Annotated in this window: 52 protein-coding genes (2 of these 52 cut by a window edge); 39 read left to right on the forward strand and 13 right to left on the reverse strand. The window is 71.9% G+C overall.

From position 1 onward, the window contains the following. Window positions 1-56 carry the 5' portion of an SRPBCC domain-containing protein gene (locus tag AB0C78_RS19225; protein ID WP_360749490.1) on the reverse strand. The gene continues 412 nt to the left of window position 1, outside the view, so only the first 56 of its 468 coding nucleotides appear in the window; it begins with the start codon at window positions 54-56; its stop codon lies off the left edge, out of view. Between the two features lie 287 nt (window positions 57-343). Here AB0C78_RS19225 and AB0C78_RS19230 point away from each other — a divergent pair, with 287 nt between their 5' ends. Continuing rightward, on the forward strand, window positions 344-1,393 hold the full coding sequence (locus AB0C78_RS19230) for a serine/threonine-protein kinase (protein ID WP_360749493.1): 1,050 nt from the start codon (window positions 344-346) through the stop codon (window positions 1,391-1,393). A 220-nt stretch (window positions 1,394-1,613) separates the two neighbouring features. Beyond that, complete coding sequence (locus AB0C78_RS19235; protein ID WP_360749496.1) at window positions 1,614-2,000, forward strand: STAS domain-containing protein; 387 nt, start codon at window positions 1,614-1,616, stop codon at window positions 1,998-2,000. Window positions 2,001-2,047: 47 nt separating this feature from the next. Here AB0C78_RS19235 and AB0C78_RS19240 read toward each other — a convergent pair whose 3' ends face one another. Together AB0C78_RS19240 and sigK are read right to left on the reverse strand one after the other, a co-directional pair. Continuing rightward, complete coding sequence (locus AB0C78_RS19240) at window positions 2,048-2,758, reverse strand: anti-sigma factor (protein ID WP_360749499.1); 711 nt, start codon at window positions 2,756-2,758, stop codon at window positions 2,048-2,050. Next, window positions 2,755-3,342, reverse strand: a complete 588-nt coding sequence (gene sigK, locus AB0C78_RS19245; protein WP_360749502.1) for an ECF RNA polymerase sigma factor SigK — start codon at window positions 3,340-3,342, stop codon at window positions 2,755-2,757. Before sigK ends, AB0C78_RS19240 begins: the two co-directional genes overlap by 4 nt. Window positions 3,343-3,471: 129 nt before the next feature. Between sigK and AB0C78_RS19250 the strand changes: the two genes are divergently transcribed. Next, the gene (locus tag AB0C78_RS19250) at window positions 3,472-5,088 is read left to right on the forward strand and encodes a molybdopterin-dependent oxidoreductase (protein ID WP_360749505.1); all 1,617 of its coding nucleotides are present in this window, start codon (window positions 3,472-3,474) and stop codon (window positions 5,086-5,088) included. Between the two features lie 66 nt (window positions 5,089-5,154). Beyond that, the gene (locus tag AB0C78_RS19255) at window positions 5,155-5,793 is read left to right on the forward strand and encodes a fasciclin domain-containing protein (RefSeq protein ID WP_360749508.1); all 639 of its coding nucleotides are present in this window, start codon (window positions 5,155-5,157) and stop codon (window positions 5,791-5,793) included. 120 nt (window positions 5,794-5,913) lie between these two features. Here the strand turns inward: AB0C78_RS19255 and AB0C78_RS19260 are convergent, their stop codons facing one another. Then, the gene (locus AB0C78_RS19260) at window positions 5,914-6,867 is read right to left on the reverse strand and encodes an FAD-binding oxidoreductase (RefSeq protein WP_360749706.1); all 954 of its coding nucleotides are present in this window, start codon (window positions 6,865-6,867) and stop codon (window positions 5,914-5,916) included. Between the two features lie 142 nt (window positions 6,868-7,009). Here AB0C78_RS19260 and AB0C78_RS19265 point away from each other — a divergent pair, with 142 nt between their 5' ends. From AB0C78_RS19265 to AB0C78_RS19285, 5 genes are all read left to right on the forward strand, one after another. Beyond that, window positions 7,010-7,984: a LacI family DNA-binding transcriptional regulator gene (locus tag AB0C78_RS19265; RefSeq protein WP_360749510.1), complete on the forward strand. Its 975-nt coding sequence runs from the start codon at window positions 7,010-7,012 to the stop codon at window positions 7,982-7,984. Between the two features lie 66 nt (window positions 7,985-8,050). After that, window positions 8,051-8,641, forward strand: a complete 591-nt coding sequence (locus AB0C78_RS19270; RefSeq protein WP_360749513.1) for a PadR family transcriptional regulator — start codon at window positions 8,051-8,053, stop codon at window positions 8,639-8,641. Between the two features lie 121 nt (window positions 8,642-8,762). Next, window positions 8,763-10,181 (forward strand): MFS transporter, encoded by a 1,419-nt coding sequence (locus AB0C78_RS19275; protein ID WP_360749516.1) that lies wholly within the window; start codon window positions 8,763-8,765, stop codon window positions 10,179-10,181. Then, entirely contained in the window at window positions 10,178-11,167 is a 990-nt protein-coding gene (locus AB0C78_RS19280) for an ABC transporter substrate-binding protein (RefSeq protein WP_360749519.1), read from the forward strand. The genes AB0C78_RS19275 and AB0C78_RS19280 overlap by 4 nt, the downstream gene beginning before the upstream one ends. A gap of 36 nt (window positions 11,168-11,203) precedes the next feature. Beyond that, on the forward strand, window positions 11,204-11,734 hold the full coding sequence (locus AB0C78_RS19285; protein ID WP_360749709.1) for a class II aldolase/adducin family protein: 531 nt from the start codon (window positions 11,204-11,206) through the stop codon (window positions 11,732-11,734). Window positions 11,735-11,775: 41 nt separating this feature from the next. Here the strand turns inward: AB0C78_RS19285 and AB0C78_RS19290 are convergent, their stop codons facing one another. Further along, window positions 11,776-12,351: a GNAT family N-acetyltransferase gene (locus AB0C78_RS19290; protein ID WP_360749522.1), complete on the reverse strand. Its 576-nt coding sequence runs from the start codon at window positions 12,349-12,351 to the stop codon at window positions 11,776-11,778. A gap of 356 nt (window positions 12,352-12,707) precedes the next feature. Here AB0C78_RS19290 and AB0C78_RS19295 point away from each other — a divergent pair, with 356 nt between their 5' ends. Together AB0C78_RS19295 and AB0C78_RS19300 are read left to right on the forward strand one after the other, a co-directional pair. Further along, complete coding sequence (locus AB0C78_RS19295) at window positions 12,708-15,392, forward strand: AAA family ATPase (RefSeq protein WP_360749712.1); 2,685 nt, start codon at window positions 12,708-12,710, stop codon at window positions 15,390-15,392. A gap of 176 nt (window positions 15,393-15,568) precedes the next feature. Continuing rightward, window positions 15,569-16,318: an SDR family oxidoreductase gene (locus AB0C78_RS19300; RefSeq protein WP_360749525.1), complete on the forward strand. Its 750-nt coding sequence runs from the start codon at window positions 15,569-15,571 to the stop codon at window positions 16,316-16,318. Window positions 16,319-16,375: 57 nt separating this feature from the next. On the opposite strand, the gene AB0C78_RS19305 is transcribed toward AB0C78_RS19300, so the two are convergent. Then, window positions 16,376-17,398 carry an aldo/keto reductase gene (locus tag AB0C78_RS19305; RefSeq protein WP_360749528.1) on the reverse strand — a complete coding sequence of 341 codons (1,023 nt, stop codon included), beginning with the start codon at window positions 17,396-17,398 and terminating at the stop codon, window positions 16,376-16,378. 250 nt (window positions 17,399-17,648) lie between these two features. Between AB0C78_RS19305 and AB0C78_RS19310 the strand changes: the two genes are divergently transcribed. Continuing rightward, entirely contained in the window at window positions 17,649-18,560 is a 912-nt protein-coding gene (locus AB0C78_RS19310) for a helix-turn-helix transcriptional regulator (RefSeq protein ID WP_360749531.1), read from the forward strand. A gap of 128 nt (window positions 18,561-18,688) precedes the next feature. Next, window positions 18,689-19,045 (forward strand): hypothetical protein, encoded by a 357-nt coding sequence (locus AB0C78_RS19315; RefSeq protein ID WP_360749534.1) that lies wholly within the window; start codon window positions 18,689-18,691, stop codon window positions 19,043-19,045. 39 nt (window positions 19,046-19,084) lie between these two features. On the opposite strand, the gene AB0C78_RS19320 is transcribed toward AB0C78_RS19315, so the two are convergent. Continuing rightward, window positions 19,085-19,687 (reverse strand): helix-turn-helix domain-containing protein, encoded by a 603-nt coding sequence (locus AB0C78_RS19320; protein ID WP_360749537.1) that lies wholly within the window; start codon window positions 19,685-19,687, stop codon window positions 19,085-19,087. Between the two features lie 105 nt (window positions 19,688-19,792). Here AB0C78_RS19320 and AB0C78_RS19325 point away from each other — a divergent pair, with 105 nt between their 5' ends. The 3 genes from AB0C78_RS19325 to AB0C78_RS19335 all read left to right on the forward strand — a co-directional run bounded on the left by AB0C78_RS19325 (window position 19,793) and on the right by AB0C78_RS19335 (window position 21,850). After that, on the forward strand, window positions 19,793-20,368 hold the full coding sequence (locus AB0C78_RS19325) for a hypothetical protein (protein ID WP_360749540.1): 576 nt from the start codon (window positions 19,793-19,795) through the stop codon (window positions 20,366-20,368). A 93-nt stretch (window positions 20,369-20,461) separates the two neighbouring features. Next, on the forward strand, window positions 20,462-21,376 hold the full coding sequence (locus tag AB0C78_RS19330) for a hypothetical protein (protein WP_360749543.1): 915 nt from the start codon (window positions 20,462-20,464) through the stop codon (window positions 21,374-21,376). A gap of 6 nt (window positions 21,377-21,382) precedes the next feature. Continuing rightward, the gene (locus tag AB0C78_RS19335; protein ID WP_360749546.1) at window positions 21,383-21,850 is read left to right on the forward strand and encodes a hypothetical protein; all 468 of its coding nucleotides are present in this window, start codon (window positions 21,383-21,385) and stop codon (window positions 21,848-21,850) included. Window positions 21,851-21,998: 148 nt separating this feature from the next. On the opposite strand, the gene AB0C78_RS19340 is transcribed toward AB0C78_RS19335, so the two are convergent. Then, window positions 21,999-22,682 (reverse strand): LysR family substrate-binding domain-containing protein, encoded by a 684-nt coding sequence (locus tag AB0C78_RS19340; RefSeq protein WP_360749549.1) that lies wholly within the window; start codon window positions 22,680-22,682, stop codon window positions 21,999-22,001. Between the two features lie 55 nt (window positions 22,683-22,737). On the opposite strand from AB0C78_RS19340, the gene AB0C78_RS19345 reads away from it, so the two are divergent. Next, entirely contained in the window at window positions 22,738-23,121 is a 384-nt protein-coding gene (locus AB0C78_RS19345; RefSeq protein ID WP_360749552.1) for a DUF5997 family protein, read from the forward strand. A 38-nt stretch (window positions 23,122-23,159) separates the two neighbouring features. Here the strand turns inward: AB0C78_RS19345 and AB0C78_RS19350 are convergent, their stop codons facing one another. Further along, on the reverse strand, window positions 23,160-23,651 hold the full coding sequence (locus AB0C78_RS19350; RefSeq protein WP_360749555.1) for a nuclear transport factor 2 family protein: 492 nt from the start codon (window positions 23,649-23,651) through the stop codon (window positions 23,160-23,162). 423 nt (window positions 23,652-24,074) lie between these two features. On the opposite strand from AB0C78_RS19350, the gene ilvE reads away from it, so the two are divergent. The 8 genes from ilvE to AB0C78_RS19390 all read left to right on the forward strand — a co-directional run bounded on the left by ilvE (window position 24,075) and on the right by AB0C78_RS19390 (window position 35,792). After that, window positions 24,075-25,010: a branched-chain-amino-acid transaminase gene (ilvE, locus tag AB0C78_RS19355; protein ID WP_360749558.1), complete on the forward strand. Its 936-nt coding sequence runs from the start codon at window positions 24,075-24,077 to the stop codon at window positions 25,008-25,010. Beyond that, complete coding sequence (locus tag AB0C78_RS19360) at window positions 25,007-25,423, forward strand: cupin domain-containing protein (RefSeq protein WP_360749561.1); 417 nt, start codon at window positions 25,007-25,009, stop codon at window positions 25,421-25,423. Before ilvE ends, AB0C78_RS19360 begins: the two co-directional genes overlap by 4 nt. Beyond that, window positions 25,420-26,367 (forward strand): zinc-binding dehydrogenase, encoded by a 948-nt coding sequence (locus AB0C78_RS19365; RefSeq protein WP_360749564.1) that lies wholly within the window; start codon window positions 25,420-25,422, stop codon window positions 26,365-26,367. The genes AB0C78_RS19360 and AB0C78_RS19365 overlap by 4 nt, the downstream gene beginning before the upstream one ends. A 124-nt stretch (window positions 26,368-26,491) precedes the next feature. Then, window positions 26,492-27,481, forward strand: a complete 990-nt coding sequence (locus tag AB0C78_RS19370; protein WP_360749567.1) for a LysR family transcriptional regulator — start codon at window positions 26,492-26,494, stop codon at window positions 27,479-27,481. An 8-nt stretch (window positions 27,482-27,489) separates the two neighbouring features. Continuing rightward, complete coding sequence (locus tag AB0C78_RS19375; RefSeq protein WP_360749570.1) at window positions 27,490-27,972, forward strand: MarR family winged helix-turn-helix transcriptional regulator; 483 nt, start codon at window positions 27,490-27,492, stop codon at window positions 27,970-27,972. Window positions 27,973-27,997: 25 nt separating this feature from the next. Further along, entirely contained in the window at window positions 27,998-31,195 is a 3,198-nt protein-coding gene (gene ileS / locus AB0C78_RS19380; RefSeq protein ID WP_360749574.1) for an isoleucine--tRNA ligase, read from the forward strand. 79 nt (window positions 31,196-31,274) lie between these two features. Further along, the gene (locus AB0C78_RS19385) at window positions 31,275-32,015 is read left to right on the forward strand and encodes a hypothetical protein (protein WP_360749577.1); all 741 of its coding nucleotides are present in this window, start codon (window positions 31,275-31,277) and stop codon (window positions 32,013-32,015) included. 117 nt (window positions 32,016-32,132) lie between these two features. Continuing rightward, on the forward strand, window positions 32,133-35,792 hold the full coding sequence (locus AB0C78_RS19390; protein WP_360749580.1) for a serine/threonine-protein kinase: 3,660 nt from the start codon (window positions 32,133-32,135) through the stop codon (window positions 35,790-35,792). 11 nt (window positions 35,793-35,803) lie between these two features. Here the strand turns inward: AB0C78_RS19390 and AB0C78_RS19395 are convergent, their stop codons facing one another. Together AB0C78_RS19395 and AB0C78_RS19400 are read right to left on the reverse strand one after the other, a co-directional pair. After that, window positions 35,804-36,454: a response regulator transcription factor gene (locus AB0C78_RS19395; RefSeq protein WP_360749583.1), complete on the reverse strand. Its 651-nt coding sequence runs from the start codon at window positions 36,452-36,454 to the stop codon at window positions 35,804-35,806. After that, window positions 36,451-38,433: a histidine kinase gene (locus AB0C78_RS19400; protein ID WP_360749586.1), complete on the reverse strand. Its 1,983-nt coding sequence runs from the start codon at window positions 38,431-38,433 to the stop codon at window positions 36,451-36,453. The genes AB0C78_RS19395 and AB0C78_RS19400 overlap by 4 nt, the downstream gene beginning before the upstream one ends. Before the next feature lie 129 nt (window positions 38,434-38,562). Here AB0C78_RS19400 and AB0C78_RS19405 point away from each other — a divergent pair, with 129 nt between their 5' ends. Beyond that, complete coding sequence (locus AB0C78_RS19405) at window positions 38,563-39,243, forward strand: hypothetical protein (RefSeq protein WP_360749589.1); 681 nt, start codon at window positions 38,563-38,565, stop codon at window positions 39,241-39,243. Between the two features lie 200 nt (window positions 39,244-39,443). Here AB0C78_RS19405 and AB0C78_RS19410 read toward each other — a convergent pair whose 3' ends face one another. Further along, entirely contained in the window at window positions 39,444-40,640 is a 1,197-nt protein-coding gene (locus AB0C78_RS19410; RefSeq protein ID WP_360749592.1) for an ROK family protein, read from the reverse strand. A 161-nt stretch (window positions 40,641-40,801) separates the two neighbouring features. Here AB0C78_RS19410 and AB0C78_RS19415 point away from each other — a divergent pair, with 161 nt between their 5' ends. The 13 genes from AB0C78_RS19415 (at window position 40,802) to AB0C78_RS19475 (ending at window position 56,602) form a co-directional block, all read left to right on the forward strand. Beyond that, window positions 40,802-42,115, forward strand: coding sequence for a glycoside hydrolase family 36 protein (locus AB0C78_RS19415; protein ID WP_360749595.1), 1,314 nt, complete (start codon window positions 40,802-40,804; stop codon window positions 42,113-42,115). Then, complete coding sequence (locus tag AB0C78_RS19420) at window positions 42,112-43,263, forward strand: sugar ABC transporter permease (protein ID WP_360749598.1); 1,152 nt, start codon at window positions 42,112-42,114, stop codon at window positions 43,261-43,263. The genes AB0C78_RS19415 and AB0C78_RS19420 overlap by 4 nt, the downstream gene beginning before the upstream one ends. Window positions 43,264-43,272: 9 nt before the next feature. After that, on the forward strand, window positions 43,273-44,082 hold the full coding sequence (locus AB0C78_RS19425; RefSeq protein ID WP_360749601.1) for a carbohydrate ABC transporter permease: 810 nt from the start codon (window positions 43,273-43,275) through the stop codon (window positions 44,080-44,082). Between the two features lie 15 nt (window positions 44,083-44,097). Continuing rightward, window positions 44,098-45,408 carry a sugar ABC transporter substrate-binding protein gene (locus tag AB0C78_RS19430; protein ID WP_360749604.1) on the forward strand — a complete coding sequence of 437 codons (1,311 nt, stop codon included), beginning with the start codon at window positions 44,098-44,100 and terminating at the stop codon, window positions 45,406-45,408. A 12-nt stretch (window positions 45,409-45,420) separates the two neighbouring features. After that, window positions 45,421-46,968, forward strand: coding sequence for an alkaline phosphatase D family protein (locus AB0C78_RS19435; protein ID WP_360749607.1), 1,548 nt, complete (start codon window positions 45,421-45,423; stop codon window positions 46,966-46,968). A 10-nt stretch (window positions 46,969-46,978) separates the two neighbouring features. Continuing rightward, entirely contained in the window at window positions 46,979-48,985 is a 2,007-nt protein-coding gene (locus AB0C78_RS19440) for an NPCBM/NEW2 domain-containing protein (RefSeq protein ID WP_360749610.1), read from the forward strand. Between the two features lie 11 nt (window positions 48,986-48,996). Then, entirely contained in the window at window positions 48,997-50,607 is a 1,611-nt protein-coding gene (locus tag AB0C78_RS19445; protein ID WP_360749613.1) for a beta-N-acetylhexosaminidase, read from the forward strand. Between the two features lie 7 nt (window positions 50,608-50,614). Beyond that, window positions 50,615-51,670 carry an amidohydrolase family protein gene (locus AB0C78_RS19450; protein ID WP_360749615.1) on the forward strand — a complete coding sequence of 352 codons (1,056 nt, stop codon included), beginning with the start codon at window positions 50,615-50,617 and terminating at the stop codon, window positions 51,668-51,670. Further along, on the forward strand, window positions 51,667-52,290 hold the full coding sequence (locus AB0C78_RS19455; RefSeq protein ID WP_360749618.1) for an SGNH/GDSL hydrolase family protein: 624 nt from the start codon (window positions 51,667-51,669) through the stop codon (window positions 52,288-52,290). The genes AB0C78_RS19450 and AB0C78_RS19455 overlap by 4 nt, the downstream gene beginning before the upstream one ends. Window positions 52,291-52,442: 152 nt before the next feature. Continuing rightward, window positions 52,443-52,835, forward strand: coding sequence for a hypothetical protein (locus AB0C78_RS19460; protein ID WP_360749621.1), 393 nt, complete (start codon window positions 52,443-52,445; stop codon window positions 52,833-52,835). 358 nt (window positions 52,836-53,193) lie between these two features. Then, window positions 53,194-54,396 carry a SpoIIE family protein phosphatase gene (locus AB0C78_RS19465; protein WP_360749624.1) on the forward strand — a complete coding sequence of 401 codons (1,203 nt, stop codon included), beginning with the start codon at window positions 53,194-53,196 and terminating at the stop codon, window positions 54,394-54,396. Window positions 54,397-54,539: 143 nt separating this feature from the next. Further along, entirely contained in the window at window positions 54,540-56,159 is a 1,620-nt protein-coding gene (locus AB0C78_RS19470) for an ATP-binding protein (RefSeq protein WP_360749627.1), read from the forward strand. Next, window positions 56,156-56,602: a response regulator gene (locus AB0C78_RS19475; protein WP_360749630.1), complete on the forward strand. Its 447-nt coding sequence runs from the start codon at window positions 56,156-56,158 to the stop codon at window positions 56,600-56,602. Before AB0C78_RS19470 ends, AB0C78_RS19475 begins: the two co-directional genes overlap by 4 nt. A gap of 164 nt (window positions 56,603-56,766) precedes the next feature. Here the strand turns inward: AB0C78_RS19475 and AB0C78_RS19480 are convergent, their stop codons facing one another. After that, window positions 56,767-57,184: the 3' end of a PP2C family protein-serine/threonine phosphatase gene (locus AB0C78_RS19480; protein WP_360749633.1), read on the reverse strand. 827 nt of this gene lie beyond the right edge of the window; only the last 418 of its 1,245 coding nucleotides appear in the window; the start codon falls outside the window, past its right edge; it ends in the stop codon at window positions 56,767-56,769.

A 57,184-nucleotide genomic window follows, 5' to 3' on the forward strand; every position in this document is an offset into this window, starting at 1 on the left:
ACCCGCTCCAGCGGTGCCGAGATCAGCGTGTCGCGCTCGATACGGTCCTCGCTCATCGGAAAGCTCCTTCACTGTCGAACCCTAAGTGCAACTCGATGGTTGCACGTTCCCGCGCCTTCGTGCAACCTATAGGTTGCACATTTTGGCGGGTGACATTCGCGGAGGCTGTGGCGCTGGAGTAGGTGAAGGCCATGCACCCCCGTCGTGGCCTGGCCACAGGCGGCCCAGCGGACTGCGGCGGCCTGTGGCACCGCCCCACCCCCGTCGCCCCCGGGCGGGGGTGGGGCCCCGCAGTTTCGATGCCTCCACTCGCCCCGGTGGCTCCGTATCGAGGTCAGGAGTGATGGGACGACACGGACGCGCGGCCGAGGGCTCGGTACTGCTGGCAGGCCGGTATCGGCTGGTCGAGCCGGTCGGCCGGGGCGGCATGGCCGAGGTGTGGTGCGCCCAGGACGTGTCGCTGGGCCGCCTGGTCGCGGTCAAGCTGCTGGACCGCGTTCCCTTCGCCGGCCCGCACCAGGGCACGCCCCGCGACGACGCGGCGGGCACGACCGGTGAACGGATCTGGCAGGAGGCCCGGTACGCCGCCCGGCTGGTGCATCCCAACGTGGTGCAGATCTATGACGTGGCCGCCGACGGCGACCGCATTTTCCTGATCATGGAGCTGGTTCCCGGCCGGAACCTGTCCGCGGTCCTGGACCGGCAGGGTCCGCCGGCGCCCTCGCAGGTCGCGGACCTGGGTGCGCAGGCCGCTCGAGCGCTGGCCGCCGCCCACGCCGCCGGTGTCGTGCACGGGGACGTCAAGCCGGCGAACCTGCTGCTGACCGATGACGGCGTCCTGAAGCTCACCGACTTCGGCATCGCCCGTCGTCTCGGCCCCGCCACCTCCGGCCACCCTGCGCGGGCAGTGCTGGGCACCGCCGGCTACCTGGCCCCTGAACTCGCTCTGGGACACCCGCCGAGCCGGGCCAGCGACCTTTACGCCCTGGGCTGCGTGCTGTACGAACTGTCCACCGGACAGCGGCCATTCGAGGCCGACACCGCCACTGCGCTGTTCCAACGGCACTTGCACGAATCCCCAACTCCACCCAGGCGGCTGCAACCCGGGATATCGGCCGAGTTGGAGCAGGCGATACTGCGCCTGCTGGCCAAGGAGCCCGACATCCGGCCCGCTGATGCCGCGCGTGTGGCCGATGCGCTGGAGATCATCGCCCGGTCCCGTTCCACGAGCGTGACGGCGAACGAGCCGGCCGACGCCGCTCAGGGATCGCCCGCCCACGCTCCCGCCCGCGCCGGGCGCGCCCGCCACCGTGCCAAGACACCTACCCGTCCGTCTCTGGCCCCGCTTCACCGATGGCTTGGCTGGGGCACCGGCCGCCCCTCGTCGTCATGACGCTCACCAGCACTTCTGCGTCCCCGCACCCGGTGGGTGATGTTGCCTCCAGGGACGGCTGTCGTTGGTTTCACGGTTTCTGATTGCCGAATTATTTTTCTTACGATGCCTTCGGTCGCTACCGGTTCGGCCGGGTGGGTGAAAGGCTGGACACTGTCCGCTTCGAACGGAACGTCACGGGGCGGAGTCGGCCGTCGTCGAGCCGGGGGAGGTGGCGGGGATGGCCGGGGCGTGCGACGAGCCGCCGCCGGTGCCCGAGCCGGGCGCGGGTGTCCGCAGGGTCGGTCCCTGGCTGGTGGTCCAGGTGTCGGGGGAGCTGGACCTGGCGACGGCCCCGGGGCTGTCGGCCCGGGTCGGGCGGCTGATCGCGGAGGGAGACCCGCCGCGCATCGTGCTGGACCTCGGCGGGGTGTCGTTCTGCGACTCGTCGGGGATCAACGCGTTGGTCCGGCTCTGGAAGCACATCAGCGCCGCCGGCGGGCAGTTGCTGGTCCTGCGGCCGCAGCCGCGGCTGGTCACGTTGCTGAGCAGGACCGGGGTGGACCGATGGGTGCCGGTGGTGCAGGAACTGCCCGATCCGCACGAGGAACCATGGTCTTCGCCGTAGCGGGCGAGTAGCCGGGGTGGATCGGTTCCCGGTTTCTCCGTCCGGCCTCAGCCCAGTGCGACGGTCAGAATCGGCGCGCTGGTCGGCTGGGGGGAGCCGCCGGCGGGTTCGATGGTGACGCCGAGACGCTGCGCGTCGCCGAGGCCCGCCGTGACGACGGGGCGCGCCTTCCCCGTCAGGTCGGGCGTCCCGGCGGAGCGCGGAGCGGCCGGGCCGAGCCACCACATCTGGTACGTCCTCGCCGATGGCAGGCGAAGCAGCCCGGACGTGGTGACGACGGCCTTGCCGAGCGACCGCGACGCCACGACGGTGACGCTGGCGCTCCCTTGCGCCCGGACGGTGGAGGTGTGCGCGTCCGGTGCGGCCATCACAGCGCTGACCTGGCGGTTCAGTGCTTGGGCGTGTTCGGCGGAGCGGTGGGACCGCCAGGCCGCGCCGCCGGCGGCGAGGGCGAGGACAAGGCAGGCCGCGGCGGCGAGCCATGCCAGGCCCCCGGTCCGGGGGGACGGGAGGCGGCGCGCGAGCGGTGGCGGCGCCTGCCGGGTCCGGGCGACCTTCCGCATGACGCGTGCGCGCAGCAGGTCCGGCGGGCGGCGGGACGCGGCGAGCGCCAGCCGGGCGGTGGTCTCGCGGAGCCCGGCGGTCTCGGCGGCGCAGGACGCGCAGGCCCGCAGATGCCGCTCGAAACGGCGCCGCTCGGGGGCGGTGAGCGCGTCCAGCGCGTAGGGGCCGGCGAGGTCGTGCGGGTCGTGGGTCATGGCTGCACTCCCAGGCAGTCGCGCAACCGGATGAGTCCGTCGCGCATCCGGGTCTTGACGGCGGCGAGGCCGACGCCGAGCAGCTCGGCGACCTCGCGGTAGGTGTAGCCGCCGTAGTAGGCGAGCGTGATCGACTCGCGCTGGGTCTCGGTGAGGCCGCCCATGCAGCGCCGCACCTGCTGGTGCTCCAGCCGGATGCCGACCTCCTCGGCGACCTCGTCGTACTCGGGCCCGGGCGTCGCGGTGCGCTCCTGGCGGTCGCGGTCGGCCTGGCTGGACCGGATGCGGTCGACGGCACGGCGGTGCGCCACGGTCAGCGCCCACGACGTCGCGCTGCCGCGGTCCGGGCGGTAGTGCGACGCCTTGCGCCACAGCTCGACCAGCACGTCCTGCGCGATCTCCTCCGCCTGCGCCGGGTCGCGGACGATCCGCAGCGCCAGCCCGTAGACCGGCCCGGACAGCTGCTCGTACACCTGCGCGAACGCGTCCTGGTCGCCGCGCGCGACGCGGCCGAGCAGCGCGGCGAGGTCCGGCGGTCCGGCACCGGCCGCTCCGGGCCCGGGGGCCGGTTGGTTCGTCTTCACACCGGTGGTTCGGTGCGGACGGTCCACCGGATGGGTCGAAAGCGGGATCGGGATCCGACCCATCCACCCGCCGTGCGGCTCCGAACACCCGATGTGACAGCGAAACGAGCGACCGGACCATCGCGGTGGGTGACCGCGGCCCTGCGCGGGCTGGTGGCCGCCGCGGTCGCGCTGGGGGTCGCGGAGCTGGCCGCCGGGGCGCTCGGACGGGTGTCGTCCTCGCCGCTGCTCGCGGTCGGTGCGGGCTTCATCGACCTCACGCCCGTGTGGCTCAAGGACTTCGCGATCCGGCATTTCGGGAGCAACGACAAGACCGTCCTGCTGATCGGGCTCGGGGCCGGGATCACCGTCGCGGCGCTGGTCATCGGGCTGGTCAGCCGCCGGCACCTGATGATGGGCCTTACGGGGCTGGCCGCATTCGGGGCGGTCGGAGTCCTCGCGGCACTGACGAGGCCGGTCGCCGAGCCGGTGGACGCGGTGCCGTCAGCGGTCGGCGCGCTCGCCGGCATGGCGGCCCTGGCCCTGCTGGTGCGCGGTGCCCGCCCGTCCCCGGTCGCATCTCGCCCGTCTCCGGCCGCCGCCCGTCCCGCCCAGAGCACCGCTACCCCGGACAGCGGCGCAACCGAGGCCTCGGCGTCGGCGGAGAGCACGCTACGCCGTTCCGAGGACACCGGTGCCGGCATCGACCGCCGCCGCGTCCTGCTGACCAGCGCTGGTGCGGTCGGTGTCGCCGCGGCGAGCGGCGTGGCCGGGCGGCTGCTGCTGCACCGCGGCGACGTCTCCTCCGTCCGCGCGGACCTGAGGCTGCCGCGGCCGGCGAGCCCGGCACGTCCCGTCCCGGCGGGCGCGCAGGTGCCGGTGCCGCAGATGACGCCGTTCCACACGCCCAACAAGGACTTCTACCGGGTCGACACCGCGCTCACCCTGCCGCAGGTCGACCCGCGCGACTGGACGCTGCGGATCCACGGCATGACCGCCCGCCCCGTCGAGTTGACGTTCGACGACCTGCTCCGCGAGGCGCTGATCGAACGCGACATCACCCTGTCCTGCGTGTCGAACCAGGTCGGCGGCGACCTCGCCGGGAACGCCCGCTGGCTCGGCGCGCCGCTCGCGCCGCTGCTGCGCCGCGCCGGCATCCGGAGCGGCGCCGACCAGATCCTGTCGCGCTCGTCCGACGGCATGACGCTGTCCACCCCGCTGGAGGCGATCCTCGACGGCCGGGACGCGATGATCGCCGTCGGGATGAACGGCGCGCCGCTCCCGATCGTCCACGGCTTCCCCGCGCGTCTGGTCGTCCCCGGCCTGTACGGCTACGTCTCGGCCACCAAATGGGTCGTCGACCTTAAGGTCACCCGGTTCGCGACCGACCGCGCCTACTGGACGAAACGCGGCTACGCCGACCACGCCCCCATCAAGACGTTCTCCCGCATCGACGTCCCGAAGCCCCTCGCCGCCCTGAAAGCGGGACGGGTCGCCGTTGCCGGCACCGCGTGGGCGCAGCACCGCGGCATCGACGCCGTCGAATGGCAGGTCGACGACGGACCGTGGCGCCCGGCACGGCTCGCGCCCGTTCCCGGCCTGGACACCTGGCGGCAGTGGATCGCCGAATGGGACGCCGCGCCCGGCTCCCACACCCTGCGCTGCCGCGCCACCGACGGGACCGGCCGCACCCAGCCCGAACACCGCACGCCGCCCTTCCCGGACGGCGCGACCGGCTGGCATTCGGTGGTGGTCACCGTCACCTGACCAGCGCCGCGAACGCCTCGACCGCACGAGCAACGACCCATCGGTATCCGACACAAGGAGATCACCATGTACCGCACCCGTATCGCCGCCGGAGTCCTGGCCGCGGCCGCCGTCGCCACCGCGGCCGCAGCCTGCTCCGGTAACGACGACGGCAAGGACGGCGGCACCGCGGCCGCTCCGGCGAGCCCGGCCGCCCCGGCGACCACCGCGGGCGGCGGGCCGTCCGGCGGGCAGCCGTTCGGGCCCGCCTGCTCGGCGGTGCCCGCGTCCGGCAAGGGCAGCTTCAGCGGCATGTCCACCGACCCGGTCGCGACCGCCGCGTCCAACAACCCCGTGCTGTCCACGCTGGTCACGGCGGTGAAGAAGGCCGGCCTGGTCGACACGCTCAACTCCGCCAAGAACATCACCGTGTTCGCGCCCACCAACGACGCCTTCGACAAGATCCCGAAGGCGACCCTCGACAAGGTCCTGTCGGACAAGAAGACCCTCACCGGGATCCTCACCTACCACGTGGTCGGGCAGCCGATCACGCCGAGCGGGCTGTCGTCGGGCGACTTCAAGACCCTCAACGGCGCCATGCTCAAGACCAGCGGCTCCGGCGAGTCGTTCACCATCGGCGACAACGCCAAGGTGGTGTGCGGCGATGTCCACACCGCCAACGCCACCGTCTACATCATCGACACCGTCCTGATGCCCCCCAAGTGATCCGAGGCGTCCGGCGGCCGGGACCACACGCGTGGTCCCGGCCGGCTCCCGGTCCTCGCCTCGGTCTTGAGGCAGCCGAAAAGGTCGTCTGACGCCGCGGGCCGATTCGGCTTTGAGTTCTTAAAGCGGGGCGAGCCACGGCGGTGAGGTGAACGCGTTGCCGGGGTCGTAGGTCTTCTTGATGCCGGCGAGGCGGGCGCGTGTCGCGGGGGAGTAGGCGGCGCGGGCGCGGGCGGGGTCTTCGTCGAGGCCGAGGTGGTTGATGTCGGGGCCGCCGGCGGACAGGTGGAGCAGGCCGGCGAGTCCCTTTTCCGTCCAGGCGCGTTCTGCGGCGCCGTCGCCGTCTGGGCTGGTGGAGAAGACGGGGACGAGGAAGACCGGGCGGCCCTGCACGTCGTCGGGAAGGGCGGGGACGGGAGGCGCGCAGGTGAGGACGGCCGCCCAGTTGAGGTGCGAGGGAGCGTCCGCGGTGGCTTCGACGGCCTGCCAGAGCACATTGTGGGCGTCTTCGAGGCGGTGGATGAGCACGCCGGTGACCGGGCGGACGACGGGGAACAGCCGCATGCGGAATTCGGTGACGACGCCGAGCCCGGTTCCGGCGCCGCGCAGCGCCCAGTAGAGGTCGGGGTCGGCGTGGGGGCCGACGTCGCGGACGGCGCCGTCGGCGGTGACGACGGTGGCGCCGGTGAGGTTGTCGCCGGCAAGCCCGTGGAGGCGGCCGAGCCAGCCGAGGCCGGTGCCGAGGGAGAAGCCGGCCACGCCGACCTTGGACACCGATCCGCCGGTGGTGGCCAGGCCGTGCTCCTGCAGGACGGGGTCGACCCGCCCCCAGCGGAGACCGGCGCCGAGGCGCGCGACGCGGCGTCCGGGGTCGACGGCGATGCCGGTCAGGTCGCGGACGTCGATCACGACGCCGCCGTCGGCGAGCGAGCGGCCGGCGAAGTTGTGCCCGCCCGCGCGGACGGTCAGCGGGAGGCCGTTGTCGTGCGCGTGACCGATGGCGAGGGCGACGTCATCGGTGCCGGCGCAGCGGGCGAGCAGGGCGGGACGGCTCTGGACGGCCTCGTTCCAGATGCGCCGGTGGTCGTCGTAGTCCGCGTCGCCGGGGGTGAGGAGCCGGCAAGCCGCTACCTGGACTTATGCGCTTAAGTGGAATCACTTAGGCGCTTAAGTTACGTTCTGGGATGCGGGGTGGTCAACACCGGAGGCGGAGAACATGAGCGGAAGGGCGCGGCGGGTCACCGCGGCCGACGTGGCCCGCGAGGCGGGCGTCTCCGCCGCCACGGTCAGCTACGTCGTCAACGACAAGCCCGGCCAGACGATCCCGCCCGAGACCCGCGAACGGGTCCTCGCCGCCGCCACCCGCCTGGGCTATGCCCCCTACGCGCCGGCGCGCACCCTCGCCCTGGGCGCGAGCAACCTCGTGCTCTTCGCGCACCGCGCGCCCATCGTCCCGCCCACCTACGCCCGCTACCTCGAAGCTCTGGCCGACGGCCTCCACGACCACGGCCTCGACCTGGTCTGGCAGCTCGGCTACGAGCCGTCCGCCGGGGCCCGCCATCCCGCCGCCGAACTCGCCCCCGCGGTGGTCCTGCACCTCACCGAACCCGACCCGGACGAGGCCGCCTACCTCGACCGGTTCGGCGCGCCGGTCATCGTCGCCCTGGCGTCCGCGCCGCTGCCCGACCGCCCCTCGGCGTTGCAGGTCCGCCACCTCGCCGAGCGCGGCCACCGCACGCTCGGCTACGCCGCCCACCCCGACCCGCGCCTGGCCGCCTTCGACCGCTCCCGCTACCAGACGGTCCGCGAGACCTGCGCCTCCCTGGGCCTTCCCGCGCCGTCCGCGCGCACGATCCCGCTCGGCCGCGACGCCGCCCGCCAGGCCGTCGCGGATCTCCTGGCGACGGGCGTCACCGGCATCTGCGCCTACAACGACGAGATCGCCTTCGCCGTCCTCGCGGCCCTGTCCGACCTGGGTGTGGACGTCCCCGCTCGAGCCGCCGTCGTCGGAATCGACGACCACCCCTTGGCGGCCCTGTACACGCCCTCTCTCACCACGATCAGCCTGGACGACCCCGCCACCAGCGCGGCCGACCTCGTCCGCCGCATCGCCGCCGCCCGCACCGGCGCCCCCATCCCGCCGTCCGCCCCGGCCCCGCCGGCACGCCTCATCCCCCGAGCCTCGACCTGACCCGTCTCGATCCTGCGGCTGGCTATGTTCGTATGTACGTAACGTGAGACATAGGGGTGCACGGGGATGTCACTACGCCATGCGCTGCTGGCGATGCTCGACGCGGGGGCGATGACCGGTTACGAGCTGGCCAAGACCTTCGACCAGTCGGCCAACCGGGTCTGGCACGCCACGCATCCGCAGATCTATACCGAGCTGCGGAAGCTGGAGCGGGAGAAGCTGGTGGCGGCGCGGGAGGAGCCGCGCGGGCCGCAGGGCAAGGCCACCAAGCGGGCCTACACGCTGACCGAGGCGGGCTACGAGGAGCTGAGCCGCTGGGTCTCCACGGTGGAGGAGCCGACGCTGCCCCGCGACGCCACCTATCTGAAGGCGACCTACTTCGAGTACGCGTCGCCCGACATCGTGCGGGAGCAGTTCGCGACGCACCTGGCATACCACACCGAGCAACTGCGCCGGTGGGAGTGGCACGTCGAGCAGTTGCGGTCGCGTGGCACCGACCTGATGCAGCGCCGCCTGGCCAAGGCTCCGGAGAGCCGGCATGCGGCCATCGTCGCGTACAAGGTGCACGTGTACGAGGGCATGGCCGAGCGAGCCCGGGCCGAGGTGGCCTGGGCGGAGCGCGGGCTGGCCCTGGTGGAACGGCTGGAGCAGGGCTGAATTTATGTAAGCAGATACGTAAATATTGACATACATCCGCCCTCCTGTTTAGCGTGAGCCCCCTCACGCCCCGTCGGCGTGCGCGAGCTCGAGCTGGCGAAACGCAACATCAGGAGGCCCCATGCCCACCCCCGCGAGAGAGGTCAACGGCCGCACGGCCGTGGTGACCCTCACGTATCTCGGGTTCGCCCTGCAGCTCGTCCAGGTCGGCCTGCTGCCCCTGCTCACCACGATCGGCGGCGCGCTGCACGCCTCACCGGTCGGCACCGCGTGGATCCTGACCTCCGGCCTGATCTCGGGCGCGGTGTTCCTGGCGGTGCTGACCAGGCTCGCCGACCTGATCGGCAAGCGGCCGGTGATCCTGCTCGCGATGGCCCTGGTGCTGGCCGGATGCGTGATCTGCAGCCTCGCCACGAGCCTGGCGGTGATGATCATCGGCCGTGTCCTGATCGGGGCCCAGCTCCCGATGCTGGCGCTGCCCGAGGCCATCGCGAGCGACACCATGTCGCCGCGGCGAGGGCAGACCGCCATCTTCTCGATCCACGTCGGCACCGGCCTCGGCGTCGCGGGCGGCCTGCTGCTCGGCGCGCTGGTCGGCGCGCACCCCGACAACTGGCGGCTGTTCTTCATCGTCAGCGCGGTCGCCGCGTTGATCGCCCTGGCCGCGACCGCCGTGTTCGTCCGGGACTCCGACGCGCGCGCCACCGGCGGCCTCGACGTTCCCGGCGCGCTGCTGCTCACCCTCGCCCTGGTCGCGTTCCTCCTCGGCCTGAGCGAGGGCCCGGCCTGGGGCTGGGGATCGGCCCGGGTCGTCGGGCTGCTGGCCGGCGGGGCCGTGCTCGGCGGAGTCTGGTGGCTGGTCGAGCGGTCGGCGAAGAAGCCGCTCATCGAGGTCTCCTACCTGCTGCGCCGCGACGTCGGGCTGCCCTACGCGATGACCTTCCTCATCGCCGTCGGCGTCTACGGATCGCTGTCGGCCATCACCCGCCTCGCCCAGACCCCGACGGCCTCGGGCTTCGGATACGGGTGGACGGCGCTCGCCGCCGGCTGGTACGCGCTGCCCCAGGCCGTCGGCAGCGTGCTCGGCATCGTGGTGCTGCGCACGGCCCGCCGGCGCGGCCTGGTGCCGGCCGCCTCCATCGGCTTCGCGCTGATCGTCGTCGGCTTCGCCGCCTTCGCGCTCGGCCACGCGCACGCCGGCGCCACCCTGCCCGCGCTGGTCTTCGACTCCTGCGGCCTGGCGGTGACGCTCGCCGCCACCCAGTTGCTGGTGGTACGTGCCGTCCCCGCGCACGAGTCGGGCATCGCGCTCGGCCTGTCGGTGGTGATGTACGCCGTCGGCAACTCGGTCGGCAGCGCCGTCTTCGGCGTCCTGTTCACCAGTCTCACCAGGCCCGGGGGCAAGCCGGCCCTCAGCGCCTACCTGACCGGCTTCGCGATCTGCGGGGCCTGCGCGCTGCTGGCCCTGCTGCTGTGCGTCCCGCTCGGCCGGCTCCGTGCCGCCGCCCCCGCCGTCACCACCGAAGGAGAACCCGCTTGACCCGGCTCAACCTGTCATTCGCCTGCGAGGACTACGACCGGATCCGCGCGCTGCGCGACGGCCGTGTAGTGCCCGAGGGCATCGACCTGAACGTCATCCCGCTCCCGGTCGAGGAGACCTTCTACCGCCAGGCGCGGTACCAGGAGTTCGACGTCAGCGAGATGAGCCTGTCCACGTACCTGCTCACGCTCGACCAGCCGTCGCCGCCCTTCGTCGCGCTGCCGGTCTTCCCTTCGCGGTCCTTCCGGCACCAGTCGATCTACATCAACACCGAGGCCGGCATCAGCGGCCCCGAGGACCTGCGCGGACGCCGGGTCGGCCTGCCGGAATACCAGCTCACGGCGTGCGTCTGGCAGCGCGGCATCATGGCCGAGCACCACGCCGTCCCGGTCGACTCCGTGCGGTACTTCACCGGCGGGCTGGTGCAGCCCGGCCGGATCGAGAAGATCGACCTCGACCTCCCGCCGGAGATCAGCGTCACCCCCATCGGCCCCGACCAGACGCTCTCGGCGATGCTGGCGGCCGGGGAACTCGACGCCGTGTACTGCCCGGGGCGGCCCGCCGGATTCGGCACCGACCCGCGGCTCGGCCGCCTGTTCCCCGACTTCCAGCAGGCCGAACGCGACTACCACCGGCGTACGGGCATCTTCCCGATCATGCACACCGTCGTCGTCCGGCGCTCGCTGTACGAGCGGCACCCGTGGATCGCCCGCTCGCTGACCAAGGCGTTCACGCAGGCGCTGGAGCCGGCCTACGCCGACCTGGCACAACGCAACGCGCTCAAGGTCATGTTGCCCTGGCTGGAGGAGCACTTGGCCGAGACGCTGGCGGCCCTGGGGCCCGGGTACTGGGACTACGGCCTGGAGGAGAACCGGCACGTCCTGGAGACCTTCTCCCGCTACTCCGCCGAGCAAGGCCTGACCGCCCGACCCCGGAAGGCCGAGGAGATCGTGCTCGGCCAGGCCGACGACGGATTCCTGCTCTGAAACGAACCGCGCCTGACCGGGGACGGCCCCCTGCACATCGAATATCCGATCCACACTTCGCTGATGGCGGCCCGGCCGGACGTCGGGTGCGTCGTCCACACCCACTCGAGCGCGGCGACCGCGTTCGCCGCGCTCGGCGAACCGCTCCGCGCCATCTCCCGTGACGGCGTCGAGTTCGCGGATCCGCCCGTCCCGGTCTTCACGCTGACCGGCAGCCTGATAAGAACCGCCGAACTCGGCGCGGCGCTCGCTGACACGGTGGGCGACGGTGTCGGCGCGCTGATCCCTCAACACGGCCTGGTCACGGTAGGCCCCGACCCGGCCACGGCGGTGATGCGTGCCGTCCTTCTGGACCGAGCGTGCCGCGTCCAACTCGACGCCATAGCCGCCGGGCCGCCGCTGGTCCAGCGGCGACGAGATCGAGCTGAAGAAGGCCGAGGTATGGCCGCCCGCGCAGATCCAGGCCGGCTACCAGTACCTGCTTCGCCAAACCGTCCGGTAAGCCACCCTCGCCGCCGAGGGGAAACGAAACCTGCGCTCATCCCAACCGGCAGGTTCTCGCGCTGAGACGGCCCGCCCGTCGGCGTAGCTCTGGGAGTTCCAGGCGGTCACTCGGGAGTGGGCCATTCCTCGGCCAGGAGCGCGTATGAGAGACCGTCGAGCCATCCCTTGGTGCGGTGAAGAGAGTCTTTCACCGTGTGCTGTTCGCGGCGCATCCCCACCCGCTCCATCAGCCGCCACGAGGCTTCGTTGTCGTAGAAGCAGTCCGCGTGCAGGCGGCGCAGGCCGAGCCTCCTGAAGGCGATGTCGATGAGGGCGCGTACCGCTTCGGTGGCGTAGCCTTTGCCGCCGTAGGAGGGATCGAGCGTCCACCCGAGCTCTCCATGGACGTTCTTCGCCTGGTCGGCGACCTCCCTCTGAGCCCACCCGTCTTGGATCGCCAGCGTCAGATCGCCGATCACCCGGCCGTCCAGTTCGACGACGAGCAGGTTCGCGAGCTGCTCCTCGCGGAGGAAACGCTCACGGTAGTCGTCGTACGTCACCGTGGCGGCAACGACCCATTCTTGGGTTTCCGGCAGCTGCCGGAAGACCCAGGTCGCGTCCACGTCGTCGGGGGTGGCCCGGCGCAACAGCAGCCGCTCGGTGGAAATCGGCCAGTCCAGCGTGTCAAGAGGATGGTGCATGGCCTCATGCTGGCAGAGAGCCCTGGTGGCACAAAACAGATTACTGCGGGCGGCGTCCCTACAACGACGCGGCGATCGATGCCGCGCTTGGCGGCGAGTTGCAGGGGCGCGTTCGGAATCGCTGCCGGCCCTCCGGTGAGGGCATCGATGTGAGACGGCAGCCGGCGCCATTGCGGCCGGTCGGCCGGGTCCTCCTCGTCCTGGGGGCGGGCCCGGTCCAGCAGGCTGGTGACGGTGTCGCGCGCGGGGGTGACGTCGCGCCGTTGAGTTGGGCAGAGCGCGCGTCCTCCTCTGCCATACCGGGCGGTTTCCGGCTCCTCGGCGGTGTGCCCGGGTTGTACTGTTCTCGCGTGCTCATGGGGCGGGATCGTGAGAGGGACCACCTCGCCGGGCTGCTCCGGGACGCGCGTTCCGGGCGCAGCGGCACGGTGGTGATCCGGGGCGAGGCGGGGATCGGCAAGACCTCGCTGCTGGAGCAGGTCGCGGCCGACGCCGGGGACATGCGGCTCATCCGCGGCGCGGGCGTCGAGTCGGAGAGCGAGCTGGCGTTCGGCGGGCTGCACCTGATGCTGCACCCTTTCACCGGCCGGTTCGACGCGCTGCCGGCGCAGCAGGCCGCGGCGCTGCGGTCGGCGTTCGGACTCGGCTCCGGGCCGGCCGGCGACCGCTTCCTGATCGGCGCCGCCACCCTCACCCTGCTGTCCGAGCTCGCCGCCGACCGCCCGCTTCTCTGCCTGGTGGACGACGCGCAGTGGCTCGACAACGCCTCGCTGGACGCGCTGCTCTTCGCCGCCCGCCGGCTCGGCGCCGACCCGATCTCCATGGTCTTCACGGTGCGGGACGGTGTCCGCCCGTTCCCCGACCGCGGGCTCGACGTCGTCCGGCTGGCCGGCCTGGACCGGGCCGCCGCGCAGGAGCTCGTTGCGGCGCACGCGCCGGAGCTGACCGTCCCGGTGCGGGAGCGGTTGCTGGACGAGGCGGCCGGCAACCCGCTCGCCCTCATCGAGCTGGCGCACGCCCTCAAGTCGCGGCCCGCCCGGCACGCCGGGCCGCTGCCGGTGGGCGGCAAGGTCCAGGAGAGCTTCCGGCGGCGGCTGGCCGAGCTGCCGGACGCCACCCGCCGGCTGCTCCTGGTGGTCGCCGCCGACGGCACCGCCGACCTGGGCGTCGTCCTGCGCGCCGGGGACGCGCTGGGGCTCGTCCCCGCCGACCTCGAACCCGCCGAGGAGGCCGGGCTCGTCGTCCTCGACGGGGAGGAGGTGCGGTTCCGGCATCCGCTCATCCGCGCCGTCACCTACCAGGACGCCGCGCACCACCGGCGGACCGCCGTCCATGGCGCCCTGGCCCGGGTCCTTACCGGCGACGAGCACGCCGACCGGCGGGCCTGGCACCGCGCGGCGGCCGCCACCGGCCCGGACGAGGACGTCGCCGCCGAGCTGGAGCGGGTCGCGCACCGCGCCGGGCGGCGCGGCGGGACGGCCGCGGTCGCCGCCGCCTACGAGCGCGCCGCGCGGCTCAGCACCGAGCCGGAGGGCAAGGCCCGCCGGCTCGTGCACGCGGCGCGGGCCTCCTACGACGCGGGCCGTCCCGACCAGGCCACCCGGCTGGCCGCCGAGGCCGAGCACCTCACCGGCGACGACGGGGTCGTCGCCGAGGCCACGTTCATCCGCGCCCAGGTCGCCTACGAGCGCACCTCGCCCGCCGCCGACGCGGAGCTCGCGCTGCAGGGCGCGGCGCTGATCGTGGAGAGCGATCCCGACCAGGCGGTGTCGATGCTGACGGAGGCGGTCTGGTCCGCGCGGGACGCGGGCGCGCACGGTCTCGTGCGGCAGAGCGTCGAGCTGCTGAGGAGGGTGAGGCCGCCCGCCGATTCGGCGAAGGCGCCGGTGGCGGGCGCCCTGATCGCCTATGGGCGGCGGCTCGTGGACGACGCGCCCGACGACGTCCGGCCGATGCGGGCGCTGTTCGAGGCGGCCCGGACCGGTGGGATCGAGGACGTCATCGAACGCCTCATCGGCGGTTTCATGGGCCTGCTCGTAGCGGACGACCGGGCCGCGACCGAGCTGCTCGAGCGCCTGGCCGCCGAGGCGAGGGCCGAGGGCGCGCTCGGCTGGCTGCCGTACATCTGCGAGGCGCTCGCGATCGGGCGGGTGCTGCTCGGCGACCTGCACGGCGCGGACGCGGCGACGGCCGAGGGCCTGTCGCTGGCCGCCGACATCGGCATGGACATGCAGGTCACCGCGATGACGTGCATCGCGGTCCGGCTGGAGTCGGATCCGGAGCGCAGCCGCGCCCTGGCGCCGGACGTCCTCGGCCATGCCGACGTGCATCCGACCAACGCGGCGCTGGCGTCCTGGGGCCTCGGGCTGCTCGACCTCGCCGAAGGGCACGCCGGGGAGGCTCTGGAGCGGCTCGACGCGGTGTGCTCCGGCCCGGCCCGGTACGACGTGCTGATCCGCGCTGTCCCCGACCACGCGGAGGCCGCGGTGCGGGCCGGGCGCCCGGACCTCGCCCGCGCCCATCTGCCCGCGTTCGAGGCTTGGGCCGCGGCCACGTCCTGCACGGCCCTGATCGCCCGGTGCCGCGCCCTCCTGGCCGAGGGCGACGAGGCGGACGAGCACTACCGCTCCGCGCTCGGCCTGCACGGCGACCGGGCCTACGATGCCGCGCGGACCAGGCTGCTCTACGGCGAATGGCTGCGCCGCCGGCGCCGCCGCACGGAGGCGCGCACGGAGCTGACCGCCGCCCGGAGCGCCTTCGCCCGGCTCGGCGCCGCCCCATGGGCCGAACGGGCCCGCGCCGAGCTGGAGGTGCTCGGCGACCGTCCGGCGGCCAGCGCCGAGGACGCCGATCCGCTGAAGCGGCTCACCCCGCAGGAGCTGCAGGTCGTGCGGCTCGCCGCCGCCGGGCTCAGCAACCGGGAGATCGGCGCGCAGCTCTTCCTGAGCCCCCGCACGGTCGGGCACCATCTCTACAAGGCGTATCCGAAGATCGGCGTCACCCGCCGCATGGAACTGGCCCGCCTCGTATCGGACACATGACTTAGCCGCGCCGCCGCACCCGTGCGGCAACCCCTGTGCGAGACCGTGCTCCGAGCGCTCATCCGCCTTCTGACCTGCGCCGTCCAACTCCCGTCCGGCGACCGATGCGGGCCGTCCGCCCGCGCTCCTACCGTCGACGCCATCACCAGAACACCTCGGACGGACGGAGAACGGCCATGCTTCTGGAGAACAAGACCGCGGTCATCTACGGCGGCGGCGGCGCGATCGGCGGCGCCATGGCGCGCGGCTTCGCCGCCGAGGGCGCGCGCGTCTTCCTCGCCGGCCGCACCCCGGCGACGCTCGACGCGGTCGCCGAGGACATCCGGGCCGCCGGCGGCCTCGCCGAGACGGCCCGCGTGGACGCCCTGGACGGCGACGCCGTCAACGGCTGGGTCGACTCCGTCGTGGCGACCGCCGGCAGCGTCGACGTCTCGGTCAACGTCATCTCCCACGAGACGCTGTTCGGCCCGCTGATGGAGCTGCCGGCCGACGCCTTCGCCCGGTCCCTGGAGAAGATCGCCCGCACCCTCATGCTGACCACGCAGGCCGCCGCCCGCCACATGGTCAAGCAGGGCTCGGGCGTGATCCTGCACTTCGGCGGCTCCGACAGCGGGAACCGCTCGCCCGGCCTCGGGAACGTCCAGGTCGGCTGCGAGATGGTCGAGGCGATGCGGCGGCAGTGGGCGTGCGAGCTCGGGCCGCACTCGGTCCGCGTCCTGTCGATGAAGACCGGGGGCGTGGCCGAGTCCATGCCGGACGGGCCGGAGATGGCCCCGGTCAAGCAGCAGATGGTCGACGCCACCCTCCTCAAGCGCGCCACCACCCTGGCGGACGTGAGCCGCATCGCCGCCTTCCTGGTGTCCGACCACGCCGCCACCATGACCTCGACGCAGGTCAACATCTCCGCCGGCGCCCTGGTCGACTGACCGGATCCGCGCCCCGCGACCCCGCCGGTGAACGGCACTGGCGGGGTCGCCGGCGCGTCAGGCGGCGGTGCGTTCGCCGGCGGGGCGGCGGCGGAGGCTCGCCTGCTGGAGGGCCGGCGGCACGTAGGCCTGGTCGAGCGTCCCGACGTCGGTGCCCGGCGGGACGATCTCGTCGATCCGGTCGAGGACGTCGTCGGTGAGCGCCACGTCGATGCCGGCGAGAAGGTCGTCGAGGTGGCTCATCGTGCGCGGTCCGACGATCGCGCTGGTCACGCCGGGATGAACGATCGTGAACGCCATGGCGAGGTGGGTCAGCGGCAAGCCCGCCTCGCCCGCGAGCGAGACGAACCGCTCGACGGCGTCCAGGCGGCGCTCGTCGTTGAGGTGCTTGAAGAGCCCGGCGCGGCGCAGCTCGTTCTGCCGGCCCTTGCGGACGCGCCCGGTGAGCAGCCCCTGCCCGAGCGGGCCCCACACCAGAGTGCCCATCCCGTAGTGCTCGGCGACCGGTAGCACCTCGCGTTCGATGCCGCGGCTGAGCAGCGAGTACGGCGGCTGCTCGGTGCGGAACCGTTGCAGGCCGCGCCGTTCGGCGACCCACTGGGCTTTGACGATGTCGGACGCCGGCATGTTGGACGTCCCGATCGCACGGACCTTCCCGCTGTGGATCAGGTCGGACAGCGCGGAGAGCGTCTCCTCGATGTCCGTCGCGGGGTCCGGCCGGTGGATCTGGTAGAGGTCGATGTGGTCGGTCTGCAGGCGCCGCAGCGAGTTCTCGACCGCGGTCATGATCCAGCGCCGGGAGGCGCCCTGCTGGTTGGGGTCGTCACCCATCGGGCGGCTCACCTTCGTCGCGAGGACGACATTGTCTCGTCGCCCCTTGAGCGCCTTGCCGACGACCTCCTCGGAGTCGCCGTAGGCGTCGGCGGTGTCGATGAGGTTGATCCCCGCGTCCAGCGCCTTGTGGATGATGCGGGCCGAGTCGTCGGGGTCGGAGTTCCCGACGGACGTGGCGAACATCAAGGCGCCGAGCCCATAGGGGCTGACCTTGATGCCCGTCCGGCCGAGCGTGCGGTACCGCATGCGGATCTTCCCTTCTTCGCGACCGAACGGTCTGCGATGCCGATGAATCAGCGGAAGGCGGATGGACTGTCATGCAGATGCCGCGTGAGGCACGCGACACCTGTCCTCGTCTCGTGGCACCGGCGAGGCACCGCCGGTCCGCCGAGCCGGCTTCCAGCGTGCGGCGGTGCGGGGATCGGCGGGAGAGACGTCCTTATCCGGGGACGGGCCGTCCCTGGCTGCGCCCGGCGTCCCCGGACATCATGGAGGTGTGGACAGAACCGAACTGGCCGACTTCCTGCGCCACTGCCGTACCCGGCTCGCCCCCGCCGACGTGGGACTGCCGCAGGGCGTGCGGCGCCGCACCCCGGGGCTGCGCCGCGAGGAGGTGGCGCAGCTGGCGGGCATGTCCACCGACCACTACACCCGGCTGGAGCAGGCCAGGGGTTCACGCCCGTCCCGCCAGATGCTCTCCGCCGTCGCCCGCGCGCTGCGGCTGACCAGCGACGAACGGGACCACCTGTTCCACCTCGCCGGCGAGCAGCCCCCACGCAACCGGTCGGCCACCGATCACGTCCGCCCCGGCCTGCTCCTCCTCCTCGACCGGCTGACCGACACTCCCGCCCAGGTCGTGAACGACGGCGGCGACATCCTCGCGCAGAACCCGATGGCCAAGGCGCTCCACGGCGACGCCTCCGCCCTCCCCGAAGCGCAGCGGAACATCGTCTGGCGTTACTTCACCGACCCCCGCGCGCGGGAACTGTTTCCGGCCGAAGACCATGACCGCGCCGCCCGCGTGGCGGTGGCGGACCTGCGCGCCGCACTCGCCCGCCGCCCGCACGACGCGCGGCTCACAACGCTCGTTCGCAGGCTCCGCGCCCGCAGCGCCGAGTTCGCCGCACTGTGGGACGCCCACCACGTCGCCGTACGCCGCGCCGACACCAAACGCTTCCAGCACCCCATCGTCGGCCTGCTGGAACTGGACTGCGAGGTAGTGCTGACCCCAGAGCACGACCAGCGGCTCGTCATCCACACCGCCCGCCCGGGCACCACCTCCTACGAACGACTGGAACTACTGCGCGTCGTCGGCCTCCAAGACCTGACACGACCAGAGCCACAAGCGGACCACGGGCAGCGCCACCCGGCCCCGGTTCCTCCCCACCCGGCTCCTGGGACCAGGTAGAAATCACCGATTCGCGCAGGACGACAACGAACGCGGGGTCTCGCTCGTACTCAAGGACGGATTGCCGATCAGTTACGATCTTGCCTTGCGGTCTGACGGCTCTTCCGAATCGCGCACGGAGACTGCCCATGCCACAGGTAACGATCCTCAACCTGAGAGAATCCGATCCGCTGCCCGACATCGCGGAGGCTGTCAGGCGCGCTCTGACCAGCATGCCGGAACTCCAGATAAACGATCACGAAATCGACCTTGTCCCGGTCCTGGCTCCGGACTCCTTCGACGCCGTGACGACCAGGATCAACGTCGATCTGTGGGAGCACGAAGCCCGGACCAAAGAAGCGCTGCAAGAACTGGCGACTCGGGTCGCCCGGGCCTTCCAAACCGCAACCGGGACAAACCGAAAGGTGAAGGCGGTCATCCGCCCGTACGACGTGGGACGCAGCGGCTGGGTGTCATTGGGAGCCGATCAGCGCGCCTGCGACTGATCGAGGCCACCCAGCGTCCGGCTGGGCATCCCTTCTGCTTCAGATCGGCCTGGCCTTGCTGGGTGCGGCGTGAGTCTGCAGCAGGTCGTCGACCCCGCGCAGGAAGGTCTCGCAGATCAGGTGGGGGTCGAAGAGGCAGCCGGCGGCCATGGCGCCGTCGCGCAGCATCACGAAGTGCCGGGCGGCGGGTTCGGCGGGCGTCTCCCCGATGCGTGCCAGCAGTTCGGTCACGGTGTCCAGGAACCATTGCCGGTGGGCGAGGACGGCCTTGTGCACCGGATGATCGGGATCGGGGTATTCGGCGGCGGCGTTGAGGAACGCGCATCCCCGGAAGCCGGCGGACCCGATGCCCTGCGCGATGGACTCGCCGAGGGCCCGGACGGTGTCGGCCGCCGCCAGTCCGCGTGAGACGGCATCGTCCACCTGGGCGCGCGTGGCCTGGTCGACTTCGGCCAGATAGGCGAGGACGAGGTCCTCCTTGCTGGAGAAGTGCCGGTAGAGGGTGGCCCGCGTCACCTGGGCCTCCGCGACGATCCGGTCGATCCCGACCGAGTGGATCCCCTCCGTGTAGAAGATCCTCGTCGCCGTGGCGAGCAGGCGGGAGCGCGCCTCTGAGGGTCGGCCTGCCGATTCTTGCCTCATGAGGCACATCCTAGCGAGAGGTAGAACGTTCGGTCTTGACAGGTGCGCGACGACGCTGCGACTCTGAGCGAGACAGAACGTTCGTTCTCCCTCGAAGGGGCTACTGTGACCACCATCGCTTCGCGCGGCATCGCCGGGACCGCTTTCAGCCTGCGGCGGCTGTACTTCGTCCGCTTCGGATTCGCCATCGTCTGGGCGCTCGCGATGTTCACGACGGCCTCGGACCTGGGCCCGTTCGCGGTCGCCCTGCTCGTGCTGTATCCGCTGTTCGACGTGGCCGCCGCCGTCATCGACGCCCGCGCGTCGCGCACCACCGGGTCGCCCGTGCTGCTGTACGTGAACGTCGCGGTCAGCCTGCTCACCGCCGCCGGCGTGGCCGTCGCCTGCGCGTCCGGCATTCCGGCGGTCCTGCGGGTGTGGGGCGCCTGGGCGATCGTGGCCGGGCTGGTCCAGCTGATCGTGGGCGTCACCCGCCGCACGATGGGCGGCCAGTGGCCCATGATCATCAGCGGTGCGGTCTCCGTGCTCGCCGGCGGCTCGTTCATCGTCGGCGCCTCCGCGGACGACCCGACCCTGACCAGCGCGGCCGGTTACGCCGTTCCCGGTGGCATCTTCTTCCTGATCTCGGCCATCCGTCTCGGCCGGGCCGCGAACGGGGCCCGGCACAGCGTCAACCCGTGACCCGGAACCGCCGCGTTCACGATCCGCCTCGAACCTTCATACAGACACAAGCGTCTATATGGGCATGGTTGCCTCACAGGACGAGGAAGCATGATGCGGACTCCACGGCGGATCGCCGGACTCCTGGCCGCCCTGCCCCTGGCCGCCCTCCTGACGGCCACCGGGTCGCCGCAGGCGCTGGCCGACCCCGCCTACCAGGAACTGTGCGCCGGCCCGGTCGCCGAACTCCAGGCGATCCAGGCGCGCATCCGAGAGCACAACGCCCGCCCCCACACCGGTCCCTACAGCGCGGCGGCCGCCGCCTACGACGCCGAAGCGGCCACCTTGAGGGGTGAGCAGAACCGCGCCCTCTCGCGGCTCATGGCCTGCGAGCGGGGTCTCGACCAGATGCAGGCCAGGTATCCGAGATCGACCATCATGAGCCCGTCGGCGGACGACGTCACCAAGATCGAGACGGCGCTCAAGAAGGTGACCGACGCGGAGAAGCAGGCCGCCACGCGCTGGAACGCCAAGACCTACGACTACCTCAAGTACGGACAGGGAAAGAGCGGGATGACCAAGCGGGTGGACCGGCAGCCCGCCAAACTCCCGCCGTCCGTCTACAGCGTTTACAAGGCGCTCGACCAAACGCGCCCCACGTTCCCCAAGACCGCCTACCTGCAAGGAGTGCAGGCGCCGAAGACGGGAACGCCCGACCCCGCCTATCCGCCTTCGAGCGGCCGGGTGGTCAACAGCACGCACATGGACCACATCGTCCCGCTGCGGCGGCTCGTGTCCATGCGCGGCTTTCTGAAACTGACCCCCGGCAACATGTACATCGTCGCGAACTCGCCCGCCAACGGCCAATGGCTCTCCGGCTCGGCGAACCTTTCCAAAGGCTCGGGAAGCGCGGCGCTCACCTCCGGCACCTCGCCCGCGTGGAGGCAGCAGCAGGCCCGGCTCCGGGAGAAGGCCGAAACCGAACTCCAGGAACTCATCGACGCCCTGCTCAAGAGCCAGAGGAGCTGACCCGAGATGTACGACCAGATCCAGAACCCGGGCCCGCCGCTCCCGCCCGCCCCAGGGCACGGCCAGCGGCGCCGCAGGTTCGTGCTGCTCGCTGGAGCGCTCACCGCGCTGGCCGTGTTCACCGGAGCCGCCGTCTACGGCGTCCACTGGTGGACGCACCGGGACGAGAGGCAGGTCAGCAGCGCGGTGACGGAGTTCGCGCACGCTGTCGACCGTGAGGACTCGGCCACGGCGCTCGGCCTCATGTGCGCGGAGGAGAAGCAGAGCGCCGTCGAGTCCGGAGCCTCCACGACCGACCACGGCCTCGCCTCCCGCTACGAACGGCCGGTGAAGACCTCCGACATCAAGATTTCCGGTGACCTGGCCCGGGCGCGGCTGACGCGCCCCTCCCAGCAGCCCGCAACTCTCTACCTCCGCAAAGAGGGCGGGACCTGGAAGCTGTGCGACCCGGAGCGGCAGAGCCCGCCGCAGTGATCCGAGCCCCGGCGCCCTTGCCGGACCGTCCCGTGGGCCGGTTCGGCAAGGGCGCCGCGGCCCACGGACGGCGACCGTGCACCGTCGTGGAAAGGCCCGGGAAGTGGGCGCGGCCTGCCATGCCCCCGTCCGGTGAGCACGGCTCTCGTCACCTCCGGCGGCGCTTCTGACGGCGCTGCTTGGTGGGGGAGCGCTGTTGCGGTGCCTTCTTACGGGCGGGTTCTTGCCGGGGATTGCGGCCACGGGAGCTGTTGGGAGTGCGGCCGCGGACGATGCCGATCAGTTCCTCCATGAGATCGGTCGTCTCGACATCGAGCCAGGCCAGGCCGATCTGGGACTGAGGAGCATCGGTCACGGGTCGGTAGGTGACGTCTTTGCGGTGATGGAGGCGGGCCAAAGACTGCGGGACCAGTAGGACGCCGGCTCCCGACGCCACCAGCCCGATCGCGCCGGCGGTGCTCTCCGGACGGGTGAAGGCAGGCTGCCCGGGGCGATCGTCCCAGGTCAAGACGTCGTCGAGCGGCTCGAACACGTCCTCGTCGGCGAGATCGGCGAGCTCCACCTCCTCCACCGCGGCCACCGCGTGATCCTTGGGCACCACGACCACGGTCGTCTCCAGGTACAGCGGGATCACATGGAGGCCCTCGCGGTCGACGGGCAGGCGGACGAACGCCGCATCCACGCCGCCGTTACGCAGCAGGGGGACGACCTCGGCCGCCGGCGTCTGCAGCAGGCGAAGCGGCACCTCCCGGACCCGCTCGGCCCACACCCCGGCCCACTTCCCGGGCGTCACGCCCGGCACGTAGGCCAGCCGGAACTCACCATCGGTCACTCCGCCACCCTAGTCGCGTCCAGGCGATGCCCTCCCGCTGGCTACCCTTGAGGTCATGGGCACGTCCAAAGCAAAGACCCCGCAGACCATGAAGCCCGCGACCGCGGCCAAGAAGCTGGGGATCCTGCTGTCGGCAGCACCCGCCGAGTTCCAGGAAGGTCCCGTCTCCCGGGACGAGCTGAACGCGCTGCAAGCCGACCCGCCCGCATGGCTGACGAACCTGCGTCGTGAGGGTCCGCACCCTCGCCAGGTCGTCGCCGCCAAGCTCCGCGTCTCCATCTCGGGTCTGGCCCGCGCCGGCATCACGGGCCCCCTGACCACGGCCGAGATCGAGAACCTGAAGGCCGAAAGGCCCGACTGGCTGGACCGCGAGCAGGCCGTCCAAGCCGAGGTCCGCAAGGAGGAGCTCCGCCTCAAGCAGCAGCGCGCCAAGGCCTGACCCACGCGGCGCCGCCGGCGCCGGGCCGCATCGACAGGTCAGGTTCCCGGCTGCGGGGACGTGGGCGCCCAGCGGTCCGCCAGCAGCCTGAAGCTGGGCACATCGTCGAGCGATACCGAGTATTCGTAGGTCCGTTCATAGCCGATGCCACTGATGCGCCACGCGCCGTCCGCGCAGCGCCGATACGTCTCCTCGTAGAAGGCGGATCCGCGGATCAGCACCCGGAACGCCTTGGCGATGACGGTGTCCTCCAGGCACCAGGTGCCCTCGGCCCGGTCGCCGTCGACCCGGATCTCGGGCTGGCCCGCGAAATGCACCGTGGTGATCTCGGGACCGAGGTTGTCGCGCATGTAGTCGACGATGGCGTCGCGGCCCTCCAGGCGCAGCGGCCCGCCGACCGCGCGGGTCCCGTAGGCGCCCAGGGCGTCCTCGGTGAGGGTGTCGGCGAACCCGTCCCAGTCCTTCAGGTCCAGGCAGCGCAGGTAGCGGTACTTGACCTGACGGATCTCTTCCAGGGCGTTCAGATCCATGCGACGTAGCCTGCTCGCCCCCGCCGCCATTGACAAGGACGTGTCCCGATGCCCGAGACGGTCTCCCGCTCGGCGTTCGGCGCATCGGCCACGTAGCCGTGCCGGACTCGGTCCAGTGCTTCACGTGGTCGACAGTGAGGTGCGCTCACCGGGTTCGGGTAGGTGGCCGTGCTCGAAAAGGGAGCGCCCCGCTCTCACTCCCGACCGCACTTTGCTTTGGCGTGTGGAAATTGGCTTTCCTGTTTCGGTGTGTGCGCTGCGGCATCGCCTACAGTGCTGCTGAAGGCTTTTTTAAGAAGCCTTCGATTGTGCTTAACGTGGCGACCGGCTTAACGTGCTGGCAGACGGCCCTTCGGTGAAGGTGAGGTCAGTGCATTGAGCGTACAGGCAGAAGCCGGACCACGGGATCGCGCCGTTTTCGGCGTGCCCTATGACCAGGTCTTCGTCGATGGCGAATTCGTTTCGTCGGACGCGGCGCGATTGAGCGTCCTCGCGAACGTCGTCTCGTACGGAACCGGGACCTTCGAGGGGATCCGCGCCACGTGGAACCAGGAGCGGGGGGACCTCTTTCTCCTGGAAGCGGCGGCGCACTACGAGCGGCTGGAGCGTTCCGCGCGGATCCTCGGCCTCACGCTGCCGTATCCGCCCGCGGAACTGGTGGCGGTGACCTGTGAACTGCTGCGCCGGAACGGCGTGCGCGCCGACAGCTACGTCCGCCCCTTGCTGTTCCTGGCCGGTGAGCAGCTCGCCGTCCGGATGCACGATTCGGGCGGCCGGCTGTGCATCCCGGCCACCCCGATGCCGGGCGACTACATCGACCCGCGGGGCATCCGCTGCATGGTGAGCACCTGGCGGCGCGCCACGGACGTCGCCGTGCCCAACCGCGCCAAGGTGATCGGGAGCTATGTCGGCCCGGCGCTGGCCAAGACGGAGGCGATCCGGCACGGGTTCGACGAGGCCCTGCTGCTGACCGCCGATGGCCATGTGGCCGAGGCGACGACATCGAACGTCCTGGTGCGTTCCGGGGACGAGTGGGCCACGCCGGCGGCGACCGACGACATCCTCGAGGGGATCACCCGCCGCCAGGTGACCGAGCTGCTCTCCGAGGACTTCGGCGTCACCGTCGTCCAGCGGCGCGTCCACCGCTCGGAGCTCTACGCCTGCGACGAGGCGCTGCTGTGCGGCACGGCCGCCATGGTCGTCCCGGTCATCGAGGTGGACGGACGCCCGGTCGGCGACGGGACGCCGGGGGAGACGACGCTGGCGTTGCAGCGCGAGCTGGCGTCGATCGCCCGTCGCGGCGGCGACCGGCACCACGAGTGGACCATTCCCGTATACGGCACCGAGGAGCAGGCGTGAACGAGTCGAACAGGCGGGCCTCGACCGGGACCGGGACGCCGAGCGCCCTGGACGACCTCGGCTCGATCCGGCCGCTGCGCATCTGGCAGGACGTCATCGCCCGGGTCATCGAGAGCGAGCTGATCACGCTGGCGGTCGTGGAGATCCCGCCCGGCGGCCTGGTGCCGGCGCATCGGCACCCGAACGAGCAGGTCGGGCTCTGCCTGGCGGGCTCCCTGCGGTTCACCGTCGGTGCGGAGACGGGGGAGTTCGGCCCCGGCGGCATGTGGAGGATCCACGCCGACGTGCCGCACGAGGTCCATGCCGGTGCCGACGGCGCCGTGGTCGTCGAGGCGTTCTCTCCCGTCCGGAGCGACTGGGAAGGGCTGGACCGGGCACCCGAGTCGCCTCCGCGCTGGCCGGCCGGATCATGAGAGCCCTGTCCGCGACGGGCGACGGCGGCCTGGTCGAGCTGGTCCGGGTGCCCGAGCCGTCCGCCGGCACCGGCGAGGTGTTGGTCGATGTCCAAGCCGTCTCGGTCAACCGCGGCGAACTGCACCGCCTGACGGGGGCGGCCGCGGGCTGGCGGCCGGGCTGGGACTTCGCGGGTGTCGTGGCGGACCAGGGGACGTCCGGCGCCGCGCCGGGAGCCGGCCGTCCGGCTCCCGGCACGCGGGTGTTCGGCATCGCGGACGGCGGGAGCTGGGCGGAGCGGGTCGCGGTCCCCGCGGCCAGGCTCGCCGTCGTCCCGGACGGGCTCCCGGTCGAGCGGGCGGCGGCGCTGCCGACCGCAGGCCTGACCGCATTGCGGGCGTTGCGCATGCACGGTGACCTCGCGGGGGCCGGCGTCCTGGTGACGGGGGCGGCCGGCGGGGTCGGGCGGTTCGCCGTCCAGCTGGCGCACCGGTTCAAGGCCGAGGTGACGGCCGTGGTCGGCCGGCCCGGCCGCCGCGAAGGGCTCGCCGCGCTCGGCGCCGCGGAGGTCGTCGTCGGCGTCGAGGGGCTGGAAGCGGGGTTCGACCTCGTTCTGGAGACCGGCGGCGGTGAGTCCCTGCGGGAGGCGCTCCGCCTGGTCGCGCCGCACGGCACCGTGGTCTCGTTCGGCAATTCCTCGCGCGCCTCGACGACGTTCTCGGTGAGCGACTTCTATCCGAAGGAAGCGGCCCTGCGCGGCTTCTATGTGCTGAACGACCTGGACGGCCCCCGCACCGCGGACGACCTCGCCTATCTCGCCGGGCTGGCCGCCACGGGCGAGCTGGCGGTGGACATCGCGGCCATGAGCGATTGGCGGGACGCGCGGGCGATTCTTCACCGGTTGCGCGACCGGCGCCTGGCGGGGAAAGCGGTGCTCCTGGTGACAAGGGAAAAGCAGAGCTGATGGATCGCGATTTCGAGGGTCCGCATCGCGGCCGGCGAGGCTTTGCCGGATCCGCCGTCCGACTCGGGAAAGGCCGTTCCCCGGCAGCCGGGGAGGTCTTGAACCGCGGTTCTAGCATTGCGCCATGCTCGACGTGACGCGTTTGCGCGTGCTCCGGGAGGTGGCGCGGCACGGCTCTTTGACCCGCGCCGCGGAGGCCCTCTCCTTCACCATCTCCGCCGTTTCCCAGCAGATCGCCGTGCTCGAACGGGAAGCGGGGGCGCAGCTGCTCGTGCGGCATGCCCGGGGCGCGCGGCTGACCGAGGCGGGACGGGTGCTGGTGCGGCACGCCGAGGCGGTCCTCGCCGAGCTGCGCGCGGCCGAGACGTCCCTGGCGGCCGTCGCGCACGGTACCGGCGGCCGGCTGCGGCTCGGGTCGTTCACCACGGCGAACGCGACGCTGATGCCCCGGGCGGTGAGCGCCTTCCAGCAGCGTTTCCCCGATGTGGAGGTCGACCTGACGGAGATCGACCGGGACGAGGCGATCGCCGCGGTCGCCATGTACGAGCTGGACCTCGCCCTGGTCTACGAGTTCCCCGTGGTGCCGCTGGAGGTTCCGGCCAACGTGGAGCTCAGCCCGCTTCTCGTGGATCCCCTGCACGTCGCGCTTCCGCTCGGGCACCGGCTCGCGGACCGCGAGCGGCTCCGGCTGACCGACCTCGCCGAGGACCGCTGGATCCAGGGCGTGCACCACGGCTCGACCATCGACGTCCTTCCGCGCGCCTGCCGGAAGGCGGGTTTCGAGCCGCGGATCGCCTTCCGCACCGACGACCAGATGACGGTGCGCGGTCTCGTCGCGGCGGGGCTGGGCGTCGCCCTCGCCCCGTCGCTCACGCTGCCGGCGACCCCGTCCGGCCTGGTGGTGCGCCCGCTGAGCGAGCCGTCCCTGACCCGGACGGTTTCGGCGGCCACGCCGGCCGGCGAGTACCGGCTGCCGTCCTCGTCGATCATGATCGAGCATCTTCGCCGGGTCGCCGCCGGGCTGGGACCGCACTGCCGGCCCGTCGCGGAGCCCGAGCGGCATGCCGTGCGCCCTGGTCATCGGCTACAGACAAGAGGGGGCGAATATGTTTGACTGGGTCAATGAATTTCGCGCCGGGGCCCGCCGTGCGGTCGCGTGACGGCGACCTCGTCGGCGAGGCGCGGGCGCTCGGCAGGATGTACCGGTATCTGGTGGACGGCCTGCGGCTCAGCTGGGAGAACGCCCCGTACTCCGTGACCGAGGGCTGGGTGATCGTCGAGCTGGCGCAGCGGGACGTCACCGAGGTGATGGAGCTGCGCCGGCGGATCGGCATGGATCCCGGCTACCTCAGCCGCGTCCTGGCCCGGTTCCAGGCCGACCGGTTGATCACCAGAGCCAGATCGCCCGAGAACCGGCGCTTCCAGACGGTCCGGCTGACCCGGCGCGGCCGGGCCGCCTTCGAGGCCATCGAGGACCGCATGGCGGAGGCGCTGCGCGTCCGGCTGAGCGCGTTCCCGGAGAGTGACCGGCGGCGGATCGCCGAGGCGATGACGTCGATCAGCGGCGCGGTCGAACGTGCCCTTGGAGGTCGATGTGCCCTTTGAAGCCGACATGCCCTTTGAAGCCGATGTGCCCTTTCAAGCGGTCGAGCGGCAGCCCGAATTCCCCGCCATCGAGGAGCGCGTGCTCGAACGCTGGCGGGTCCGACGGGTGTTCCGGCGGGCGATCGAGCGCACTGCGGACGGCCCGCCGTTCACGTCCTACGACGGACCCGCCACCGTCGGCGGGAGCCCGGGACTGCGGCACGTCCAGGCGCAGGTGTTCAAGGACATTTTCCCGCGCCACCGAATGATGAAGGGCGCGCACGTCCTTCGGACTGCGGGCCATGGATGCCATGGGCTCGGCATCGAGGTCGAGGTCGAGGAACGGCTTGGAATCGACCGGAAGAGCCGGATCGAAGAGTCCGGGATCGCGGAATTCAACGCGCAATGCCGGGCCGCCGTCACCCGCTCCATCGCCGAGTTCGACCGGCTCACCCGGCGGATGGGGTCCTGGGCCGACGTCGAGCGGCCCTACTCCACGATGTCCACCGAGTACGTCGAGAGCGTCTGGTGGTCGCTGAAGACCCTGTTCGAGAAAGGCCTGATCTACCGCGAGGAGCGAGTCGCTCCGTACTGCCCCCGGTGCGGCACCGCGCTGTCCGATCACGAGACGGCCCAGGGGTACGCGCAGACCGACGACCCGAGCGTCTACGTCCGCTTCCCGCTGCTGGACGGCCCCCTGGCGGACGAGGGAGCCGACCTGCTCGTTTGGACGACCATGCCGTGGACGCTCGTGCCCGCCACGCTCGCCGTGATCGGAGAGCACATCCGGTACGTCCTGGCCGCCGGAGGACAGGCGGGTGACCGTCCGGTCGTCATGGCCGCGGACCGCGTCGGGACGGTGCTCGGCGACGGAGCCCGGGTGATACGGGACGTGCCCGTCGCGGACATCGCCGGAGCCCGCTACAAGGCACCCTTCGACTTCGTCGGTCCCGGGTCCGCCGACGATCCGGACGGCGACCCCGCCTCATGGCGCTTCGTCGTGACCGCCGACTTCGTCAAGGTGAACGAGGGGACCGGGGTCGTGCACACCGGCGCGGCCTTCGGCGAGGACGACATGCGGGTCGCCCGCGAGCACGGCGTCCCGGTGGTCAAGCCGGTGCGGCCCGACGGCCGGTTCGACGACAGGGCCGGCCCCTACGCGGGCATGTACGTCCGGGACACCGACGAGCGGATCGTCGAGGACCTCCGGGACGCCGGCCTGCTCCTGCACGCGGGCGTCCACCGCCACACGTACCCGTTCTGCTGCTGGTGCGCCACCCCGTTGCTGTACTACGCCACGCCGTCCTGGTACGTCGCGACCACCCGCGTCCGGGACCGGATGATCGAGGGCAACGCCGGGATCGACTGGCGGCCGCCGCACGTCCGCGACGGCCGCTACGGCGAATGGCTGGCCGGCAACGTCGACTGGGCCCTGTCGCGGGAGCGCTACTGGGGGACGCCGCTGCCGTTCTGGTGCTGCGACGCCTGCGACCACGTGATCGCCGTCGGATCGCTCGCCGAGCTGGCCGGGCTCTCGGGAAGGGATCTCACCGGGCTCGATCCGCACCGGCCCCATGTCGACGAGGTGACGATCCCCTGCGACCGGTGTCCCGGCGGCGTGCTGCGCCGCGTCCCCGAGGTCGCCGACGCCTGGTACGACTCCGGCGCGATGCCGTTCGCGCAGTTCGGCCACCCGCACACGGCCGGCGGCGAGGAGCTGTTCACCGCCCGGTTCCCCGCGGATCTGGTCTGCGAGCCGATCGATCAGACCCGCGGCCGGTTCTACGCCTTGCAGGCGGTGGGGACGTCGCTGTTCGGGCACGCCGGTTTCCGTCGAGCGCTCTGCCTTGGACCCGTGTCCGGCGCGGACGGCCGCGGCCCGCAGGAGTTGATCGACGAGCATGGCGCCGACGCGCTGCGCTGGCTGCTCGCCACCGACGGCCCTCCCTGGCAGCCGCGGCCGGTCTCCGCCGAGCGGCTTCGAGAGATCACCCGGAAGACGATCCTCACCCTCTGGAACACCTATTACTTCTTCGTCACCTATGCCGGCCGCGCCGGATGGACGCCGCGACACGGCGTCCCTCCGATCGCGCGGCGGCCGGTCCTTGACCGCTGGATCCTCGCGCGGCTCGCCGAGGCGACCGAGCGGACCGACGCGGCCCTCACGGACTTCGACGCGGCGGGCGCCGGCCGCGAGCTCGCCGCCTTCGTCGACGACCTGTCGAACTGGTACGTGCGCTGCAGCAGGAGCCGCTTCTGGAACGAGGACGGCGAAGACGGCGAGGACAACGAGGACGGCGAGGACGCGGGCGCCGCGTTCGCCACCCTGTACTCCTGCCTGACGACCCTGGCCCGGCTCATCGCGCCGATGATGCCGTTCCTCGCCGACGAGCTCCACGAGAACCTGGTCCGCTCGGTCAGCGCGAACGCACCGGACTCGGTGCACCTGACCGGCTACCCGGCGCCGGACGAGAGCGCCCGGGACGCGGCCCTGTGCGAGGCCATGGCGGTCGCCCGCCGGCTCGTCACGCTGGGGCGCGACGCCCGCGCGACGGCGGGCGTCCCGGTGCGCCGTCCCGCGCGCCGGGTTCAGGTCACCGTGCCCGCGGACGCCCGGCGGCTGCTGCCCGAGGTGCGTCAGGTGATCGCCTCAGAGCTCAACGTCAGATCCGTCGAGCTCGGCATCGGCGCCGCCATGACCCGGACCCTCAAACCCGACTTCCGCGCGCTCGGCCGCGACTTCGGGAGCCGCACCAAGGCCGTAGCCGCCGCCATCGCGGGCGCCGACGCGGAGAAGGCCGTGGCCGAACTCGAAGCACGCGGGCACTTCACGGTGGAGCCGGACGGGGAGGCCGTCGCGCTGAGCGCCGGGCACGTCCAGATCGTCGAGCGGCCGGTGCGCGGCTGGCAGGTCTCCACCGACGGCCCGTACGCCGTGGCCCTGGACCTGGACATCGACCGCGAGCTGCACCTCGAAGGACTCGCCAGGGAGCTCGTCCGGCTGATCAACGACCTGCGGAAGCGGGAGGGCTTTGATCTCGCCGACCGGATCGCCGTCGACATCGCCCCCGTGGACGACCCCGACGGCGAGATCGGCGCGATGCTCTCCGTGCACGGCGAGGCGATCGCCCGCGACGTCCTGGCCCGCGCGGTCACCCATGACGGCGGCGCGGCGGGGGATTCGGCGATACGCCGCCGTTTCGACATCGGACGCGGCGCCGTCCTGGTCACCGTCCTGCGATGACCGCCGGCCGAAGCGGGCGACGCCCCATTCGTGATCGCGATGGAAATGCCCACCGAAACAGTCGTCGAGAGGATGCGCGATGACCGACGTACCGGATCACCGGCGAACGGAGGCTTCGCCGTTCGGCGGTTCCCCCTGGTGGGGCCTTGCCGGACCGGGGCTCGCCACGATCATCGGATTGTTCCTGCTGACCGCGGTCTACGGCACCGACGCGTTCTCGCCGATGCAGCGCGCCCTCTATTTGCCGGGCCACGCGTTGCTGATGAAAGCCGTCGTCCCGTACCTCATCGCGGCGGCGGTGGCACTTCCCGTCGGTGTCCTCCTCGGGGCCCGTTACCCGGCGGCGGTGACCATTCCCGCCATCCTCGCGTCGGCCCTCGGAGGTCTGCTGGTCGCGTTCACCGAGAACACTGGTGTGCTGTCGGCGGGGCGCGTGCTAGGCGGGCTCGGTACCGGCGCGTCGCTCGGAGTCGCGGTAGTGCTGCTGCTGCGATTCGAGCGTCGGCGCGGCCTGGTGTCCGCGGCGATGGCGCTCCTGGGCGTCCTGGCGCTGATCGTGGCCCCGCCGGTCAACCAGGCCATTTCCGAAGCGATCAGTTTCCGCTGGACCTTCCTCCTCGCGGAGCCATTGCTGTTCGTCGCGCTGGCCGCCGGCGTGGTCAACGGAATACTGCTCATCACCGGTCGTCGCGCTGCCCGGCCGAACCCGTATGGCATTGCTTCGGGGCCGCCGTACCAGCCGCCGTATCCGCCTCCATATCCGCCGCCGCCCCCACCGCCCTATCAGCAGCCGTACCCGCCATCCGGGCCTCGCCAGTAAAGGCACCACGGAAGTGTGCCCGCCGATGAGAACTCAGCTCGTTCGGGGGGCGTCACAGTGGCTGGTGATCGATCGTCGTGGCCCGCGGCCAGGGATCCGGCCAGGCCGGAGAAGGGGTTGTCGGAGTTGGTGGAGCGGTTGGAGCCGGGTGATCCCGAGCGGATCGGGGAGTTCTGGCTGGCGGGGCGGTTGGGCGCCGGTGGGCAGGGGGTGGTGTACGAGGCCTACGGACCCGACGGGGCGCGGGTGGCGGTGAAGGTCCTGCACGGGGCGGGCGGCTCCTCGCGGGAACTGGAGCAGATGGCGGCCGAGGCGCGGGCCGCGCAGCGGGTCGCCTCGTTCTGCACCGCGCGGATCGTGCAGGTGCGGTTGAAGCCGCCGCGGCCCTACATCGTCAGCGAGTACATCGACGGGGTGAGCCTGCAGGCCGCGGTCGCCGGCGGGCCGGGACGCGAGCCCCGCCTGTTCGCCGGGGACGAGCTGCACCGGCTCGGGATCGGCATCGCCACGGCGTTGACGGCCATCCACCAGGCCCGGGTCGTGCATCGCGACCTGAAACCGGGCAACGTCATGTTGGGGCCCGATGGTCCCCGGTTGATCGATTTCGGGATCGCGCGGATGGTGGAGACCCACTCGGCAACCCAGGCCGGGGGGTTCACCGGGACGCTGCGTTACATGCCGCCGGAGGTGTACGCAGGGCAGCGCGCCGGGGCCGAGGCCGACGTGTTCGCCTGGGGCGCGATCATGGTGTTCGCCGCGACCGGCCGGCACGCCTTCACCGGCAATACCCTGCCCGCGATCGCCCACCAGGTCCGCACCCACCACCCCGACCTGTCGGTCCTGCCCGAGCCGCTGCGGGCGCTGGTGGCCGCGGCACTGGACAAGGACCCGCTGCGGCGCCCGTCGGCGCGCGCGATCCTGACGGCGCTGACCGGCGACCCCCACCAGGACACCGGCCTGGAAGACCTGATGAACCTGGGGTCCGCGCAAGCCGCCCCGCACACCGGGTGGGAGCCGGGAGACCCCGCGCTGGGCAAGCTCGCCGAGGACGTCTACACCACCCTGCCCCCAGAAGACCGTCACCTGGTCCCCGAAGTGTTCCTGCGCTGTGTGATACCCGGCGAGGGCGGCGGCTGGTCCCTGCATCCGGTGCCTGCCGCAGAACTGTTCGACCGCGACGACCCCGGCGATGCGGATGCGCTGCGGCGGGTGGTCCAGGCCTTCACCCCGCTGCTGGCCATCACCGGCGACCAGGCGTCCGGTCCCGTCGGGGACCCGGCCCCGCTGCCCGGTGAGCGCATCGTTCTAGCCCGTCCGGCGCTCCCGCGGGCCTGGCCGCGGCTGCGCGACTGGCTCGAACAGCACCGCCGGGACTTGACCGGCCACCCCCGCCTCCGCCAGGCCGCCCACGTCTGGAACACCAACGGCCGACGCCGCAGCGACGTGCTGACCGGCGCCGCCCTCGACCAGGCCATGCACTGGGCCACCAGCGGGCGTCCGCCCCGCCCCAACCGGACCGAGCGCGCCCTGCTGGACGCCTCCCACCGCGCCCAGGCCACCCGCACCCGCCGCACCCGCGCCACCGCCCTGGTCCTGGCCGTGGCCACCCTGCTGTCCCTCACCGCCACCGGATGGGCCCTCCAGGCGCAACGCACCGCCACCAGCCAACGCGACACCGCCACCCGCCAACGCGACACCGTCGTGTCCAGCCAACTCGTTACCCGAAGCGAGCAGGCCGCCGACCCGGAGGTGGCGGCGCTGCTGGCCGTAGCGTCCCGCAGGATCCAGAAGACCCCCGAAAACCGTGCGCGCCTCCTGGACATCCTGGCCAAACCAGAACGCGGCACCCTCACCGGTCACACCTACTGGGTGAAATCGTTGGCGTTCAGTCCCGACGGCGGCGTCTTGGCCACCGCCAGCGAAGACGACACGGTGCGGCTTTGGAACACCCGCACCAACCAACAGATCGGCAGCCCGCTGACCGGCCACACCGACAACGTGAATGCGGTGGCGTTCAGCCCGGACGGCCACACTCTGGCCACCTCCAGCTCCGATAAGACCGTGCGTTTTTGGGACGCCCGCACCCACCAGCAGGTCGGCGCCCCCCTCACCGGCTCCGCCAGTTACGCCGGCGGGGTGGATTCGGTGGCGTTCAGTCCCGACGGCGGCGTCTTGGCCACCGTCGGCAACGACCTCAGGGTGCGGTTGTGGGACACGCGCACCCGCCAGCAGATCGGCGGCCCGCTGACCGGCCACACCGACCAGGTGGATGCGGTGGCGTTCAGCCCGGACGGCAACACCCTGGTCACCGCCGGCTCCGACCTGCGCCTTTGGGATGCCCGCACCCACCGGCAGATCGGCGGCCCCTTCACCGGCCGCACCGACGGTGTGGAGGCGGTGGCGTTCAGCCCGGATGGCAACACTCTGGCCACCGCCGACTACGACAAGACCGTGCGGCTTTGGGATGTCCGCACCCACCGGCAGGTCGGCAGCCCCTTCACCGGCCACACCGACGAGGTGACTTCGGTGGCGTTCAGCCCCGACGGCAACACCCTGGCCAGCGCCAGCTTCGACAAAACTGTGAGGCTTTGGGATGTCCGCACCCACCGGCAGGTCGGCAGCCCGCTCACCGGCCACACCGGGGCCGTGTTCACGGTGGCGTTCAGTCCTGACGGCCTCACGCTGGCAACGGGCGGCGACGACAAGACCGTGCGGCTCTGGAATCCCCGCACCCACCGGCAGAGCGGCAGCCCGCTGACCGGCCATACCGACAAGGTGACTTCGGTGGCGTTCAGCCCCGACGGCAAAACTCTGGCCACCGCGAGCTCCGATGAGACCGTGCGACTCTGGGACACCCGCACCCGCCGGCAGGTCGGCAGCCCGCTCACCGGCCATACCAAGGACGTGTTGTCGGTGGCGTTCAGTCCCGACGGCAAGACCCTGGCCACCGGCGGCTACGACGGCACCGTGCGGCTCTGGGACACCCGCACCCACCGGCAGATCGGCAACCCTCTCACCGGCCACGTCGGCACCGTGACCACCGGCCACGTCGGCGAGGTGAATGCGGTGGTGTTCAGCCCGGACGGCAAGACCCTGGCCACCGGCGGCTCCGACACCACCGTGCGGCTCTGGGACGCCCGCACCCGCCAGCCGATCGGCACCCCCCTCGAAGGCCACACCGACCCGGTGGAGTCGGTGGCGTTCAGCCCGGACGGCAGAACCCTGGCCACCGCCGGCTGGGACCACACCGTGCGGCTCTGGGACACCCGCACTCACCGACCGGCCGGAAAGCCCATTGCCGCCCATGCCGACTACCTGGAGTCGGTGGCGTTCAGCCCCGACGGCAAGACTCTGGCCACCGCCAGTGACGACAAGACGGTGCGGCTCTGGGACACCAGCACCCGCCAACAGATCGGCACCCCTCTCACCGGCCACACCGACCACGTGGTCTCGGTGGCGTTCAGCCCGGACGGCAGAACCCTGGCCACCGCCGGCTGGGATCACACCGTGCGGCTCTGGGACACCCGCACTCACCAACAGATCGGCACCCCTCTCACCGGCCACACCGACCAGGTGAATTCGGTGGCGTTCAGCCCCGATGGCACGACCCTGGCCACCGCCAGTGACGACCACACCGTGCGGCTCTGGGACATGGCGATGCCCCAGGACCAGGATCTCGTCGGCCTCGCCTGCCGAGTGGCCAAGCGCTCACTGACACGCAAGGAATGGGCCCAGTACGCGCCGACCGGCATCGAGTTCCAGAAGGCCTGCCCGTGATCGGCCCCTGGTCAGGGAGCGGAATCGGGGGCGCCGAGGCCGGCTTGGCGGGCTCGGACGATCGCCTCGGAGCGGTCGGCCACCTGGAGTTTGGCGAAGATGCTGGAGATGTGGTTGGCGACCGTCTTGGGGGAGATGCCGAGCCGCCCGGCGATCTCGGCGTTCGGACGGCCCGCGGCGATCAGGCCCAGGACGTCGCGCTCCCGGTCGGTCAGTTCCGGGAACGGCTCCGTCGCGGCCGGCGGGGCGGCGAAGAAGCCCAGCACGCGGCGGGCGATGCCCGGCCCGAAGATCGCCTCTCCGGCGGCCACGGACTGGATGGCCCGGACGATCTCCGCCTGCTCGGACCCCTTGAGCAGGTAGCCGCGGGCGCCGGCGCGCATGGCGGAGAACACCGAGTCGTCGTCCTCGTACATCGTCAGCATCAGCACCGCCACGCCGGGGGCGGCGGCGGCGATCTGGCGGGTGGCTTCGATCCCGTCGAGGCCGGGCATCTGGATGTCCATGACCAGGACGTCCGGGCGCCGCGTGACGGCCTCGCGCACCGCGGCCCGGCCGTCGGCGACCGCGGCCAGGACGGTCAGGCCGTCGATGGAGCCGAGCAGGGCGGTGAGGCCGCTGCGGACGATCGGGTGGTCGTCGGCGACGACGATGCCGATCATCGGAGGACCGCCAGCGGGAGCGCGGCGGCGACCCGGCCGCCTTCCGGGCCCGGCCCCGCCACGCAGACGCCTCCCACCTCGGCGGCCCGCTCCCGCATCGACGCCATCCCCACGCCGCCGCGCCATGGCCGGTCGCGCGCGGTCCCGTCGTCCGTGACCTGGACGTGGAGCCTCCCGTCCGCGTGGATCCGCACGTCCACCCGGTGCGCTCCGGAGTGCCGCACCGCGTTGGTCAGCGCTTCCACCGCGATCCGGTACGCGGCCGCCTCGACCGCCGCGGGCAGGGCGGGCAGGGTGTCCGGCGCGGTCAGCCGGACGACCATCCCGTCGCGGGCGAGCCGGTCGATCGCCTGCCGGACGGCGCCGACGAGCCCGAGGTCGTCGAGGGCGGGCGGGCGCAGGTCGTAGACGAGCCGGCGGATGCCAGCGACGGCGTGGGCGACCTCGCCGCGCAGTTCGGCGATCAGCTCGCGGGCGGCGTCCGGGTCCGCGGCCAGCAGGTTGCCCGCCGCGTCGGCCTTGAAGGCGACTCCGGTCAGGGCGGGGCCGAGCCCGTCGTGCAGGTCGCGGCGCAGGCGCCGCCGCTCCTCTTCGCGGGCCATCACGATCGCCTCCCGGGAGCGCCGCAGCTCGTCCGACAGTCCCACGGCGTGCACCGCGACCGAAAGGGGCGCGGCCAGCAGTTCCAGTACCGCCCGGTCGGTGCGGCCGAGGCGCTTCTCGCCCGGGCGCAGCCCGATGACCAGGTCGCCGATGCGGTCGGGCCCGTAGGTGACGGGCAGCGTGTGCAGCAGTTCCGGGGCGTCGCCGGAGGCGGCGATCTCGGTTCCGCCGGCGCGCAGCGCCGCGAACGGCAGGCGCAGCGCCTCCCGTACCGCCTCCAGCACACCGGGCAGCCCGGCCGCGAGCCGCTCACCGACCCGCGACACCGCCCGGACCGGATCGCCGCGGTCGCCGTACAGCACCCGGTCGACCAGGCGTTGCAGGCGGACCCGCACCGGGTTGAACCCGACGGCGATCAGGACGGTCGCGGCCAGCGAACTCCCCAGCCCGACCTGTTCGCGCATGACCCGGTCCAGGAGCGCGACCAGCCCGATGTAGACCCCGGCCACCCCCGTGGTGAGCAGGCCGTACAGGGCGGTCCGGGACACCACGAGCCGGATGTCCAGCAGCCGGTGCCGCAGGATCGCGATCGCCATCGCGGCCGGCACCAGCGGGATCGAGAACAGCACCACGACCGGCGTCCCGGCGACGAAGGCCCACGGCACCCACGCCACCGCCATGATCAGCACCGCGGCGACCAGCCAGAGCAACTGCCGCCGGCGGTGCTCGTCGCCGCGGCGGTAGCGCACCGCCAGCGCGGCGAGCCCGGCCAGGACGACGAGCAGGGTCCGCGCCTCCGCGACCTGGGTCAGCCAGGCCGACGGTGAGCCCTGCACGGCGGTGTACCCCAGCGGATAGCCGTCGGCGATCGGGTCGTGCTCGGTGGCGAGCTCGGCCTCGAAGAGCGGGCTGGAGAGGACGGTCGCCCACGCCACCCATCGCCAGCCGCGGTCGAGCCCCGCGTCGCCAGGGAAGAGCTGCAGCAACAGCGGCAGGCACAGCCCGATCGCCCACGGCCACGAACATGTGGCGACCGTGACCAGGCCGCGGACGAGGACGTCAGGCCACCCGTGGATCAGGCCGTACCTCACCAGCGGCACGGCGCCGGCCGTGACGGCCTGCAGCACGCCGGCCGCGAGCAGCAGCCAGCCGACCGGATTGCGCGGCCGGTGCCAGGCCACCAGGACCCCGCAGGTGGCGAAGGAGACGCCGATCAGCGCGTTGGTCACGACGAAGGCGTCCAGCGCCTCGCCGAAGCTCATCCCGGCGGCCGCCGCGCAGGCCGCGCCCGTGAGCGCGGACCCGACCGCGGCGCCGAACAGAGCCGCCGACAGGACGCGGCGGCGCCGCGTCCGGCCATGAGGGTCGCGGTTCATGCCGCCATGATGACCCGCGGCTCCCGGCCTGTCGTGGGGGCCGGGTCCCAGGCGAGCCGGGAGATCCTCCCGGCCCGGCCGCGCGGCGCACCCTCCCGGCGGGAGCACACGGGAGCCCACCGTGAGGGCATGACGACCACCACGGCGCCCGCCAGGCAGGGCGCGAGCCACATGAGGGCCGGCACCATCGGCCTCGCACTGCTCATCCCGGTCGGACCGCTCGCCGTCGCGGTCCTGCGCGGGATACTTCCGTACCGGACCACCGACTCGATGACCGCGATGGCCGGGAAGGTCGCCGCCCACCAAGGAGCCGAGCAGGCCGTGCTGTGGCTCAGCATGGCGGCGGCCTTCGCGCTCGTCCCCGGCACGATCGCGATCGGGGCCCTGGCGGTCCGCGGCGCCCGGCGCCTCGGCACCGCCGCGACGATCCTGGCCGTGGCGGGCTTCTCCTCGCTGCCGGGCATCGTCGCCCCCGACCAGGCGGCCCTCGCGGGCACCGAGGCCGGGCTCTCCCCGGCGGCCGTCGGGCATCTGCTCGACCAGGTGTACGAGCAGCCCACGATCGCACTCGCCGGCGTCGTCTTCGTCCTCGGCCACGTGCTCGGCGTGCTGCTGCTCGGCATCGCGCTGTGGCGCGCCGGAGCGATCCCCGCCTGGGCGGGCCTCGTCCTGGCGGTCTCCCAGCCCCTGCACGCGGTGTTCGCCGTCGGCGTCCCCAACCATGCGCTGGACGCCTGCGCCTGGGGCCTGACCGCCCTCGGCTACGCGGTCGCCGCCCGTGCCCTCCTCCTCGAACGGACGTCGCGATGACCCGGCAGGACACCGCCGTGAACGGAAAGGGCCCCCGGACGACCAGCCGACTCCGGACCGGCCTGGTCACCCTTGCCGGCGTCGTGCGGCTGCGGCGAGGGGCCCGGAGCCGCGGCTGGTTCTGGGCGGTCGTCGCCACCCGCGCGGCGGATTCCAGCTTTGCCGGCCTCTCCGGATATGGCTGCGGAGACACTTCGGGGTCAGGTGGGGTCGGGGCCCGGTGGTGAGGTCGCGGGGCGGACCGGCGGGCGCAGGGCCGGGGCGTCGGGGGCGAAGAAGAGCTGGTCGAGGTGCTCGATCGCGTAGTCGATGGCGCCGAGGACGACGCACTCGTCGCCGAGGGTGGACGCGCTGAGCTTCGGCATGCGCAGGCAGACCCGCTCGAGGCGGGAGCGCAGGGGCGGCAGCAGGACGTCGGCGGAGCGGGAGAAGCCGCCGCCGAGCACCACGATCTCCGGATCGAGGAGCAGGACCGCCGCGGCGGTGCCGACCGCGAGCTTGTCGGCGAAGCGGGCGACGGCGTCCAGGGCCGTCGGGTCGCCGTCGCGGGCGGCCGCCAGGGTGAATCCGGCGGCGTCCTCGGGCGGCAGGCCCTCGGGGACGATCGCGGCGTCGTTGAGGTCCACCGGCCCGTCCCGCCAGCCGGCCTCGGGGAGCATGACGATCTCGCCCGCGGCCGCCCCGAAGCCGCGGTGGAGCCGGCCGTCGATGATCAGGCCGGTGCCCATGCGGCGCCCGATGTGCAGGAAGACCACGTCCCTGGCGTCGCGGGCCACGCCGCGCCTGGTCTCGGCCAGCGCGGCGAGCCGGCTGTCGTTCTCGACCAGCACCCGGCAGGGGAACATCTCGCCGAGCAGGCCGCCGAGGTCGAGGTCGCGCCAGGCCGGGATCGAGGCCGACATGATGACCCGGCCTTCGGGGCCGACGAGCCCGGTGGTGCCGACCGCCACCGCCCACAGGTCGGCGATCGTCAGCCCGCCCAGGGCGAGGCAGGCGGCGGCGGCCTGCTCGATCGCCGCCAGCCGGTCCTCGAGCGGCGCGTCGGGGTGCGCCGGGCGGCGCGTCTCGGCGAGGACGCCGCCGTCGAGGTCGGCGAGGGCCGCGCGGATGTGGTACGCGCCGATGTCGAGGCCCATGAGGTGCCCGCCGTCGGCGCGGAACCGGTAGCGCCGGGCCGGCCGGCCCATCGTCCCGGACGCCGGAGGCACCTCCTCCACCCATCCCATGGCGCTCAGCTCGTCGATGACCTCCTTGGTGGAGGGCCGCGACAGCCCGGTGCGCTCGGCCAGCGCCGACAGGGTCACCGCCTCGGCTCCGCGCAGCGTCTTGATCACGGTCAGCGCGTTGAGCTGCCGCAACCGCGACAGGTCGCCGCCCATCGGCGGCATCGTCGACATCAGAAGGTTCCCTTCGGAACGCGGGGGAGGGGGCGGCAACGACTCACCCGATCAGCCTAGGCGGGCGGCAAGTCCAGTGCAAAGCACCCATTGCCATCCACCTCCGGCCCGTGTACTAATGATGGTCTCCTCTATAACTCTCCTGGAAGTGAGAGCATCCGATGCCGTTCACCGATGTCGGAGAGATCACCCGTCTCTCGCCCCGGACGCGGGTGTTCGAGTTCGGCTGGCAGTCGTGGAGCCCGACCGGCGCCTACCGGCCCGGCGAGACGCCGCCGCGTCCCGCCGACGACAACGTGCAGACCATCTGCTACCGCCCGGAGACGCCCGTTCCGGCCGGGGCGTTCCAGGGCGAGGGATTGCTGGCCGTCGATCCCGGTGACGGCGGACCGGTGTCGGTCTTCGCGGGTCCCGGCCCGGAGGACGTGCCCTCGATCCGGGCCCGCGAGGCCGGCGGCCGGCTCGTCGTGTCCGCCGACGGGCCCGTCACGCGCCACGAGGTCGACGGCGGCCTGGACGCCGCGCTGCGGTGGTGGGCGGACGGCATCGCCGCAGGCCATGCCCCCGAACGGTGCCCGGCCGTGCCGCCCATGTGGTGCTCCTGGTACGGCTACTGGGACAAGGTCACCGACGCCGACATCCTCGACAACCTCGCCCTCGCCGAACGGCACGGCATCGACGCCGACATGTTCCTCATCGACGACGGCTACGAGGCCGAGATCGGCGACTGGCTGGACCTCCGGCCCGGGTTCGGGTCGCTGGAACGGTCCGTCGGCGCCGTCCTGGAGTCGGGCCGGCGCGCGGGCATCTGGGTGGCGCCCTTCCTCGTCGGCCGGCGCAGCCGGACCTTCCGGGACCATCCCGACTGGCTCGTCGGCGGCGCGCACGCCGGCGTGATGTGGGATCAGGACCTCGCCGTCCTCGACGTGACGCACCCCGACGCCGCCGCGCACCTGGCCCAGGTCTTCACACGGTTCCGGGCGCTGGGCCTGAGCCATTTCAAGCTCGACTACCTCTACGCGGGGGCGCTGCCCGGGCGGCGGCACGAGGACATCGGTTCGATCGCCGCCTACCGGCGCGGTCTCGAACTGATCCGCGCGGCCATCGGGCCGGACGCCGCGCTGCACGCCTGCGGTGCGCCGATGCTGCCGAGCATCGGCCTGGCCGACATCATGCGCGTCAGCCCGGACACCGCACCCCGGGTGCTGCCGAAGGCCGGCGACCTCAGCCAGCCGTCGCAACTCGGCGCCCGGCTGACCGGAGCCGCGCGCGAGTTCCTGCACGCCCGCTGGTGGGTGAACGACCCCGACTGCATCATGGCCCGGCCGGAGGTCGAGGCGCGCGAGGAGTGGGCCGAGCACATCGCCGCCGGAGGCGGGCTGCGCGGATCCGGCGACCCGATCGCCGCGCTGGACGCGTGGGGCCTGGAGACGACCCGGCGGCTGATGGTGCCGACCCGGACGGAGCCGTCGTGACGAGCAGCGCCGGCCACCTGCCGGGACGAGCCGACCCGGCGGACGGCGCCGAGCGCGATGGCATCGAGCGCGATGGCATCGAGCGCGATGGCATCGAGCGCGATGGCATCGAGCGCGATGGCATCGAGCGCGACGGCATCGAGCGCGACGGAGCCGAGCGCGACGGAGCCGGCCGCGACCGGGCCGCCGCGACCGTCCCGGCCGCAGGCGCGCATGAAGAGCCGGCCCGCGGCCGGCCGGCAGCGCGCGGAGCCGGGCACCGCCCGCGCCGCCGCCTGGGGCGCACGAACTGGTACGCCTACCTGTTCGTCGCTCCGAGCCTGTTCGGCGTGTTCGCCTTCCTGCTGTTGCCCCTGCTCATCGTCCTCGGGCTGAGCCTGTTCCACTGGGAGCTGCTGTCCAGCCCGTCCTTCGCCGGCCTGGCGAACTACCGGCGGCTCGCCGGGGACGGCGGGACGTGGCACTCGGTCTGGGTGACGGTCCTGTTCGTCCTGCTGAGCATCCCGGCGCAGACCGTCCTCGGCCTGCTGCTGGCGCTGCTGCTCAACCAGCGGGTCAAGGGCGTGGCGTTCTACCGCGCGCTGTTCGTCGTGCCGTGGATGGCCACGCCGATCGTGATGGGCCTGGTGTGGACGTGGATCTTCGACCCGCGGGACGGCGCGCTGAACAAGCTGCTCGGCGTCGCCGGGGTGAGCGGGCCGGACTGGCTGACCGACCCGTCGTGGGCGCTGCCGTCCGTCGCGCTCGTCAACGTGTGGCAGTACAGCGGCTACACCATGCTGTTCTTCCTGGCCGGGCTGCAGGGCATCCCGCAGGAGCTGTACGACGCGGCGGCCACCGACGGCGCGAGCCCGGTCCAGCGGTTCTTCCAGATCACCCTGCCGCTGCTGAATCCGACGACGTTCTTCGTCACCGTGACGAACCTGGTCGGAGCGTTCCAGATCTTCGACACGGTCTACGCGATGACCGACGGCGGGCCGAGCGGCAGCACGGAGGTGCTCAACTTCAGGATCTTCGAGACGGCCTTCCGGCAGTTCGACTTCGGCTACGCCTCGACGCTGGCCGCGCTGCTGTTCCTGCTCATCCTCGCGGTGACGCTCGCCCAGGTCCGGTTCTTCGCCAAGCGCACCACCTACGACCTGAGCTGAGGAGGGACCATGGTCAAGCGCACCGCGCTCTACGCCACGCTGGTCGCCGGCGCCTTCGTCTCCGTCTTCCCCTACCTCCTGGTCGCGCTGACCGCGCTGAAGACGCCGCGGCAGCTCAGCGGCACCGAGCCGTGGGAGCCCGGGCTGCCGCCGACCTTCGCCAACCTCGACCGGGTGATGCACTCCGGGTTCGCCGGCTACCTCGGCAACACGCTGCTGATGACGGCCGCGCTGACCGCCGGGCAGCTGGTGTTCACCACCTTCGCCGCCTACGCGTTCGCGCGGCTGCGCTTCCGCGGACGCGACGTGCTGTTCTGGCTGTACGTCGCCACGATGATGGTGCCCAGCGCGGTCACCATGATCCCGCTGTTCCTGATCATGCGCGAGCTGCACCTGGTCAACACCTGGTGGGGGCTGCTCGCGCCGTACCTGCTCGGCACGCCGTACGGGATCTTCCTGATGCGGCAGTTCTTCCGCGCCCTGCCCGCCGGGCTGGAGGACGCGGCGCGCATCGACGGCGCCGGGCCGCTCACCATCCTGCTGCGCATCGTCCTGCCGCTGTCGCGTCCCGCCCTCGGCACGCTCGCGATCATCACCGTCATCTCGTCCTGGAACAACTTCATGTGGCCGCTGATCATCACCAGCGGTGACGACACCAGGGTCGTCACCGTGGGGATCGCCGGGCTGAAGGGCGCCATCGGCGTCGACCCCAACCAGATGACCGCCGCCGCCCTGATCGCCCTGGTGCCGATGGTCGCGGTGTTCGTCGCCTTCCAGAGATACATCGTCCGCTCGGTGGTCCTCACCGGCCTCAAGTAGAAGAGGTCAGCCGCAATGACATCCCCCCGAATCCGCACGATCGCGGCCGTGCTCGGCGCCGCGCTCCTGTCCACCGCGACGGCCTGCGGCGGCTCCGGCGACTCCGGAGGCTCCGTCACGCTCACCTACCGCCTCTGGGACGACCAGCAGAAGGCCGGCTACCAGAAGGTGATGGCCGCCTTCGAGAAGGCCGACCCCGGCGTCCACGTGAAGATCGAGCTGCTTCCGTACGACCAGTACTGGACCAAGATGACCGCGGACGCGGTCGCGGGCACGGCGCCGGACGTCTTCTGGATGCAGACCTCGCAGTTCCCCGAGTTCGTCACCAAGGGGATCCTCGCCGACCTGGGCGCCCTCAAGCTCGACACCACCAAGTACAACGCGAACGTCGTGCAGTCCTACACCTACAAGGGCAAGCTGTACGGCGTGCCGAAGGACTTCGGCATCGTCGGCCTCCTCTACAACGAGGACCTGTTCAAGAAGGCCGGCGTCACGATGCCGGACAAGCTCACCTGGGTGCCCGACGGCTCGGGGACCCTGCTGGAGACGGCCCGCAAGCTGACGGTCGACGACAACGGCAAGCATCCCGACCAGCCGGGATTCGACGCCGGCAAGGTGAAGCAGTACGGCTTCGCGTCCTGGAACCACTACCAGACCCAGTGGATGAACTGGGTGAGCTCCAACGGCGGCAAGCTGGTCGACAAGCCGTTCGGCAAGTACGCCTTCAACGACGCCGCCTCGGTACAGGCGCTGCAGTTCGGCGTCGACCTGGTGAACAAGTACCACGTGGCGCCGCCCGCCGCGCAGACCAACCCGCCCAGCGACAAGATCAACGAGATGTTCAAGCAGGGGCGGGTGGCGATGTTCCCGGCCAACAACGCGCTGCTGCCGTTCGTCGCCCCCGGCGCGAACTTCAAGATCGGCATCGCGCCGATGCCGGCGGGCCCCGCCGGGCGCGTCGTGAACATCAACGGGCTCTCCGAGGCCGTCTACGCCAGGAGCCCGCACAAGGAGGCGGCGATGAAGCTGGCCCGCTTCCTCTCCGGTCCCGAGGCCCAGAAGATCATGGCGGACGGCGGCTACGTCTTCCCCGCGCTGAACGGCCTGTCCCAGGGCTACGTCGACTACTGGAAGCAGAAGGGCCTGGACGTCTCGCCCTTCCTCGAGGAGTCGCGGGGCGCCACGTTCAACCTGCCCGTGACGACCGGCTTCACCGCGTTCGAGAACAAGCTCAACCAGACCTTCAACGACATGTACCTCGGCAAGCTCACCCCGCAGCAGGCCGCCGACCAGGCCGTCCGTGACGGCGACGCGCTGGTCAAGTAGTCGAGGAGCCTCATGATCACCCGGCGTTCCCTTCTCGCCGGGGGCGCGAGCCTGGGCATCGCCGCCGCACTGGGTGTCCCACCCGTGCGCGCGGCGGCCCGGCGCGCCCCGCTGGGCGAGGTGTTCCGGCTCGGTGTCGCCTCCGGCGAACCGGCCCCCGACGGCGTCGTCCTGTGGACCCGTCTCGCCACCGACCCGCTCGCCCCCGACGGCCTCGGCGGCATGCCGCACCGTCCCGTCCCCGTCGAATGGCAGGTCGCCGAGGACGAGCGGTTCCGCAAGGTCGTGCGGAGCGGCGCGCAGGTCGCGGTTCCCGAGTCCGCGCACAGCGTGCACGTCGAGCTCGACGGCCTGCGGCCCGGTGCCGAGTACTTCTACCGCTTCAAGGCCGCGGGGCAGGTGTCACCGGTGGGTCGGACGCTCACCGCGCCGGCGCCCGGCACGAGCGGCCGCGCTCTCAACCTCTCCTTCACCTCCTGCGCCGACTACCAGGTCGGCTGGTTCACGGCGTACCGGAGGATGGCGGAGGACCATCCGGATCTCATCGCCTTCCTGGGCGACTACATCTACGAGTACGGCGACTACAAGTACCCCGTGCGGGACCAGGCGGGCGGCGAGTGCTTCGACCTCGCCGGGTACCGGTTGCGGCACACCCAGCACAAGACCGACCCAGAGCTGCAACTCGCGCACGCGATCGCTCCGTGGGTCACCGTCTTCGACGACCACGACGTCGAGAACGCCTGGGCGGGCGACGTGCCCGAGCAGCCCGATCCGCCGTTCCTGCCCAGGCGGGCCGCCGCGTTCCAGGCGTTCTACGAGAACATGCCGCTGCGCCGCGCGCAGAAGCCCGTCGGGGCGGCGCTCCACCTGTACCGGACGGTGCGGTGGGGATCGGTCGCCAACCTCCACATGCTCGACACCCGCCAGTACCGCGACCTGTACGCCTGCAACGACGGCAAGTCCGGGACGATCGGCGCCGACTGCACCGAACGCCTCGCTCCGAACCGCACCATCCTCGGCCAGGAGCAGGAGGACTGGCTCGCCGGTCAGCTCAAAGCGTCCAGCGCGACCTGGGACCTCCTCGTCCAGCAGGTCTTCTTCATGGAGATGGACTGGACGAACGGAGAGGCGAAGGGCTACTCCAACGAGGGCTGGGACGGCTACACCGCCAGCCGCAACCGCGTGGCCGCGGCGATCGACGACAACAAGCGCAACGGGGTCGTCCTCACCGGTGACGTGCATTCGCACTGGGCGGGCGAGGTCAAGCGCGACTACCAGGACCCCGAGTCGAAGTCCGTGGCGGTCGAACTCGTGAGCACGTCGGTCACGTCCGCGGGCAACGGCCTGGACGAGTACCCGAACACCGCGCAGCTGCTCGCGGAGAACCCGCACGTCAAGTTCTTCAACGGGCGGCGCGGCTATGTCAGGAGTGTCATCTCCGGACGGGAGATGAAGGTCGACTTCCGGTCGCTTCCCGTCGTGACCCAGCCCTACGCGCTCGCCTACACCTCCGGCTCGTTCGCGATCGAGCCGGGCGACCCGAGCCTCCACCCGGCCTGACAGGACGATCATGCGCAGACGCGTGACCGCCGCCCTCGCGGCGGTGCTCCTCGCCATGTCCACCGTGCCGCAGTCCGGCGCGATGGCCCGCTCGGCGGCGCCGCCCGCCATCGACACTCCGCCGATGGGCTGGAGCAGCCGGGCCCTCGGCTGCTCGGTCTCCGACGCCTCGGTGCGCCAGGCGGCCACCGGCCTGGCGGCGCTCAAGGCCGCCGGCTACCGCCATGTGATCATCGACGACTGCTGGGAGGCCGGGAAGCGCGACTCCTCCGGACGGCTGGCCGCCGACCCCGGCCGCTTCCCCGACGGGATGAAGGCGCTGGTCGACGCCGTCCACGCCGAGGGCCTGAAGTTCGGCCTCACCCTGTCCGCGGGCACCAAGACGTGCGCGGGCGGCGGTCCCGGTTCCTACGGACACGAGGCCGACGACGGGGCGCTCGTCAAGGAATGGGGCGTCGACTACGTCAAGTACGACTACTGCTCGATCCCGACCGCCGACTTCCCCGGGCAGAACTCCCAGGCCATCGCCCAGAAGCTCTATCCGCGCATGCGCGAGGCGCTCGGCGACGGGATCGCGTTCGCCATGAACAACGAGGACGGCAACAGCGTCCCGTGGCTGTGGGGCGGGCGGCTCGCCACCACCTGGCGGACGAACGTCGTCACCAAGCCGATCTCGGACTCCTACGCGAGCATGCTCGGCATCTGGGAGACCGCGATGCTGCGCCTGCAGTACGCGGGACCGCACAGCTACGCCGACCCCGACCTGCTGCAGGCGGGCCTCGGTGGCATGACCGACACCGAGTACCGCACGCAGGTCAGCCTGTGGGCGATGGCCGCCGCCCCGCTGATCCTGCAGGCGGCCCCGGACAAGGCGCCCGCTGCGATCGTCGCCAACCCGCGCGTGGTCGCGGTCGACCAGGACGCGCTCGGCCGTCCTGCCGCCTTCGCCCGCACGGACGGCTGGTACCACGTCCTGTCCCGGCCGCTGGCGGGCGGCGACACGGCCGTCGCCCTCTACAACGAGAGCGACCGGGAGAAGACGATCTCCACCACCGCGAGCGAGCTGAAACTGCCCGCCGCGTCCCGTTACCGCGTGGAAGACCTGTGGAGCGGAGCCGTCTGGAGCACAACCGGGGACATCGCCGCGGCGGTGCCCGCGCACGGCACCGTCATGTATCGCGTCAGCACGCGGCGGGATTCGTCCGCGCCTTTGCCGACCTACGAGATCGACCCCGCCACCGTCCTCGGAGAGACCCGGCCCACAACGGTCGAGCCCGGCAAGGACAACTCCCTGCTGACGCGGGTGACCAACACCGGCGGCACCGCACCGGTACGGAACGTCGCCGTCACGCTGACCGTGCCCGACGGCTGGAAGGCGAAGGCGGTGACCCCGTCCACCTCCGGGAGGCTGGCGCCGGGTGCGACGTTCACCACCCGATGGACGGTCACTCCGCCCGCTGGAGCCGCGCAGCGCGACTATCCCCTGACCGGGAAGGTCACCTCCGACCGTTGGAACGACGGGCTCGACGGGAGCGCGGTCGTCCATGTGGCGACCGCGCCCGGCTCCGGTACGAGCTACCTCAGCGACGTGCCGTGGGCGACGATGGTGAACCACCTCGGCCCGGTCGAGAAGGACATGAGCGGCGGCAACGCCGCCGCCGGCGACGGGCACCCGCTCACCATCGGCGGCGTCCGGTACGCCAAGGGCCTCGGCGCGCAGGCCCCCGCCGAGATCGGCTACTACACGGCCGGACGCTGCACGACCGTCGAGTTCTATGCCGGGATCGACGACGAGGTCGACGCGCCCGGAGCCGTCCGCGGCTCGGCGGACTTCCAGGTGTGGGCCGACGGGGAGCTGGCCGCCCGCACCGGCGTCCTCACCGGTGACAACGCACCGAAGAAGGTCACCGCGTCCGTCAAGGGGGCCGGCTACATCCGCCTGGTCGCGACCAACGGCGGCGACAACGCCTATTTCGATCACACCGACTTCGCCGACGCGAAGATCACCTGCGACTGACGGGGGCATCGATGGTCATTCCGAAACCGGTACGTCTCGACTCGCGTCCGGGACGGCTCGTCCTCGACCGGCACACCACCCTGACCGCCGACCCCGCGCTCGCCGAGGTCGCCGCCTGGCTGCGCGGCGAGCTGAGCCCCGTCACCGGCGGCGAGCTGCCGCCCGGGCCGCGGCCGGGCGGGATCACGCTCGCGGTCCGGGAGCTGCCGCCGGAGGCGTACCGGCTGAGCGTCGAGGACGGCGGCGCGCTCATCGAGGCCGCCGACGCCGCGGGCGCGTTCTACGGCGCGCAGACGCTCCGGCAGCTCCTCCCGCCCGAGGCGTACCGGAAGGCGTCCGCCGGCCGGAGCCTCCCGCTGCCGCATGTCCGGATCGAGGACCGGCCGCGCTTCGCCTGGCGCGGCTGCCTCCTCGACGTCGCCCGGAACTTCCTCCCCAAAGCGGACCTGCTGCGCTTCATCGACCTGATGGCCGTGCACAAGCTCAACGTCCTCCACCTGCACCTCACCGACGACCAGGGCTGGCGGCTGGAGATCAGGCGCTATCCGCGGCTGACCGGTGTCGGTGCGTGGCGCCGGGAGAGCCAGGTCGGGTGGGACGGTCCCGGCGACGGCCGCCCCCACGGCGGCTACTACAGCCAGGAAGACGTCCGCGAGATCGTCGCCTACGCCGCCCGGCGGCACATCACCGTCGTCCCGGAGATCGACCTGCCCGGCCACACCCAGGCGGCGATCGCCGCCCACCCCGAGCTCGGCAACCTCGACACCCCCCTCGACGTCGCCACGACCTGGGGCGTCGGCCCGAACGTCCTCAACGCCGAGGAGCACACGGTCGCGTTCTTCCAGAACGTCCTGGACGAGGTCGTGGAGCTGTTCCCGAGCCCGTACATCAGCATCGGCGGCGACGAGTGCCGCAAGGACCAGTGGCGGGCGAGCCCGGCCGCGCGGCGCCGGATCCGCGAGCTCGGCCTGCGTGACGAGGCGGACCTGCAGAGCTGGATCATCGGCCGGGTCGCGAGCCACCTCGCCGCCCACGGCCGGCGCACGGTCGGCTGGGACGAGATCCTGGAGGGACGGGGCGCGCCCGAGCACGCCGTCATCACCTCGTGGCGGGACGACCACGGCACCGTGGTCGCCGCCAAGAGCGGGCACGACGTCGTACCCTGCCCCAACACCTCCGTCTACCTGGACTACCGCCAGGCGCCCGGCGACGAGGAGCCGGTGCCGTTCGGCACCGTGCTCACCGTCGACGACGTCTACGCCTTCGAACCGATCCCGTCCGCGCTCGCGGGAGACCGGGCGGCCCGGCGCGTCCTCGGCGCCCAGTGCTGCCTGTGGACCGAGCTGATCGACTCCACGCGGCAGCTGGACTACATGGCCTTCCCCCGGCTCGCCGCCTTCGCCGAGACGGTGTGGAGCACCGAGGACCGGGACCCGGCCGGCTTCCGGCGGCGGCTCGACGCCCACCTGGACCGCCTCACCGCCCTCGGCGTGGAGTACCGTCCCGAAACGGGACCGCTGCCCTGGCAGCGCCGCCCCGGCGTGGCCGGGCGTCCCGAGGAGGACGACGCCTGGCAGGCGAAGGTCTCCGAATGGACCCGTCCCCTCCGCGAAGGCCGCTGAGGCGGCCATGCCCGATCTCCACGATCTGCGGCTGTCCGACTATGCGCCGCGCCCGAGCGTCGCCATCCCCGGGAGCCGTGTTCCGCGGCCGCGGTACCGATGCGTCGACGTCCACAACCACCTGGGCCGCTGGCTCACCGGAGACGGCGGATGGATGGCGCCGGACGTGGGCCGGCTGCTCGCCCTCATGGACGAACACGACGTGGCCGCCATCGTGAACCTCGACGGCATGTGGGGGGAGGAGTTGTCGGCCAACCTCGACCGCTACGATCGCGCCCACCCGGGCCGGTTCCTCACGTTCTGCCAGCTCGACTGGGGCCTGCTCCGCGAGCGCGACGGCGTCGGCCGGCTGGTGGGCAGCCTGGAGGACTCGCACGCGCGCGGCGCCCGCGGCCTGAAGGTCTGGAAGACGCTCGGCCTGCACTACACCGGACCCGACGGCCGCCTGGTCCTGCCGGACGATCCGCGCCTCGCCCCCGTCTTCGCCGCAGCGGGGGACCTCGGCCTGCCCGTGCTGATCCACACCGCCGATCCGGTGGCGTTCTTCCAGCCCGCCGACCGGCACAACGAGCGGCTCGAAGAACTGCTGACCCATCCGGACTGGCACTTCGGCCGCCCCGGCCTTCCGTCCTTCCAACGACTCATGGACGCCCTGGAGGGCCTCGTCGCCGCTCACCCGCGCACCGTCTTCATAGGCGCGCACGTCGGCTGCTACGCCGAGGACCTCCGATGGGTCTCGCGCATGCTGGACGAGCATCCGAACTTCCACATCGACATCGCCGGCAGGCTCGCCGAACTCGGCCGCCGTCCGCGCGCGGCCCGGACGCTGTTCACCCGCCACCCGGACCGCGTCCTTTTCGGCACCGACGCGTTCCCGCTCTCGGCGTCCTCGTACCCCACGCACTACCGCTTCCTGGAGACCGCCGACGAACACTTTCCCTACGCCCCCGACGAGGAGATACCGCCCCAGGGCCGCTGGGCCATATCCGCACTCGACCTCCCTGACGACGTGCTGGAGAAGGTCTACAGCGGCAACGCCTTGCGCCTAGGGACCGGAAATTGACCCAGGCAGGAAAAATCATCTGGCCCGATAGCGGAACGCTGCGAGTCAACTTCCTCGGCGACTCCGTCGGCTACCGGGGATCCTTCGCCAGCACGCCGGAGAACTCCTGGCGGTATCTCATGCGGGCCCGCCTGGAGTCGGTCGGCCCGGTCGCCTACGGCGGTTACGACCACACCCACAATGCCAATGGCAACACCGTCTTCACCTCGGTCTCCAATGTCAGGGGCGGCGAGGACCTGACGTTCGTCATGCTGGGCACCAACAACGTCCGGGAGGCGCAGGAGTACAACGCCTTCTCCTCCGACTGCGCCTCCGTGCTGGACCGGGTTCGCATCGCCGCGCCGGACGCGCTGCTGGTGGTCGGAGGAACATGGATGCCGAGCGACGGAGGAACATGGGCCGACTGCGAGCGCGTCGCGCACTACAACGCGCTGATCGCGGAGCAGGCGCGCAAGCACGACGGCCTGTACGTCCCGTTCACCGACGTGTTCGACCACGCCCCGAACCGCCACCCGACGGGAGATCCGGCATTCGGCGGATACACCACCGACGGATTCCACCCGAACGACACCGGACACCGAGCGATTTATGACCGGTACCGAATCGCGCTCAGCATGTAGGCCCCCAAAACCCCAGCGACGAGACCCGACGGCGTCCCCGCGAACTGGTTCCGCAACCGGATCTCCGCATCCACGACGTCCGCCGCGCCCACGCCTCCTGGCTCCTGGACGGCGGCGCCGACCTCGTCCGGTCCCTGCCCCGGGAAGCGGAGTTGGTCATCGACCGCTCGGCCATCACCGTGCACGTACGCAAAAGCGCAACCAACATCGGCACGCTGCGAACACCGTGGAGGGACGTCTCGCACGTGGGGGTTCTGCCCCCTAAACGCGGCTCGGTGAACCCGAAGATGACACAGGTGTACGAGGGGAACCACCTGCTGGTGGTCCGTTTGCGGCCAGGTGCTTCGTACCCCGCAACCCAAGGCATGCGCTTCTCCCGCGAGCTGCACGAGCTCGGCTATCGCGTCATCGGCACGGTCGGCAGCTTCGGCGCCGGCAAGGAGCAGATCCTTGCTGCCCTGGATCGGTTCGTGGGCGACCGCGTACTGCACACCCCGCAGGAGTTCCTCGACCGTGACCCCCGCGTCCAGCCAGACATGTTCTGAAAGCGTGAGCGGCAGGACCGATCCGGTGGCACGACGCAGCCTCTGGTTCTGCGTTCGAGCGCAGGCACGGCTGCCCGTCGAACAGGATCGGCGGGCGGAGACGCTGGCGGTGCGACTGCCCGTGATCCTGTTCGGGCCTCGCTTGAGCAGGCGGGATCCGTGAGGAAGCCCGAGGAGGGGCTCAGAGGCACATGCCGGGCCGGGGTGTCCCGAAGGCCCGGCTGGATATATTTGCCGGATGGCAACTATTATCGGCGCTTCGAGGATGGACCTGAGCGAGGTGGCCACGGGAGGGCTGGAGTAGCTGATGACGCGGCAGAGCGAGGTGGGAGCGGCGGTTGTGCCGTCGCCTCCCAGTGTGCTCGGTGCCGTCGGCGACTCTTGGAGTGGCGCTCCTAGCCTGGGGCTGCTGGAGATCCTGCTGGTGGAGGACGATCCCGGCGACGCGCTGCTGGTCGAGGACATCCTCGCCGATACCGGGCTGCAGGCATCGCTGCGGTGGGTGCGTTCGCTCCGCGAGGCGCAGAGGCCGCTGACGGCGCGACCGACACCCGATTGCGTACTACTGGACCTCCATCTGGGGGAGGCGCAAGGACTCCAGGTGCTGCGGCAGGTCCTGGAATGGGCGCCCGGCACGGCTGTCGTCGTGCTGACCGGCCTCGCGGAATCGCAGGCCGGGATGGCCGCGGTCGCCGCCGGCGCCCAGGACTACCTGTCCAAGGCGCAGCTGGACCCCGACACCCTCGGACGAGCCGTCCGGTACGCCGTCCAGCGGCGGCAGGTGCAGCAGGCGGTCGCGGCGCTGCAGGCCGAGCAGCTGCGCGCCGAGGAGAACGCCCGGCTGGAGCGCGGGCTGCTGCCGAGCCCGCGGGTGGCCAACCCGGACCTGCAGGTGGTGACGCGGTACCGGCCGGGCCGGGTGCATTCGCTGCTGGGCGGCGACTTCTATGACGTGGTGGAGACCGACGACGGGCAGGTGCACGCGGTCATCGGGGACGTCTCCGGGCACGACCCGGTGGCGGCGGCACTGGGGGTGAGCCTGCGGGTCGCGTGGCGGTCCTTCGTGCTGGCGGGGGTACGCGGAGCGCGGCTTCCCGAAATGCTGGAAGAGCTGCTCGTCGCCGAGCAGGGCGGCACGGAGATGTTCGTCACCCTCACCACGGTGACGCTGTTCCCGGAGAGTCCGGTCGCGCAAGTGGTCCGCGCGGGCCATCCGGGTCTGCTGTTGCACGGCCATGGCCAGGTCCGGTTGCTCGAACCGCCCGGCGGTCTCGGCGTGGGGATGGTCCCCGGGCTGGAGACCTGGCAGGAGCACCAGCTGGAGATACCGGCCGGGACATCGTTGGTGATGTTCACCGACGGCCTGTTCGAGGTGCGGACGGGCTCGGACGGGCGCCACCTGGACACGGAAGGCCTGCTCCATCTCGCGCAGCGCCACCGGCACCGCCCGGCGGAGGAGTTCGTCGACGCGCTGATCCTCGACGTCGAGCAGGCCTCACTTCAGCATGGCGGCTTGGCCGACGACGTCGCCGTCATTCATCTGGGATGGGCCGATACGTGACCGTTTCACCCCCGCAGGTGCAGGCCGATGAGCCCGCAGACGACAGCGATCCCGCTGCGCCTGCGGGAGATCCGGCGCGCGTCCGGCGCGGAGTCCCGCTCCGGCGCGGCCTGACCGTCCGATCTTGGTTCACGCTGGCCGCGGTGCTGATCGGGGTGCTGACCGTCACCGCCGCAGTGGTCGTCCACGGCCAGCTGGGCCACACCGCGAGAGTGTCGGACCGGCTGGTGGACACCATCACGCCCGCGCAGGTCGAGGCGGGCCGGCTGCAGATGGCGATGCTCGATCAGGAGAGCGGGGTGCGCGGCTACGCCCTGGCCGGCGGCCCGCGGTTCCTGCAGCCCTACACCGACGGGCTGACCACCGAGCAGCAGTCGATGGCGCGGCTGCGGCGGCTCCTGGCCGACGAGCCCACCCTGCGGGCAGACCTGGTGGCCGTCCAGCGGGCGATCGAGGCGTGGCGCCGCGACTACGGCACCATGGTCATCTCTCAAGTCGCCGAGCACGGTCCCGGGGCGGACGCGGCGGCCACCGCCGCACGCGGCGAGCCCGCGTTCGACGCGGTCCGGGCCAGTTGGGCGACGCAGAACCGGGACCTGGCGCAGGCACGCGCCGCCGGCCGCGCCGAACTCCGCGACACCCGCACTGCCCGGAACTGGACGCTGACCGCCTTGTTCGCGGCGCTGCTGACGGTCGGGACGCTGCTGGTGGTGCTGCTGCACTACGCCGTGGGGCGGCCGCTGCGGATGCTGCGCGTCGCGTCCCGGCAGGTCGCCGACGGCGACTTCACCCACGTCATCAGCGCGCACGGCCCGGCGGACGTCCGCGACGTGGCCCGCGCGGTCGAGGCGATGCGCGTCCGGATCAAGCGGGCGCTGGATCGGTCCACCGAACGCGAGCGGACCCTGCAGCGCCAGGCCGCCGCGCTCGACGCGCAGACGGCAGAGCTGCGCCGTTCCAACGCCGAGTTGGAGCAGTTCGCCTACGTCGCCAGCCACGACCTGCAGGAGCCGCTGCGCAAGGTCGCCTCGTTCAGCCAGATGCTGGAGCGCCGCTACGCCGACCAGCTCGACGACCGCGCCCGCCAGTACATCGGTTTCGCCGTGGACGGCGCCAAGCGCATGCAGGTGCTGATCAACGATCTGCTCGCCTTCTCCCGGGTCGGACGCATGCACCGGCAGCAGCGACTCGCTTTGCGCGAGCCGCTGGAGCGGGCACTGGCCAACCTCGACGACGCCCTCGCCTCCTCCGGCGCACGCGTCGAGGTGCCCGGCGACCTCCCGCAGGTCGCAGGCGACCCGACGCTCCTGACGATGCTGTGGCAGAACCTCGTCGGCAACGCCGTCAAGTTCTGCCCTCCCGACCGCGATCCGGTCGTGCGCATCGCCTGCGAAGGGGAGGACGATCAGTGGCATCTCACCGTCACCGACAACGGGATCGGCATCCCGGTCGAGTACGAGGAGAAGATCTTCGTCATCTTCCAGCGGCTGCACGGCCGGGACTCCTACAGCGGCACCGGCATCGGCCTTGCCCTGTGCAAGAAGATCGTCGAGTACCACGGCGGCCGGATCTGGCTCGATCCCGAGCACCGGGACGGCGCACGGTTCCACCTCACCCTCCCCGCCCTCGCCCAGGCCGACACCGATCAGGCCGACATCGATCAGGCCGACCCGGGCCGCTCGGCCGGCCCGTTCGCACCACCCGGCACCGGTACCTCCGGCGCCGTTTCATGTTCCACCGACCCGCAGGGAGCCCGTTCGTGACCGGTACCGCCATCCAGCCCATCACCGTCCTGCTGGTCGAGGACGACCCCGGCGACGAGCTGATGACCCGCGAGGCGTTCGAGCACAACAAGGTCCGCAACACCCTGCACGTCGTCCGCGACGGCGCCGAGGCCCTGGACTTCCTGTACCGTCGCGCCGAGCACGCCGAGGCACCCCGCCCCGACCTGATCCTGCTGGACCTCAACCTCCCCAAGCGGGACGGCCGCGAGGTCCTCCAGGAGATCAAGTCCGAGCCCGACCTCGCGGCCATCCCCGTGGTGGTGCTGACCACCTCCTCCGCCGAGGAGGACATCCTGCGCAGCTACTCGCTGCACGCCAACGCCTACGTCACCAAACCCGTCGACTTCGACCAGTTCATCAACGCCATCCGGCAGATCGACGACTTCTTCGTCACCGTCGTCCGTCTGCCCACCCGGCGCTGACGCCGCTCGCTCGCCCTCTCCACGGCACAGATGATGAGCGAAGACAGCCAGGCGGGCTCTGCCGCATCCGGTCCCTACGGCAGTTTCGGTGGTATGACCGACCCCGCTGCGGCCACCGAAGAACGACGCCCGGCGTCGCAGCCGGTTTCGGCGCCTGCCGAAGCTCAGCCCGGCGTGTCCGAGGACTCCTGAGTCTGTGCTGGGTGCGCCGGCGAGGAGCTGTCGGTGGCCGGCTGCTTCCAGTCCAGGCACAACGCCACCGCGTCGTCGGCGAGATCCTGCCCGCCGAGGTGCTCCATGAGCTCGGCGATGACCGCCAGCGGCACCTCGGCGGCGTCGAGCATGCGGGTGCGCCGGGCGACCTGCTGCAGCGCGGTGGTCCCGAAGACGCCGTCGGGTGATGTGGGCGCGGTGTAGAGCCCGTCGCTCACGATGATCAGGCGGTCGCCTGACTCGATCTTGAACTGCTGGATCTGGTAGCGGGTGTCGGCGAACATGCCGAGCGGCATCTGGTGCTCGAGCTCGATCGGGATCATCGTCGTGCCGCGCATCAGCAGGATGTGGGGCGAGCCGGCGTCGACG

It is taken from the genome of Actinomadura sp. NPDC048394, assembly GCF_040651755.1.
Taxonomy (GTDB): domain Bacteria; phylum Actinomycetota; class Actinomycetes; order Streptosporangiales; family Streptosporangiaceae; genus Spirillospora; species Spirillospora montaniterrae.

What these genes read in the sequence shown, in the direction of transcription:
- AB0C78_RS19335 (WP_360749546.1), top strand. Translation starts at nt 21,383, where the DNA reads ATGTACGACCAGATCCAGAACCCGGGCCCGCCGCTCCCGCCCGCCCCA.
- AB0C78_RS19240 (WP_360749499.1), bottom strand. Translation starts at nt 2,758, where the DNA reads ATGACCCACGACCCGCACGACCTCGCCGGCCCCTACGCGCTGGACGCG.
- AB0C78_RS19255 (WP_360749508.1), top strand. Translation starts at nt 5,155, where the DNA reads ATGTACCGCACCCGTATCGCCGCCGGAGTCCTGGCCGCGGCCGCCGTC.
- AB0C78_RS19265 (WP_360749510.1), top strand. Translation starts at nt 7,010, where the DNA reads ATGAGCGGAAGGGCGCGGCGGGTCACCGCGGCCGACGTGGCCCGCGAG.
- AB0C78_RS19405 (WP_360749589.1), top strand. Translation starts at nt 38,563, where the DNA reads ATGACGACCACCACGGCGCCCGCCAGGCAGGGCGCGAGCCACATGAGG.
- AB0C78_RS19395 (WP_360749583.1), bottom strand. Translation starts at nt 36,454, where the DNA reads ATGATCGGCATCGTCGTCGCCGACGACCACCCGATCGTCCGCAGCGGC.
- AB0C78_RS19305 (WP_360749528.1), bottom strand. Translation starts at nt 17,398, where the DNA reads ATGCGGTACCGCACGCTCGGCCGGACGGGCATCAAGGTCAGCCCCTAT.
- AB0C78_RS19295 (WP_360749712.1), top strand. Translation starts at nt 12,708, where the DNA reads ATGGGGCGGGATCGTGAGAGGGACCACCTCGCCGGGCTGCTCCGGGAC.
- AB0C78_RS19445 (WP_360749613.1), top strand. Translation starts at nt 48,997, where the DNA reads ATGGTCATTCCGAAACCGGTACGTCTCGACTCGCGTCCGGGACGGCTC.
- AB0C78_RS19345 (WP_360749552.1), top strand. Translation starts at nt 22,738, where the DNA reads ATGGGCACGTCCAAAGCAAAGACCCCGCAGACCATGAAGCCCGCGACC.
- AB0C78_RS19375 (WP_360749570.1), top strand. Translation starts at nt 27,490, where the DNA reads ATGAATTTCGCGCCGGGGCCCGCCGTGCGGTCGCGTGACGGCGACCTC.
- AB0C78_RS19350 (WP_360749555.1), bottom strand. Translation starts at nt 23,651, where the DNA reads ATGGATCTGAACGCCCTGGAAGAGATCCGTCAGGTCAAGTACCGCTAC.
- AB0C78_RS19370 (WP_360749567.1), top strand. Translation starts at nt 26,492, where the DNA reads ATGCTCGACGTGACGCGTTTGCGCGTGCTCCGGGAGGTGGCGCGGCAC.
- AB0C78_RS19315 (WP_360749534.1), top strand. Translation starts at nt 18,689, where the DNA reads ATGCCACAGGTAACGATCCTCAACCTGAGAGAATCCGATCCGCTGCCC.
- AB0C78_RS19235 (WP_360749496.1), top strand. Translation starts at nt 1,614, where the DNA reads ATGGCCGGGGCGTGCGACGAGCCGCCGCCGGTGCCCGAGCCGGGCGCG.
- AB0C78_RS19400 (WP_360749586.1), bottom strand. Translation starts at nt 38,433, where the DNA reads ATGAACCGCGACCCTCATGGCCGGACGCGGCGCCGCCGCGTCCTGTCG.
- AB0C78_RS19230 (WP_360749493.1), top strand. Translation starts at nt 344, where the DNA reads ATGGGACGACACGGACGCGCGGCCGAGGGCTCGGTACTGCTGGCAGGC.
- AB0C78_RS19450 (WP_360749615.1), top strand. Translation starts at nt 50,615, where the DNA reads ATGCCCGATCTCCACGATCTGCGGCTGTCCGACTATGCGCCGCGCCCG.
- AB0C78_RS19330 (WP_360749543.1), top strand. Translation starts at nt 20,462, where the DNA reads ATGCGGACTCCACGGCGGATCGCCGGACTCCTGGCCGCCCTGCCCCTG.
- AB0C78_RS19385 (WP_360749577.1), top strand. Translation starts at nt 31,275, where the DNA reads ATGACCGACGTACCGGATCACCGGCGAACGGAGGCTTCGCCGTTCGGC.
- AB0C78_RS19425 (WP_360749601.1), top strand. Translation starts at nt 43,273, where the DNA reads ATGGTCAAGCGCACCGCGCTCTACGCCACGCTGGTCGCCGGCGCCTTC.
- AB0C78_RS19290 (WP_360749522.1), bottom strand. Translation starts at nt 12,351, where the DNA reads ATGCACCATCCTCTTGACACGCTGGACTGGCCGATTTCCACCGAGCGG.
- AB0C78_RS19415 (WP_360749595.1), top strand. Translation starts at nt 40,802, where the DNA reads ATGCCGTTCACCGATGTCGGAGAGATCACCCGTCTCTCGCCCCGGACG.
- AB0C78_RS19365 (WP_360749564.1), top strand. Translation starts at nt 25,420, where the DNA reads ATGAGAGCCCTGTCCGCGACGGGCGACGGCGGCCTGGTCGAGCTGGTC.
- AB0C78_RS19435 (WP_360749607.1), top strand. Translation starts at nt 45,421, where the DNA reads ATGATCACCCGGCGTTCCCTTCTCGCCGGGGGCGCGAGCCTGGGCATC.
- AB0C78_RS19440 (WP_360749610.1), top strand. Translation starts at nt 46,979, where the DNA reads ATGCGCAGACGCGTGACCGCCGCCCTCGCGGCGGTGCTCCTCGCCATG.
- AB0C78_RS19275 (WP_360749516.1), top strand. Translation starts at nt 8,763, where the DNA reads ATGCCCACCCCCGCGAGAGAGGTCAACGGCCGCACGGCCGTGGTGACC.
- AB0C78_RS19410 (WP_360749592.1), bottom strand. Translation starts at nt 40,640, where the DNA reads ATGTCGACGATGCCGCCGATGGGCGGCGACCTGTCGCGGTTGCGGCAG.
- AB0C78_RS19270 (WP_360749513.1), top strand. Translation starts at nt 8,051, where the DNA reads ATGTCACTACGCCATGCGCTGCTGGCGATGCTCGACGCGGGGGCGATG.
- AB0C78_RS19300 (WP_360749525.1), top strand. Translation starts at nt 15,569, where the DNA reads ATGCTTCTGGAGAACAAGACCGCGGTCATCTACGGCGGCGGCGGCGCG.
- AB0C78_RS19430 (WP_360749604.1), top strand. Translation starts at nt 44,098, where the DNA reads ATGACATCCCCCCGAATCCGCACGATCGCGGCCGTGCTCGGCGCCGCG.
- AB0C78_RS19320 (WP_360749537.1), bottom strand. Translation starts at nt 19,687, where the DNA reads ATGAGGCAAGAATCGGCAGGCCGACCCTCAGAGGCGCGCTCCCGCCTG.